This is a genomic window from Streptomyces sp. NPDC025721, from assembly GCF_055558595.1.
Genome location: NZ_JBVHMF010000026.1, coordinates 1 through 56,144, shown reverse-complemented (window position 1 = coordinate 56,144; position 56,144 = coordinate 1). Strand labels below are relative to the sequence as shown.

The window sequence follows — 56,144 nt, the reverse complement described above, 5'->3', positions numbered from 1 at the left end:
TACGCTGGAGGCCGTCGCCGCGCGGGCCGGGGTGTCGCGTGCCACCGCCTCACGGGTGGTCAACGGGGGAGCGGGAGTACGGGGACCGCTGGTGGAGCGGGTGCGCAAGGCCGTGGACGAGTTGGGGTATGTGCCGAATCAGGCGGCGCGTACGTTGGTGACGCGGCGCAATGACGCCATCGCGGTGGTGGTGGCCGAGCCGGAGACGCGGTTCTTCACCGACCCGTTCTTCGCGCAGCAGGTGCGCGGGATCAGCAAGGAACTCACCGCGCGGGACAACCAGTTGGTGCTGCTGCTGACCGAGGGGGCCGCGGATTACGAGCGGGTCGGCCGCTATCTGGCGGGCGGACACGTCGACGGCGCGCTGATCTTCTCGCTGCACACCGACGGTTCGCTGCCCGTGCTCTCCAGCAGGGGAGACGTGCCGATCGTCATCGGCGGCCGTCCCACCTGGTCCGATCAGGAGTCCGGCCGCCGCGCCCTGTACGTGGACTGCGACAACCGGGGTGGCGCGCGGGACGCGGTACGGCACCTGCTGGGCATCGGCCGCCGCCGGATCGCCCACATCGCGGGGCCGCTCGACCAACTGGCGTCGGTGGACCGGCTGGACGGGTTCCGTGACGTGCTGCCGGAGACCGACCCGCGGATGATCGCCGAGGGCGACTTCACCCCGGAAGGCGGCGCCCGCGCCATGGCCGAACTCCTCCAGCGCTGCCCCGACCTGGACGCCGTCTTCGCCGCCTCCGACGTCATGGCCTCCGGCGCCCTGCGCGTCCTGCGCATCTCAGGACACCGCGTCCCCGACGACATCGCCGTCGTCGGCTTCGACGACATGGTCTCCGTCGCCGAATGGACCGACCCGCCCCTGACCACCGTCCGCCAGGACATCGAGGAAATGGGCCGCCTCATGGCCCGCCTCCTCCTGCGCGCCCTGGAGCCCGCGCTGGCCGCCGAGGCCGTTCCGGCGCTGTCGTCCATCGTCACCCCGACCCGGCTGGTCGTCCGCGCCTCCGCCTGAGGCCGCCGGACCGGCAGGACCGGACCGGCCGGACCGGATCGGCCGGACAGGATCAGACGGGCCGGACCAGTCGGGCCCGCTCGGCCGGATCAGACGCGTCGGACGGACTGGTCCCGCTCGGCCGGGGCGGGATTCGACGGACCGTCACCACTCCACCGCGCGGGCCGAATTGTGGCACTCCTCCCGTATTCGTCGTGCGACGGCTCTTGACGAGGGGTCGCCGGAGCGGGCACGCTCCTTCTGGTGGCCTGAGAGCGCTCTCAGACGGAGCGGCCCCCCGACTCTCGGTGCACCGAACCCGCCCGTTCCGCCCGACCGTCGCGTATCCGCGACCCACCCGCTATGGGAGCGCTTCCAGATGACCGCTGTCGACGACCACGCCACTGCCGAGGAGCTGCGGTTCCCGGCCGGATTCCGGTGGGGGACGGCCACGGCCGCGTATCAGATCGAAGGAGGCGCGACGGAGGACGGGCGGACACCGTCGATCTGGGACACCTTCAGCAGCACGCCGGGGCGGGTGCGCAACGGGGACACCGGCGACATCGCCGCCGACCACCGGCACCGGATGCCCGAGGACGTCGAGCTGATGCGCGAACTCGGCGTCACGGACTACCGGTTCTCGGTGTCCTGGCCCCGCGTCCAGCCGACCGGCCGGGGCCCCGCGGTGCAGCGCGGCCTGGACTTCTACCGGCAGCTCACCGACCGGCTGCTGGAGGCGGGAATCCGGCCGGTGGTCACGCTCTACCACTGGGATCTGCCGCAGGAGCTGGAGGACGCGGGCGGCTGGCCCGAGCGCGACACGGCGGCGCGGTTCGCGGACTACGCGGAGCTCGTCGGCGAGGCGCTGGGGGACCGCATCCCGCTGTGGACGACCCTCAACGAGCCCTGGTGCAGCGCCTTTCTGGGCTACGGCTCCGGCGCGCACGCGCCCGGCAGGACCGACCCGGCCGCCGCACTGCGCGCCGCGCACCACCTCAACCTCGGGCACGGCATGGCCGTCGGCGCCCTGCGCGCACTGCTCCCCGACACGGCCGCGGTCTCGCTGGTGCTCAACCTGGCGGCGGTGCGCGGCCGTTCCGACTCCGCGGCCGACCGGGACGCGGTGCGCAGGATCGAGGCGCTGGCCAACCGGATCTTCCTCGACCCGGTCTTCCACGCGCGCTACCCGCGCGACCTGATGGAGGACACGGCGGCGCTCACCGACTGGTCGTTCGTACGGGACGGCGACCTCGCCGAGATCTCCCGGCCGATCGATGTACTCGGCCTCAACTACTACAGCCCCACCGTGGTCGCCGCCGCGGCGGCCTCGCCCTCCGCTGTGCCCGGCCGCCCCTCCCCGGCGGAGCCCTCGCCGTGGCCGGGCACCGACGGCGTCGTCCGCTTCCTGCCCGCGGAGGGCCCGCGCACCGCGATGGGCTGGCCGGTCGACGCCGAGGGCCTGACCGGACTGCTGCGCCGCCTGGGCAGGGAACTGCCCCGCGTGCCGCTGATGATCACCGAGAACGGCGCCGCGTACCACGACTACGCCGACCCGTCGGGCGCCGTCCACGACCCCGAGCGGATCGCCTACCTGGCCGGCCATCTGGCCGCCGTGCTGGAGGCGGTGCGCTCGGGCGTGGACGTCCGCGGCTACTTCCTCTGGTCGCTGCTCGACAACTTCGAGTGGTCCTACGGCTACAGCAAGCGCTTCGGCATCGTGCACGTCGACTTCGCCAGCCAGCGCCGCACCCTCAAGGACAGCGCCCGGTGGTACGCCGACCTGATCGCGGCCAACCGCGCCGCGCCCGGCGCGCCGGGACCGCGCCACCCGCACCGCCGCCGTGCCGGAGTCCGCGCGGTGTGAGGCGGGCGGGGCGTGTCGCGGTCCGGCCGTGCGCGCCGGGCCCGGTCAGCGCGCGGCTGGCCCGGCCGGGTCGACGCGGTGCCGCTGTACGTGCTCGTACGCCATCGTCGTCTGCACATCGGCGATCTCGCGGCGCTCGGTGAGCCGGTCGATGACGAAGGCGTAGACGCCGTTCACGTCGGGGACCGCGATGTGGATCAGGAAGTCGTGCGGGCCCGAGGTGACGAACAGGCCGATCACCTCGGGCAGCGTGGCGGCCCACTCGCGGAAGCCCTCGATGACCGGCCGGGCGGGCGGCCTGACCCGTACCGCGATCAGCGCCTGCACCGGGCGGCCGATCGCTTCGAGGTCCAGGGTCGCGTGGTAGCCGGTGATCACCCCGCGGTCGCGCAGCTGCTTGACGCGTTCGAGCGAGGTGGAGGGGGAGACGCCGGTCTTGGCGGCGAGATCGCGGTTGGTCTGCCGTGCGTCGTGCTGCAATTCCCCCAGCAGAGCCTGGTCCAGCGCATCAAATTCCACGAGAGTCCCTATCTGCCTGATGAAGTTCGGTAGCTCTGAGAGAAGACGGCACGTGTGCCTAGTCTAGGCGTCGGATTCCCGATCGGATGGAGGGCGCCGCATGGACGTGCGCACGGACCTGTCGACCCGGCAGGCGAAACTCAAATGGGTCATCGTCGTGGACGAGGAGCTGCCCGCCGGGCGGCTGGTGAACGCCGCCGCCTGCATGGCCGCCTCGGTCGGCAAGGAACTGCCCGACCTGGTGGGGCGCGGCGGCGAGGACGCCTCGGGCGCCGTGCACCCCGGCCTGCCCTGGGCGGGCTGCTCCGTCCTCGCCGCCGACGCCGGCACGCTGCGTGAGCTGCGCGGCAAGGCGGCGGCCAAGGACGGTGTCCTGGTGGTCGACATGCCCGAGGCGGCCCAGACCTCACGGGTCTACGACCAGTATCTGGACCAGCTCGCGGGCACCAAGGGCGAGGACGTGGCGTACAGCGCGATCAGCCTGGTGGGCCCGCGCAACGCGGTGGACCGGCTGGTCGGCAGGCTCCCGCTGCTGCGCTGAGCGCGAGTACGGGCCGCGGGCGCGTACGCACCGGCCGCCGCGTATCCGCCGGTAGGTGTCCGCGCGTGCGTCCCGTAGCCGCGGTGTGTGTCCCGTACCCGCCGCGTGCGTCCCGTACCCGCCGGTACGTACTCGTCCCGGCGCTCCCGACGCGCCCGTCGGCGTCAGTCGAGCGATGATCGAGGGATGAGGCGTACCGGTCGCGAGATGGGCGTCCCCGAGCTGGAGCCCGAGGTGTTCGACCGTGCCATCGTGTCCGTGGCCCTGACGTCGGGGCCCGAGCACCGGCTGGTGTACTACAACGACGCCTTCCACGACCTGTTCGGACCGCGCCCGCTCGGCGTCCCGGCGGGCGAGGTGTTCGACGAGCCGCACGAGTCGCCTTACCTCGACCTGCTCGACGTCGTCTACACCGACAAGGCGCCGCGCCAGGTGACCACCCCGCGCACCACGCGGGGCAGCACGCCCGGCGCGCCCGGGCGGCGGCATTTCGTCTACAGCCTCTCGCCCGTGGTGTCCCGGCACGGCCCCGGCGTGCTGACCGTCGCGATCGACACCACCGCGCACATCGAGGCCGCCGAGCGGGCCGAGGAACTGTCGGAGGAGCGCCACCAGGCGTTGCAGCGCTACGAGGCGCTGATGTCGGCCGTCTCGCAGATCGTCTGGCTGATGCGGCCAGACGGCGCGATCACCGAGCTGGTCGGCGGCTTCGAGGAGTTCACGGGGCTGCCGTGGCGGTCCAGGATCGACGAGGTGTGGCTGGAGTCGGTGCACCCGCACGACCGCGCCGGGCTCCTCCAGACCTTCCAGGAGGCGGCGACCGGGCCGGCCACGATGTTCGTGTGCACCTTCCGGATGCGTACGGCGACCGGCGCGTACCGGCGCGTGCAGTCGCGGGCGGTGCCGGTCGTGCGCGACGGCGAGACCGTCGAGTGGATCGGCACCACCTCCGACGTCGAGGACCAGTGGCGCAACCGGCTGCGCGAGCGGCTGCTGGCCCGGGTCGCCACCGTCACCGCCGCGCAGGACGTGGCCCAGGCGTTCGCCGCGACGGCCTCGGCGGTCGTACCGGAGCTGACCGACGCCTGCGTGGTGTTCCTGCTGCCCGCCGTGGGGCTGCCTCCCGGTCCCGGCGGGGCGGCCACCGCCACCCGGATCGCCGAGACGGCCAGGGCGGGACTGCCCGACCTGCCGCCGCTGAACGACCAGCCGTACCAGGTCGGCCCGGTCGTCCAGCAGGTGATCGAGAGCCGCAGGCCCCGGCTGGTGACCTTCCCCAGCGGCGAACCGCCGCCCGGCATCGTCCCCGACGCGTCCACCGCCTGGCTGCGCAAGGTCAGGGCCACCAGCCTCACCATCGTGCCGATCGTCATCGACGCGGCCGTGGTCGCCTTCGCCGTCGCGGCGGCCTGCGCCGACAGCCCGCCGCCGGGCCCCGCCGACCTCGCGCTGCTCGGCGAGATCCTGCACGAGGTGCGCGACCCGCTGCGGCAGGCGCTGGAGCTCCAGCGCACCCGGCACACCGCCCTCACCCTCCAGCGGGCCCTGCTCACCCCCACCCCGCGCGTGCCGGGCGCCGAACTGGCCGCGCACTACCAGCCCGCCAGCAAGACCGCCGAGATCGGCGGCGACTGGTACGACGCGCTGCTGCTCCCCGACGGCTCCGTCGCCCTCACCATCGGCGACATCGCGGGCCACGACCTGGAGGCGGCCACGTCGATGAGCCAGCTGCGCAGCATGCTCCGCGTCATCGCCTACGACCAGGTCCACCCCGGCACGCCCGCCGACAGCCTCGCCCGGCTCGACCGCGTCGCCGACGGCCTGGGCATCGCGCCGCTGGTCACCGCCGTCCACGCACAGCTCACGCCGGGGCCGGGCGGCGGCTGGCACGCGGCCTGGTCCAACGCGGGCCACCCGCCGCCGCTGCTGCTCCCGGTCTCAGGGGCGCCGCGCTTCCTCCAGGGCGAAGGGCCCGACCTGCCGCTGTGCGTCGACCCGGCGCTGCCGCGCGCCACCTGGCACCACGAACTGCGCCTGGGCGACACGCTGTTGCTCTACACCGACGGGCTGATCGAGGTGCCGGGCACCGACCTCACCGAGGGCATGGCGCATCTGGCCGCGCACGCGGAGGAGGCGCAGTCCGACGGGGTGCCGCTGGCCGCGCTCTGCGCCAGGCTGCTGGCCGCCGCCGACTCGCGGCGCGACGACGCGGCCGTGATCGGCTTCCGGCCGACCGCGCAGGGGCGGGTGTGGGAGGGGATGTGGGGCTGAGGACGGGCCGGGGCATCGGCTGCGGTCACCGGCGGTTCCTCAGAGCCGCACCACCATCACCACGCCCAGCGTCACCATCGTGACGGCGATGACCCCGTCGAGGACCCGCCAGGAGCCGGGCCGGGAGAACGGCCGCCGCAGCAGCCGGGCGCCGAAGCCGAGCGCGCCGAACCACAGGACGCTGCCCGAAGCGGCGCCGACGGCGAACGGCCAGCGGCCACCGCCGTACCCGTTGGCCACCGACCCCAGCAGGAGGACGGTGTCCAGGTACACATGCGGATTGAGCCAGGTCATGGCGAGGCAGGTGAGGACGGCCGCGCGCAGGGTGCCGCCGCTCGCGCCGGCCGGGTCGAGGTGTTCCGGGCGCAGCGCGCGGCGCGCGGCGAGCACGCCGTAGCCGACCAGGAAGGCGCCGCCGACCCAGGCCGCGACCGTGACGGCCGAGGGCCAGGCGTGCACCACCGCGCCGATCCCGCTCACGCCGAGGGTGATCAGTGCCGCGTCCGACAGCGCGCAGATCGCGACGACCGCGGCGACGTGCTCCCGGCGGATGCCCTGCCGGAGGACGAAGGCGTTCTGGGCGCCGATGGCGACGATGAGCGACAGGCCGGTACCGAGACCCGCCAGAGCCGCGAGAAGGGCTGCGTGCATGGAGACGAGGCTAGGAGAGCCCCTGTCATCAATCCAGCTAATGATTCTTAGGTAGCATAAGGGATCGTGATGATCGATCTCCCGCTGGACCAGGTCCGCACGCTGCTCGCCGCCGTCGACGAGGGCACCTTCGAGGCCGCGGCGCAGACCCTGCACGTCACGCCGTCCGCGGTCAGCCAGCGCGTCAAGGCGCTGGAACAGCGCACCGGACGCGTCCTGCTGCTGCGCACCAAGCCGGTACGGCTGACCGAGTCCGGCGAGATCGTCGTCCGTTTCGCACGCCAGCTGACCCGGCTGGAGCGGGACGCCAGCGCCGAACTGGGGCTGTCCGACGAGACCGCCGGTACGACGGCGCTGCCGATCGCGGTCAACGCCGACTCGCTCGCCACCTGGTTCCTGCCCGCCCTCGCCGAGGTCCCGGCGGGGCTGCCGGTCTGCTTCGACCTGCGCTGCGACGACCAGGACCACACCGCCGGGTGGCTGCGGCAGGGGCTGGTGATGGCGGCGGTCACCTCTTCGCCGGAGCCCGTGCAGGGCTGTACGGTCCGCGCGCTCGGCCGCATGCGGTACCGCGCCATGGCCGCGCCCGCCTTCCACACGCGGTGGCTGTCGGGGGCGCCGCTGCGGGAGGCGCTGCCGGACGCGCCGCTGGTGGACTTCGACCGCAAGGACGACCTCCAGGACCGCTTCCTGCGCGCCCTCGCGCCGCGCCGCGCCGCGAACACCCCGGTCGCGGGCCGCGCCGCGAACACCCCGGTCACCCGGCGCGCCCGGCACTACGTCCCCTCCTCCGACTCCTTCGTGACGGCCGTCGCGGCGGGGCTCGGCTGGGGCATGATCCCCGAGGTGCAGGCCGTGGGGCACCGCAGGGACGGGACGCTGGTCGACCTCGCCTTCGAACGGCCCGTCGACGTCCCCCTCTACTGGCAGCAGTGGAAGCTCGACTCCCCGGCGCTGGCCGCCGTCGCCGAGGCCGTGGTGCGGACGGCGGCGGTCGCGCTCAAGGACACCGACGGCGCGCGGGCGGCGGGCTGACGCGGACCGGCCGGGGCGTGTGTGCGCACGCCCCGGCCGGTCACCGCCGGATGCCCACCGGCGAGTCACTCGTACGCGTCGGCTACCCGTACGCGTTGAACTCCGCGATCGACCACCAGGACGTGGCGCTGCCGGTCTGGGTCACCCGGATGTAGCGGGCGGCCTGCGCGGGGAACGACGCCGTGACCAGCGCGGCGGAACCCGTGCCGGTGGCCACCGGGGCGCTCCAGGTGGTGCCGTTGGCCGACAGCGCGACCTGATAGCCGCGGGCGTAGTCGCTCGCGCTGCCCGCCGAGTCCATCGTGATCTGGTCGACGGTGTGCGACGCGCCCATGTCGACGGTCACCGTCTGGCCGTTGGCCATCGGCGTGCCGGTGCTCCAGCGCGTCGACGAGTCCCCGTCCAGCATCCGCGCGGCCACGTCACCGCCGCCGGTCGCCGAGGCGGACGCCGTCCACCCCGTACGCGACAGCAGGGAGTGACCGCCGCCGCCGTTGCCCGCGGGGATGGTGGTCTGGCCGGTGAGGCGGATGTCGCGGGACGACGAACCGACGTAGACGGCGTTGGTGCCGGCCGCGTTGGTCCAGGCGTTCGTCCAGTACTGGAAGCTGCGCGCGTCCAGGGTGACCGAGACGTGCTGGCTCTGGCCGGGGTTGAGGCTGACCCGCTGGAAGCCCCGCAGACTCTTGGGCGGTTCACCCGTCGTGGCGGGCTGTCCGACGTAGACCTGGGCGACCTCGGCGCCCGCTCGTGTGCCGGTGTTGGTGACGTCGAAGCCGACCGCGACGTTGCCGTTCGCGTCGGGTGCGCCGACCGTCAGGCCCGAGTAGCCGAAGGTCGTGTACGACAGGCCGAAGCCGAACGGGTACGCGGGCGTCTTGTTCTGCGAGTCGTACCAGCGGTATCCGACGTTCACGCCCTCGCTGTACTGCACCGTGTTGTTCTGGCCGGGCCACTGCGCGGTGGTGTGCGCCGGGACGTCGGCGATCGAGGCGGGGAAGGTCACCGGCAGCTTGCCGGAGAAATTCGTGTCGCCGTACAGCAGCCGGGCGATGGCCGTGCCGTCCTCCTGGCCCGGATACCAGTTCTCGACGATGCCCCGCACCGCGTTGGCCCACGGCATCGTCACCGCCGAACCGCTGTTGACGACCACGACCGTGTTGGGGTTGGCCGCCGCGACATCGGTGACGAGCTGATTCTGCGCGGAGGACAGGTCGATGGACGACAGGTCGCCGCCCTCGGACTCGAAGTTGCTCACGAAGACCACCGCGAGGTCCGAGGAGCGCGCCGTCGCGACCGCCTGGTCGTGCAGCGACAGGCCCGGAATCTGCCAGCCGAGCGTGGCGTTGCTGCCGCCGCCCGCCTGGTAGTAGTCCACCTCGATGCTCACCGGCTGATTGGCCGTCAGACTGATCGTGCCCGTCCGGGTGGTCGGACCCTGGTCGAACCAGTTGTTGATGATCTGCTGGCCGTTGACGAACAGCCTGCTGCCGTCGTCGCTGTTGAGCGAGAAGGTGTACGTGCCGGTGGTCGGCGGGGTCAGCGTGCCGGTCCACTTCGCCGACCAGTTGGTGGTGTTGACCCCGGGGGCCGGGGACTGGCCGCCCCACACGTTGTCGACGGTCGAGTCCACCCGGCTCGCCACCACCGCGCCCGACAGGTCCTTGCTGTTGTGGTACTCGCCGTACAGGCCGCTGCCGGTGCCCTGCGATGGCTTGAGATACGTACTGCCGACCGGCGACAGCGAACCGTTCGCCGACGCGACGCCCTGCGCGTACGTCACCGTGGTGCCGCTGCCCGCACGGGACTTGAGGCCCTGGTACGGCGTGATCACATGCGGCGCGTTCACGCCCGCGCTGCCGCCGCCCTGCGTCATCGCGCCGGTGCCCGCGTCGTCACCGATCACGGCCATGGACTTGACCGACGAGGCGACCGGCAGCACCGAGGAGCCGTTCTTCAGCAGGACGCTGCCCTCCTCGGCGACCTGCTGCGAGATCGCCGCGTGTGCGGGGGAGGTCACGACCGCGTTCGTGGAGCCGTTGTTGGGGTTGTCGAACAGGCCCTGGCGGAACATCGACAGCAGGATGCGGCGCACATGGTCGTCGATCGTGGCCTGCGAGACCTGGCCGTTGTTCACCGCGTTGGTCAGCGCGGTGCCGTAGTAGTCCTTGCCCGGCATCTCCATGTCCAGGCCGTTGTTGGCCGAGGCGACCGTGGAGTGGGTGCCGCCCCAGTCGGAGGTGATGAAGCCGGTGAAGCCGAGGTCGCCCTTGAGCAGGCCGTTCTGCAACGGGCCGTTCTCGCAGGCGAAGGGGCCGTTGATCGCCGAGTAGGAGCACATCACCGAGTCGGCCTGGCCCTGCTTGACCGACGTCTCGAACGCCGGGGTGTAGATCTCGCGGATGGCGCGGTCGGAGACGATCGCGTTGTCCGAGGCGTTGTTGCGGTTGGTCTCCTGGTTGTAGACCACATAGTGCTTGACCTGGGCCATCGGGCCCTGGCTCTGGATGCCCTGGATGTCGGCGGCGCCCAACTGGCCCGCCAGATACGGGTCTTCGCCCATCGACTCGAAGGCGCGGCCCCAGCGCGGGTCGCGCACGATGTTGATCGTCGGCGCCAGCACCACGTTGGTGCCCTTGCCCCACTGCTCCGAGCCCAGCACCTTGCCGTAGTTCTGCATCAGCGCGGGGTCCCAGCTCGCCGCGCCCGCGACCGGGGCGGCCATCTGCGTCACGTCGTTGAAGCCGTCACCCGCACCGACCGGGCCGTCCTGAAGGTGCAGCGGCGGAATGCCCAGGCGCGTGTTCCCGTCCACGCACCCGACGTACCCGCACGACGCCCCGCCGTGCAGCATCGTCAGCTTCTCCGCCTGCGTCATCGCCGCCAGCAGCTCGTCGGCCCGCTGCGCGGGCGTCTGAGCCGTGTTCATCCACGGCTGCGTGGCGGCCTGCGCGGGACTTCGGCTCGCGGAGACAGCGCTTGCTCCGGTCACAAGTAAGAGCGCTGCCGCTATGGGCAGCGCCGTTCGTATCCAAGGACGTGTTCGACGCATGGGGGGACTCCTGTGTGCGGCTCGACAGCGCGTGGGAGAGCGACGGAACGCACAGCCCGCACGACGCGTGGGGGCGCCGACAGCGGACTGCGCAAGCGACGATCGTCCCCCGCAGACCCCGTGTCAAGACTGACAGAGAGCGCTCTCCCGCCGCCGGTGCGGGGGTTGCGTGACGAGCCGTGCGGGAAAGCGCGCCCGGCGGCCTGGCGAGGTCAGGGAGCGGCGCCCTCGGACGGCTCGCAGGCCAGGCCGTCGTGATCGCGGTCGAGCTTCGGCCGATAGCGCGGATCGCTGCTCGGAATGTCGCTCGCGCCGTGGTCGTGCGCGTCCGTGCAGTCCTTGTACGTGGTCGCGGGCGCACCGGTCGTCTCTGCTCCCGAGCCCGGCACCGCGTGGACACTGGCCCCGGTGATCCGCCCGCCGTCGACGGAGTACGTGCCCTCGAAGGACTTGACGGTGCCGTCGGTCTGGGTGGCGTCCAAGTGGACGGTGACAGTGGTGGGGGTGCTGGCGAGGACGGTCACGACGTCTTCGGAGGTGGACGAGAAGCCGTTGACGAAGGCCGAGTAGGAGGAGCTGACGTTCTTGCCGCCGAGAGCCCACGCCCGGCCGAAGTCGCGGGCGTTGATCGCGGCGAAGTAGTCGCTGACGACCGTCGTCGGGTCCGTGGCGGTGGCGGTGGCCGTCGCTGTCGTGGTCGTGGTCGTCGTGGGAGCGGTCGGGGTGGGCGTGGGTGTCGCAGGCGGCGGATTCGGCGTCGTCACGGTGGTCGTCACCGTCGCTCCGGGCGCGCTCGGAGCGACGGTGACGCCCGCCGACGAGTTGCCGTCCGTGCTGCCGCACGCCGCGGCTGTGGCCGCCGTGACGGCGACCAGCAGCGTGGCGGGCAGGAGTCGTACACGGGCCATGGGACTCACCTCGCGGGTGGCTGTCCCCTTGTCCCAGAGTGCGCCGCCCCGGCCGGTACCGCTCGCCGATCAAGGACGGACGCGCGCCTCAGCGGGTGCGGTCCTCGTCGGGGGCCGGTGGGGTGTCGGGGGTGTCCTCGGCCATGGAGCCGGGGCTGGAGAAGTCGGGGCTGGAGAAGCCGTGGGGGGAGATGCCGACCTCCTGGGGGACGAGGTCGTCGGCGGAGTCGGCCTCGTAGTCGGGGCCCTCGAAGGGCGGGACGACGTAGTCGGGCGGGGTGTAGTCGTGGATCTCGGGCGCGTCGGGGCCCGTGAAGTCGGGACTGGAGAAGTCCGGACTGGAGAAACCGGGGCTGGAGAAGTCCGGCGCGTCCGCGTCCTTACCGCCCGCGTCGCCGCTTCCGCCGCCGTGCTGTTCGTCGCTCATCTCGGTCCCCTCACGGCGGTCCGTACCGCCTGTCCGCGGAACGGAATGAACCCGGCCGCATCACCGTTGCCATGCACACAACGAACAGTACGAGACTGTACGAGCAGGAAGGTGTCCCATGAAGGTCCGTAATTCGCTGCGCTCGCTCAAGAGCCGTCCGGGCGCCCAGATCGTCCGCCGGCGCGGCAAGGTCTATGTGATCAACCGCAAGGACCCCCGCTTCAAGGCCCGTCAGGGCTGACCCCCGCGACCGGGGCGGAATGCCGGGATCCGCCCCAACTCCCCTGTATCGGGCATGAGCCGGTTGAGCGTGTCGTGCACCGAACAGGGTGTGCGACAGTATCCCTTGCCCGGGATCGGGCGGCAGTACAGGGCGCGCCGAACAGGCCCGGTGAGAACCGGACGGCGCGTTCGGAAACCGGCGTGGGGTGCGGGGCGTCCGTGCTGGTGGGGGTACCGGCGGGTCAGGGGGCCCGACCGGAGGTGCGCGCGCGGTGGAGGCGTGGGAATGAGTTCCGAGATCTACTTCAGCAACAACTACCGGGATCTGTGCCAGGAGCACGGCACGGGAGCGGGCTTCCAGTTCGAGTTCTCGTGCCGGCGCTGCCAGGACACCTGGCGCTCGGCCTTCGAGCCGTACACCAGCGGCCGGGTCGCGGGCTGGCTCGGCAAGGGCGTCAGCGCGGCCTACGGCGTGCTCGGCCGTGGCGGCTACGGCATGTCCAGCGCCGCCGACGGCCTGGCGGGCGCGGGCTTCGGCAGCGCGCGCGACAAGTCCTTCCAGCGGGCGATCACCAACGCCGAGGGCCACTTCAACCGCTGCCCGCGCTGCACCGACTACGTCTGCAACCGCTGCTGGAACGCCGCTCAGGGCATCTGCCTGACCTGCGCCCCGGACACCGCCGCCGAGGCCCTCGCCGCCCAGCAGCGCGGCCTCAACGACATGGTCTCCGAGCGGGCCTACACCGTGGGCCAGCAGAGCGGCCAGGCGTTCGACGTGACCGCCGCGCGCCAGCTCGTCTGCCCGCAGTGCGGCACGGAGACGCGGGGCGCCGCCTTCTGCTCCGGCTGCGGCCACCGGCTCGCCCAGCCCGACAACTGCGCCTCGTGCAGCGCCCCGATCCCCGAGGGCGCCGCCTTCTGCCCGGGGTGCGGCACCCGCCGCTGACGACGCGCGCCGCCACCCCCTCGCGTCGGCCGACGCGTGAGGGGGAGCGGCGCCATCAGGTGAGGGCCGCGCCAGGGGCGCTTACGCGTCCCGCGCGCAGCTCGCGCGCCCCGCACCACTGCTGATGAGCGTCAACTGCTCGCGCGTGGCCGGGGCGTGGATCGCGGGCGTGCCGTGGGCGCGCAGCCCCGCGAGGTGGATGTCCAGATGCCGCTGCCACGCCTCCGGCGCGACCGGGCCCGCGGTCTCCACGATGCCGCGCAGCGCCCAGGAGATGGCCATGATGTCGCCGAGCACGATGTCGGGACCGATCCGCCCGAACTCCTGCGCCTGGGCCAGGAGTTCGGTGATCAGGTCGCGCAACTGCTCGACGCAGGCCGCCTTGGAGTGGCCGACCGCCTTGACCGCGTAGCCCCGGTGGGTGCTCAGCGACTGGCCCATGGCCCGCAGATAGACCTCGAGCCCGGTGCCGTCGCCGAGCGCGAGCGCACGGCGCGCCTCGGCGACCAGCTCGCTGAGCATCTGCCCGACGATCTCCTCGACCAGCGCCTCCTTGTTGGGGAAGCGCCGGTAGACCGTACCGACGCCCACCCCCGCGCGCGAGGCGATCAGCTCCACGCTCGCCTCCGTGCCGAATTCGGAGACGACCTCACGCGCGGCCTCGATGACCAACTGCTGGTTGCGTACGGCATCGCGCCGCATCGGCCGGTCCTGTGTGTCGCGCGCTGTCATCCGTCACTCCCGGTGGGTGCGGCCGTTCGTACGCCGGAGCTCACTCCGGCTTGTCACCCACGACCGTACCGCCGGGTACCACCGCCAACTCCGGATGCGCGGGCTCGTCCGCGAAATCCACCAGCCTGGTCTGCTGCCGGGTGACCGGGATCAGCATCGCGGCGAAGGCCGCGATCAGCAGCGCGACACCGAGCATCGCGAAGCCGTTGGTGTACCCCGACTCGCGCGGCAGGCCGTCGGCGGCCGGGTTCGAGGTGACGATGCTGGCCATCAGCGCCGCGCCGATCGAGCCGCCGATGGTGCGGATGTTGGCGTTCATGCCGCTGGCCACGCCGGTCTGCTCCGGCGGCACCGCGGCGACGATCAGGCTCGACATGGCCGAGAAGGCCAGGCCGAAACCGACGCCCATCACGCCGGTGGCGATGTACAGCTCCCAGGTCGCGCCGTGCGCGAAGGCGATCATCGCCAGCGAGACGGTGCCGATCAGCGAGCCGAGCAGGACGACGATCTTGCCGCCGATCCGCTGGGCGAGACGGCTCGCGCCCAGGCCGACGGCGAACATGGTCACCGACATCGGCAGCAGGATCAGGCCGGACTCGGTGATGCTCGATCCGAAGCCGTAGCCGGTGGACTTCGGGGTCTGCACGAATTCGGTGAGGAAGGCGAAGGTCGCGTACATACCGACACCGAAGAGCAGCGCGACCAGGTTGTTGGTCCACACCGCGGGCAGCCGCATCATCTTCATGTCGATCAGCGGTACGGCGGAGCGCAGTTCGACCTGCACCCAGGCGACGGCCAGGACGACGGCGGCGATCAGCAGGCCGATCACCTTGCCGGAGGCCCAGCCCCACACCGACGCCTGGCTCAGCGCGACCAGCAGGGCGACCAGCCAGCCGGAGAGCAGCACGGCGGGCAGCCAACTGATGCGTCCCGGTGTGCGGATCGGGGACTCGGGGACGAAGAAGTGCGCGGCCACGGCCGCGAGGATCGTCATGATCATCGGCAGCCAGAACAGCCAGTGGTAGTCCAGCACGCTGACGATGGGTCCCGCGAGGACGATGCCGAGGCCGGAGCCGACCGCGATCAGCGAGGCGATGGCGCCGACCGCGCCGTTCAGCTTCTCGCGCGGGAACTCGTCGCGGATGATGCCGAAGGCCAGCGGCAGCACACCGCCGCCGATGCCCTGGATCACGCGGGCGATGATCATCACCTGCACGTTGGACGCGAGCGCGGCCAGCAGCGAGCCGACCGCGAGGGCGGACATCGTCGCCACGAAGACGCGTTCCTTGCCGATCATGTCGCCGATGCGGCCCATGATCGGGGTGAATATCGACGCCGACAGAAGGTAGGCGGTCAGCACCCAGGTGACGGTGTTCTGGTTGGTGTGCAGGCTCTCCTGGATCGTCGGCAGGACGGGGGTGACCAGGGACTGCAACAGCGCGTAGGCGGCGACACCCGCCGCCAGGACCGCGAACGTGACCTGGTGGTGCGGTCGCCGGGTCTCGGACGCCATGGAACTCCTCAAGCTTGAACCGGAACGAACATTCCGTTAAGCCAGCAGAATATCGCATCAGGAATGACGCTTCCGTTTCGTGGAGGTGAGGTGTAATGCACACCTCACTTCGTCCCCGCCGGGAATAAACGGCGGGAACGCCGCCCCGAGGGCCCGTCCGCGCCGGCCTGCCGTCGCTTCCCCGATCCACCCGGGCGGCGGGCCGGGCGTTCGCCGCGACACGGCGTCGCGCGGCTTCGCACGGCCTAAGGTGGCCGGATGTTCTCCGATCAGGGGCCGAGCCTCCGCGAGTTGGCGGTGCAGGCGCTCTCCTCCGTCGACCGCGGCTACGACCTGCTCGCGCCGAAGTTCGACCACACACCGTTCCGCACGCCCGATGTCTTCCTCGACGCGGTGGCGGGCGCTCTCGCGCCGCTCGGGCCCTTCGAGGCGGGACTCGACGTCTGCTGCGGTACGGGCGCGGGCGTCGGGACGCTGCGGCCGCTGTGCGGGAAACGCGTCACCGGCGTGGACTTCAGCGCGGGGATGCTGGCCGCCGCGCGCGCCGCGTACACCGGCCGGGACACCGCCGAAGGACCGGAGCCCGAGTGGGTACGCGCCGACGTCCGCGCGCTGCCCTTCGACGCGGAGTTCGACCTCGCCGTCAGCTTCGGCGCCTTCGGGCACTTCCTGCCCGCCGAACGCCCCCGGCTGTTCGCCGAGGTGCGCCGCGCGCTGCGCCCCGGCGGGCTCTTCGCCTTCCCGGTCACCGCGCCGCCGCCCGTCGACTCGGCCCTGTACTGGGCACTGTGGGGCTTCGACGCCGGGATGCGGGTGCGCAATCTGGTCTGGCGCCCGCAATTCGTCATGTACTACCGGACGTTCCCGCTGCGCGGGGTGCTCGACGACCTCGCGGGGGCCGGATTCACCGTGACCCACACGGCACTTGAGGAGTTCGGCCGCCGCCCGGACGGCAGCCCGCGCTGTCGGCTGGTGCTGGCCCGCAGCACCTGACCGGTACGGGGTCCGTACCCGGTCGGTGCCGCGGGCCGGGGCGCGGCCGGGGTCAGGCCGAGCAGCCGCTGTCGGCGATCACGTAGTAACCGGCCGCGGTCTCCTTCAAGGTGTGCGTGACGAAGACATTCCACAGCCCCATGTTCTGGTTGGAGCCGTTGGCGTACGCGTATCCGCCGCTCTGATGCGCGCGGCCCGCCGCCACCTGGGCGTAGTTGGTGGCGGTGAAGCACTGCCCGGAACCGCCGCCGCCCGACCCGGTGGTGGTCGCCGTGACCGCGCCGGACGCGGCGCCGACCGTCCCGGCCGAGTCGACCGCGGCGACGGTGTAGGCGTACGAAGTCCCCGCCGTCAGACCGCTGTCGGTGTACGCGGCCGAGGTGCTGGTGCCGACCTTGGTCCCGGCGCGGTAGACGGTGTACGAGGCGGCCCCGGTCACCGCCGCCCAACTCAGGCTCGCCGTCGTGTCGGTGGTGCCGGTGACCTTCAGCCCGGTGGGCGCGGGCAGCGCGCCCGTGCCCCCGCCGGAACCGGAGTCCAGGCCCCAGAAACGGGCGGTGTAGTAGCTGGAGCAGATCGTGTCGAGGTAGTACGCGCCGGTCGCGCCGCACTGCTCGGTGCCCGAGCCGGGGTCGACGGCCAGACCGTGCCCCATGCCGGCGATCGAGTACATCTGCACCGCGGGCTTGCCGGAAGCGTCGTTGTACGTGGTCAGCGTGGTGTTGCCGGGCAGGCTCTGGGTACTCGACGGGGTCTGGCCGATGCCCCACACATTGGTCCACTGGTCGCGCAGCTCGGTGGCGTTGACCGGGTAGACCGTGTAGTCGGAGGCGCCCTGCCAGATCGCCACCCGCGGCCACGGCCCGGTGTAACCGGGGTAGGAGGCGCGGACCTTGTCGCCCCACTGCGCCGGGGTGAGATTGAGGCTGCCGTACTGGCAACCGGACGCCGCCGTCTGACTGGTGGCGCACTGCGCGGGCAGCCCCGAGTCCACCGCGCCGCCCGCGAAGACGTCCGGGTAGTCCGCCAGCAGGTCGGCGGTCATGCCGCCGCCCGCCGACAGGCCGGTGACGTACACGCGACGGCTGTCCGAGCCGTACTGCGTGACGGCGTGGCCGACCATCGACACGACGGACGCCGCCTCGCCCTTGCCGCGGGTGTCCTTCGCGGGGTCGAACCAACTGAAGCAGGACAGCGAGTTGTTGGCCGAGCTGGTCTGCGGCAGCACGAGCGCGAAGCCCCACAGGTCGGCGTACTTCTGCCAGCCGGAGTTGGCGAAGTAGTCGCTCGCGCTCTGCCCGCAGCCGTGCAGCGCGACCACGACGGGCGCGTTCGCGGGCAGACCGGCGGGTGCGTACTCGTACATCGCCAGATTGCCGGGGTTGGAGCCGAAGGACGAGACCTGGGTGAGACCGGCCGCGGCGGCCGGACCTGCGGTGACGACCGCGCCGAGACAGGCGGTGAGCAGGGCGAGGACACCGAGGAGCGCGGTGGTCACGGCGCGGGCGGTACGGGGGAGGGGCGAACGGGCGCTGCCGGGCGGCGGGTTGGGGGGCATGCGGACTCCTCGGGACGGGGGGCGGCTCACGGTCGGCGGACACCGGCACGTCGGACGACAGCGGTAGGGGGCGTTCCTGATGTGACGGGGACCACGTGTCGGCTGGACGGTAGAACCGCCGCGGCGGCCCCAGACACGTGAAGGACCGCCACCCCTGCGCGGCGGAAGTGGGGGCCGCCGCCATTGCGTCCGCCGCGCCGCGGTGCGCCCGGCGGCGCGGCCGGCCGGCCGCCGCCCGCGCCGCGCGGCCGTACCGGCATGGGCCCTGGAGGGCCCGCGCGACATGGCTGCGGACGCCACCTCGGGACGGGGAAGTATGGTCACCGGCCACGTGTGCGGGCCCCCGCATCGTTTCTAGCGTGGCGGCCATGGAGAGCACTCAGAGCCCCGGCGCCGAGGGGCCGCCCGCTGCGCCGCCCGCCGCAGTCACCCCCGACGACCCGCCCGGCGCGCGGTTCCTGGCCGGGCGGACCGCCCTGGTCACCGGAGCCGCCAGCGGTATCGGACGGGCCTGCGCGGTGGCCCTCGCCGAGGCGGGCGCCGCCGTCTACGTGGTGGACATCGCGGCGGACGCGGCCAAGGAAGTGGCGGCGGAGATCGGCGGCACCTGCTGCGTCACCGACCTCGCCGACCCCGCCGCCGTGGACGCGCTGCCCGACGACGCCGACATCGTCGTCAACAACGCGGGCCTTCAGCACATCGCGCCCGTCCACGAATTCCCCCCGGAGCGCTTCGCGTTGATCCAGCGGGTGATGGTCGAGGCGCCGTTCCGGATCCTGCGCCGCACCCTGCCGCACATGTACGCGGGCGGCTGGGGCCGGGTGGTCAACATCTCGTCGGTGCACGGCCTGCGCGCCAGCCCGTACAAGTCCGCGTACGTCGTCGCCAAGCACGCGCTCGAAGGGCTCAGCAAGACCGTCGCGCTCGAAGCCGCGCCGCACGGCGTGACCAGCAACTGCATCAACCCCGGCTATGTCCGCACCCCGCTCGTCGAGGACCAGATCGCCACCCAGGCCGTCGCGCACGGCATCCCCGAGGCGGAGGTGGTGACCCGGGTGATGCTGGAGCGCACCGCGATCAAGCGGCTGATCGAGCCGGTGGAGGTCGCGGCTGCGGCCCTGTGGTTCTGCTCCCCGCACACCGGCTACATCACCGGGGCCTCGCTGCCGCTGGACGGCGGGTGGACCGCCCACTGACCCGCGCGCACCGGGCCGACCGTCGGGCCAGCCACGGGCCGATCACGGGCCGACCGCGAGCCGACCACGAGCCGGCCACCGGGCGGCCCACTGATCCGGCCGTCGATCCGGCTACTGATCCGGCCGCTGACCTCGCCTTTTACGGCGACCGGTCGATAGGGTCGGCGTCTGCGGCGGCCGTCGTCCCGTCCCGGCGGGGCGGCGAGCCCCACCGCGCGTCCGTCGCACCAGCCGTGCGGCGCGACGGTCCCGACCGCCGCGCCGCACGGACCGTTCTTCGTCCCTCCGGCACGGTGACCCCTGATGTCCGCAGAATCCGCAGATCCCGCAGCCGTACCGGCGCCCGAGTCCGTAGCGGCACCGGCACCGGCACCCGCCCTCGGGCCCGCGGCCGAGCCCGAGCCCATCGCCCGCCATATGCGTCGGCTGCTCGAAATGGTCGCGGCCGACGCGCCCGCGGAGGACTTCGGGGCGGTCGCCGCGCAGGCGAGGATCAACGGGGCGGGCGCGTCCGACCTGTCGGAGCTGGAACAGGCCACCGGGATCGCGCTGCGGGTCCGCCGGGTGCTGCGGCAGCACCGCCGCCGCGAGACCGAACTCGCCGCGCTCTTCGACACCGCGAGCGACCTGGCCGCGCTCCGCGACCTCGACGCCGTTCTCCAGTCCATCGTGCGCAGGGCCAGGATGCTGCTCGGCACGGACACCGCGTATCTGACGCTGCGTGACGAGGAGGCGGGCGACACGTACATGCGGGTCACCGACGGCTCGGTCTCACCGCTCTTCCAGAACCTCCGGCTGTCGTACGGCGACGGTCTCGGCGGTCTGGTTGCGCTGACCGCCCGCCCGTACGCGACCCCCGACTACCGCACCGACGAGCGCTTCCGGCACACCGGCTCCATCGACGAGGGTGTGCTGGACGAGGGCCTGGTCGGCATCCTGGGGGTGCCGCTGCTGCTCGGGTCACGCGGCGCGGGCGGTCACGCGGGCGGCGCCGTCGGCAGCGACGTGATCGGGGTGCTCTTCGCCGCCGACCGCACCCCGCGCCCCTTCTCGCCCGACGAGGTCGCGCTGCTGTGCTCGCTGGCCGCGCACGCCGCCATCGCCATCGACACCGCCAAGGCCATCACCGACCTCGCCGAGGCGGGCGCCGTGATCCGCGAGCACGCCGCCGCGATGCAGCGCGCCGAGGAGGCGCACGACCGGCTCACCGACCTGGTGCTGCGCGGCGGCGACCTGTCGGAAGTGGCCGCCGCCGTCGCGGGACTGCTGGACGGCGCCCTCACCATCCACGACCCGGAGGGCCGACGGCTGGCCGCCGTCGGGCGCGGCGGCGGCGACTTCGACGGTCTGCCCCCGCAGCCGGCGGCCCTGGTCAGGCACGCCGCCGACTCGCACGCCGCGGCCCGCGCGGTGTTCCGCGACGGCCGCTGGACCTGCGCCGTGCTCGCGGGACAGGAACTCCTCGGCAGCCTCGTGCTGTACGGGCGCGAACGGCTCGACGACTCCGACCGGCGGCTGTTCGAGCGCGCCGGGGTCGTCACCGCGCTCCTGCTGCTGCTCAGCCGCTCCGTCGCGGAGACCGAGAACCGGGTGCGCGGCGAGCTGATCACCGACCTGCTGACCGCGGCGGGGCGCGACCCGGCCGGTCTCGTCGTGCGCGGTCGCAGGCTCGGTGTCGACCTCGACCGGCCGTGCCTGCTGCTCGTCGCCGAGACCGTCACCGCCTGCCACGACAAACTGCCGGGCGCCGCCGTCCAGTACCTCTTCGGCGGCGACGGCATCAGCGCCGAGCAGTCCGGCACCGTCGTCCTGCTCCTCCCGTACGACGGCGCACCGCCCGGCGAGGCCGCCAGGGCCGCCGTCGCCCAGCTCGGCCACTTGGTGGGCGCGCCCGTCACGGTCGCCGCGGGCGGACCGGCCGCGGGACCGCGGGCCCTGGCCGACGCCCACGCCGAGGCGCTGCGCTGCCTGCGCGCCCTCCAGTCGCTCGGCCGCGTCGGCGACGGCGCGAGCGCCGACGAACTCGGCTTCCTCGGCGTGCTGTTGGGCAACGAACGGGACGTCGACTCCTACGTCACCGCGACGCTCGGCCCGCTCCTCGACTACGACGCGCGACGCGGCACGGAGCTGGTCCGTACCCTCGGCGCCTACTTCGCCTGCGGTGGCACCCTCACCCGTACCAAGGACGAACTCCACCTCCACGTCAACACCGTCGTCCAGCGCCTCGACCGCGTCCAGGCCCTCCTCGGCCCCGACTGGAACGCCCCCGACCGGGCGCTGGAACTCCAACTCGCCCTCCGTCTGCACCTGTTGTCCACACCTCGCGGCTAGGAGCGGCGCCCGGCTAGGAGCGGCGCCCGGCGGGGACCGCCTCCCGGTCAGCTCCTCTTCCGCGCCGCCGCGCGCAGCCGTTGCGGCAGACGGGCCACGCCGCCGGGCAGCACGTAGACGACCACGACGAACAACGTGCCGAGCAGGAACAGGGGCTGGGAGAGCGGGACCCGCAGGACCGAGGGCAGACCGGCGACCGAGCCGGAGCCCGCGAGGTCGCCGAGCCGGTGGTCGGCCCAGGTGTAGAGGACCCCGCCGATCAGCGGGCCCCAGCGCGAGCCGGAGCCGCCGAGGACGACCATCACCAGCAGCGACAAGGTGAAGTCGGAGGTGGTGGTCTGCGGGGTGGCGCCGCCGGTCAGCAGCAGATGGACGATGCCGCCGACCGCGGCCAGCGCGCCCGCCAGCACGAAGGCCGTCAGTTTGAAGCCGTACGGCCGCAGGCCCAGCACCTCCACCCGGCGCTCGTTCTCCTTGATGCCCTCCCAGACCCGCCCGGTGGGGGAGCGGACCGCCCAGTGCACGACGGCGACGGTCACCACGAGGTAGGCGAGCGCGATCCAGTAGAGATTGACGGTGTGCTCGATGCCGACGAGTGACGCGGGCAGCCTGTCCGCGGGCACCGCCCGGCCCTCCTCGCCGCCGGTCACCCCGCCCGGGTCGCGCTCCACCAGGATCGAACCGGCCTGCGCGAAGGCGAGCGTGACCATCGAGAAGGCGATCCCGCTCACCCGCAGCGACACCGAGCCCAGCAGCGCGGCCAGCGCGATCCCGAAGAGCAGCCCCAGCACGGCGGCGGCGGCGAACGGCAGCCCGGCCTCGATCATGATGACGTCGGTGGCGTACGAGCCCGCGGCGAAGTACAGCGCGTGGCCGAACGAGAGCAGGCCCGTACGGCCGAGCAGCAGGTCGTATCCGGTCGCGAGCGCGCCGAACACCAGGCACAGCGCGAGGAGTTGAAGGCTGCCCGCGCTCCCGATCGGCCCGTCGAGCAGGCCCGGCAGCGGCAGCGAGCTGTACGGGGCAGCGAGCAGCGCGGCCAGGGCGGCGGCGGGCCACCAGCGGGTGACCCGGCGCAGTTGTCCGGCCGGCGCGGGCGCCGCCTGGACGCGCGGCTCCTCGCGGGTGGGGGTGGCGGTGGTCATGCGAGCCTCCCGGTGGCGCCGTGCGGCCGGAGCAGCAGCAGCGCCGCGAGCAGGACGACGACCGCGAGATCGCCGAGCCCCGACGCGGTGTAGTAGTTGGCGAACTGCTGGACGAGGCCCACGCCGACGGCCGCGAGCGCGGCGCCCGACACCGACCCCATGCCGCCCATGACGACCACGACGAAGGCGAAGATCAGCAGCGAGGTGCCCTGGCCCGGGTCGACCGAGCCGTAGTACAGCCCGCCCAGCGCGCCGCCGAGCGCCGCCGCGGCCCCGCCGATCGCGAAGACCAGGGTGAAGGCGCGCCGGACGTCGATGCCGAGCGCGGTGACCATCGCCCGGTCCTCGACCCCGGCCCTGACGACGAGGCCGTGCCGGGTGCGGCCGAGGAACAGCCGCAGCGCCAGCAGGACGAGCACCGCGGCGCCGATCAGCACCAGCCGGTTGACGGGGACGCGCGCGCCGAACAGTCCGAAGGTGCCGGACAGGGCCGCGGGTCCGGGGAAGGTGCGCGCGTCGGCGCCCCAGATCGCCGACAGCAGCGCGGGCACCGCGAGCCCCACCCCGACGGTGGCGAGGACCTGCTCGCGCGGCCGTTCGTACAACGGGCGGATCAGGGCGAGTTCGAGCACCATCGCGGCGACGGTGCCCACAGCGGTGCCGAAGGCGACGGCGAGGACGAAGCCGAATCCGCCGGAGCCCGCGCCCGGCAGATGCCCGGAGGCGGCCCACCAGGTGCCGTACGCGCCGATGGACAGCAGCGCGCCGTGCGCGAAGTTCAGCACGTCCATCAGGCCGAAGATCAGGGAGAGGCCGGAGGCCACCAGGAAGTACAGGGCGCCGAGGCCGAGACCGGTGGCCGTGAGCAGCACGACGGTCGACATCAGGCGCCCGCCTCCCGTGCCGCGGACGGCGGTGGGTACGACCCGGCCGCGGCCTGGACGTGCGTCCCGGCGGCGTCGGTGGCGGATTCCCTGGCGGGATCGGATGACACGGCCTCTGCCTCTCTCACGTGCGCGTCCGCGCCCTTGCGTCCGACGCCCAGCAGCCTGCGGGTCGCCTCGGGATCGGCGAGCAGGTCGGCGGCGGGGCCGCGGTGCGCGGTCCTGCCGTCCGCCAGCACCACGCAGTGCTCGGCGAGCCGCCGTACCATCGCCAGATTCTGCTCGACCAGCAGCACCGGCACCGCCTGCGCGGCCCGCTCCAGCACCCGCGCCACCTCGGTGACGACCTTCGGCGCCAGGCCCTTGGTGGGCTCGTCGGCGATGATCAGCCGGTTGCCGTTGAGCAGGGTGCGGCCGATCGCGACCATCTGCTGCTGCCCGCCGGACAGCGTTCCCGCGCGCTGCGCCGCCCGCTGCCGCAGCTCGGGGAACAGCTCGTGCACCAGCGCGTAGGCGGGCTCGCCCGCGCCGCGCCGCTCGGCCAGCCGCAGATTCTCCGCGACGGTCAGTGCCGCGAAGACCCCGCGGTCCTCCGGCGCGTAGCCGATCCCGCGCCGCACCAGGGCGTGCGTGGCGAGCCGTACCGTCTCCTGACCGGCGAAGCGCACGCTGCCGGTGCGCGGCACCAGGCCCAGCACGCCGCGCACCGTCGTGGTCTTGCCCGCGCCGTTGCGGCCGAGCAGCGCGGTCACCCCGCTCGCGGCGACGTCGAGGTCCACGCCGTGCAGGATGTGACGGCCGCCGATGACGACCTTCAAGTTCCTTACGGCCAAGAGGGGTTCGACGGTCACAGCGCCTCCCCGAGATAGGCCCGCTGCACGGTGGCGTCGGTCGTGACGGCCTGCGGGGTGTCGAGCGCGAGCAGGGTGCCGTGGTGCATCACCGCGAGCCGGTCGGCCAGGCCGAGCAGCACGTCCATGTGGTGCTCGACCATCAGGACCGTGCGGCCCTCGTCGCGGTGCAGCGAGCGGATCAGCGCGGTCAGGGCCGGCACCTCCTCGGCGCTGACCCCGGCCATCGGCTCGTCGAGCAGCATCACGCGCGGCTCGCCGACCAGCAGCACCGCCAGCTCCAGCTTCCGTTTCTCGCCGTGCGACAGCGCGCTCGACAGCGCCTCGGCGCGGTGCCCGAGCCCCGTGCGCTCCAGCACCTGCCCGACCTGCCGCGCGTATCCCGCGGCGCGCCGCCAGATCCGGTACGAGCCGCCGCCCGCCGCCTGGGCGGCCAGCCGCACATGGTCGGCGACCGTCATGCCGGGCCACAGACTGGACGTCTGGAACGTCCGCCCCAGCCCGCGCCGCGCCCTGGCCGGGACGCTCTCTGCGGTGATGTCCGCGCCGTCGAGCCCGATGGACCCCCGACTGGCCGGTACGAGACCGCTGATCAGGTTGAACAGGGACGTCTTTCCCGCGCCGTTGGGACCGATGAAGGCCAGGAACTCGCCCTCGCGCACCTCGAAGGACACCTCGTCCACGATGGTCGCGCCGCCGACCGACCAGCCCACGTCACGCAGCCGGAGTACCGGGGCCGTGCTCGTCACCGGTCAGCCCGCCATCTGCTTCGAGGGCGGGTTCACCGCGTCCTTGGGCAGCCTGCTGATCAGCTCCGGCTTCGCGGCGGCGCCCGTGCCGTTCAGCTTCGCCGTGAACATCGGCTGGAGCAGCGCGTGGTCCACCGCCCTGATCTGCTCGTCGCCCTTGGGGCCTTCGAACGACCAGCCCTCCAGCGCCTTCGCCATCGCGGTCGGGCTGTCCGCGCCGCCCGCCTCCACCGCGTGCACGATCATCTGCGCGGCGGTGAAGCCGTCCGGGCTGAACAGGTCGGGCGTGCCGCCCGCCTTGGTGATGCCGTCGAGCATCGCCGTCTCCACCGCGTTGTGCGCTGCGCCGGGGAAGTAGTGCGCGAGGAAGGAGATCTTGGACCCGGCCGCGCCGAACAGCGGGTACGAGGCGGTGCCCGCCAGTCCCGTCACGACCTTGGTCGAGGTCACCACGCCCTGCTGGTCGAGCGCCGTCCACAGCGCGGGCGCGCCGGCCCCGGCCCAGGCGACGAAGACCAGATCCGGCTTCTTCGACTTGACCTGCTGCGCGAACGGCGTCAGATCGCCCGCGCTCGGCGGCGCCAGCACCGAGTCCACGGTCGCGCCCTGCCCGCCCAGCACCTCCTTCACGGCGGTGACATTCGCCTGCCCGAAGGCGGAGTTCTGGGTCAGCACGGTGATCTTCTTGCCCTTGGAGTCGCCCAGCAGCGACCCGGCGGTGAGGATGTCCTGGTACGACTGCCTGCCGGAGCGGAAGGTGTACGCGTTCACGCCGGTCAACGCGTCGGTGGCGGCGGGTCCCGCGATGTACAGCACCTTGTTCTGGGCAGCCAGCGGGGCCAGTTGGAGCGCCACGCCCGAGTCGGTGGTGCCCGCGATGATGTGCGTGCCCTTGCCGATCAGGGTCTTGGCCGCGGCGACGGCCTTCGCGGGGTCGCCCGCGTCGTCCTGCTCGATCACCTCGATCCGGTGGCCGCCCGCCGTGCCCTTGCCGTGAGTGGCGTACGCCAGACCGGCGTTGAAGCCGTCCAGATACTGCTTGCCGTAGGCGGCCAGCGGCCCGCTGCGCGAGTAGACCAGGCCCACCTTGACCGCCGAGTCGCTCGTGCCGTCGGAGGACTTGGCGCTGCCCGCCGTCCCCGCGGCGCTGCATCCGGCGAGCAGCACACCCGCGGTCAGCACGGCCAGCGCCGGTACGGTCCGCGTACGGAAGGCGCCCGGCCCGTTCGTCGGGCGCGGCCGACGGGACGCGGCCGGCTCGCTCGAACGGCTCGCTCGGCTCGATCTGTTGGTGCTCGATGTGCTGCGACGCATGGCGACCGGCTCCCGGGGAGGTGGATTGTTGCGCAAACCGTAGAAGCGCCCCGCCGAACCGGACATGTGGGCGGCACACGCTCCTTCCCCGCGCGCCATGTCGACAGGGACCATGGCGGCCCCGCCGCGCCGTCGCAAAGGTGACAGGGCGGGCGCCAGGGGCCGGGCCACGCCCGGCACGGCGGCCCGGCGCACCCTCAACTCACGCTCGACACACCCTCGATGACCCCTGCGGGGAAGGCGGACGCATGGACAAGGTGGTGGCCTCGGCCGCCCGCGCGGTGGCGGACATCCCGGACGGCGCGACACTCGCCGTCGGCGGATTCGGCCTGTGCGGCATCCCGTCGGCGCTGATCGCGGCGCTCGCCGCGGCGGGCCCGACGGATCTGCGGGTCGTCTCCAACAACTGCGGAGTGGACGACTGGGGACTCGGCCTGCTGCTCGGACTCGGCCGGATCTCGCGGGCGACCTCCTCGTACGTCGGCGAGAACAAGGAGTTCGCCCGGCGCTATCTGACGGGCGAGCTGGAGGTGGAACTCACCCCGCAGGGCACCCTCGCGGAACGGCTGCGCGCGGGCGGCTGCGGCATCCCGGCCTTCTACACCCCGGCGGGCGCCGGCACCCAGGTCGAGGAGGGCGGCCTGCCCTGGCGGTACGCGGCGGACGGCACGGTCGCGGTCGCCTCGCCGCCCAAGGAGGTACGGGACTTCGGCGGCGTACGCCATCTGCTGGAGGAGGCCATCACCGCCGACTTCGCGCTGGTCCGGGCGGCCGTCGCCGACCGGCACGGCAACTGCGCCTTCCACGCCGCCGCCCGCAACTTCAACCCGCTGTGCGCGATGGCCGGCCGGATCACCCTGGTGGAGGCCGAACGCATCGTGGAACCGGGCGAGTTGCCGCCGGACGCCGTCCATCTGCCCGGTGTGTACGTCGACCGCGTCGTGGCCGCCGATCCGACCGACAAACGCGTCGAGCGACGCACCGTCCGTACCGCCCACGCCACCTCCGACCGGGAGAACTGACCGTGCCACTCGACCGCGACCGACTCGCCGCCCGCGCCGCCCGCGAACTGCGTGACGGCCAGTACGTGAACCTCGGCATCGGCCTGCCCACGCTCGTCCCCGCCCACCTGCCCGCCGGGACCCATGTGGTGCTGCACTCGGAGAACGGCGTCCTGGGCGTCGGCCCCTACCCGTACGACGGCGACGAGCACCCCGACCTGATCAACGCGGGCAAGGAGACGGTCACCGTGGCACCCGGCGCCGCGTACTTCGACTCCGCCGCCTCCTTCGGCATGGTGCGCTCCGGCCGGATCGACGTGTCGGTGCTCGGCGCCATGCAGGTCTCCGCCCGCGGTGACCTGGCGAACTGGATGATCCCCGGCAAGATGGTCAAGGGCATGGGCGGGGCCATGGACCTTGTGCACGGCGCCCGCCGGATCGTGGTGGTCATGGAACACACCGCCAAGGACGGCTCCCCGAAGATCGTCGGGGAACTGACCCTGCCCGCCACCGGCCGCCGCGTCGTGCACCGCGTGATCACCGACCTCGCGGTCCTCGACGTCACCCCCGAAGGACTGCGGCTGGCCGAACTGGCCCCCGGCGTCGGCGTGGAGGAGGTACGGGCGGCGACCGGGGCGGACCTGCTGGTGCCGGACGCGGTGGGGGGGGGGGGGGGGGGGGGGGGGTGGGGGGGGGGGGGGGGGGGGGGGGGGAGGGGGGGGAGAGGGGGGGCGGGGGGAGGGGCCGGGGAGGTAGTGGGGGGGGTGGAGGGGGGGAGAGGGGACCAACCCCCCCCAGCGGGGCGGGCACTTGCCGGGGGGGCCCCCCCCCCCCCCCCCCGCTGCCGCCGTGCGCCGTACCGCGTCCGTCAGGTGCCCGGCCACCAAGCGGGCGCCGGGCTCGCCGAGCAGCACCGAGTAGTGGTTGACGCCCGGGACGAAGTGCAGGGCGATCCCCTCCGCCACCAGGCCGCTCGCCGCGATCACTTCGGGCGCGTACAGCCCGGTCGGCTCGTCCGACAGCCCCCGCTCGGCCCACAACAACCGGGTGGGGACGGTGATTTCGTGGATCGCGGCGAAGACGTCCGGGTTGCGCAGCTCGTCCGCCGCGTCCTCGCGGATCGCGTCCGCCCGGCAGGCCGACCTCAAGTGCGGTGCCTCGCCGGTGAGATCGCGGTCGAGATACGCGGCGAGCAGCGGCCCGCCGAGCGTGCTGAACGCCGGGTGCTCCGCCCAGAAGGCGTGGTAAGCGGCGCGGTCGGCGAACTCCATCTCCAGCTTGCGCATCGCGGGTCCGACCACGGCGTGCAGCACCGCGTCGATGTCCACGCCCGCGGGTACGGGGAAGCCCAAGCCGCCGTCGACCAGAACCAGTTCGCAATAGCGCCCCGGATCGCGGCGCGCGGCGACGCACGCCGCGTAGCCGCCCATGGAGTGCCCGGCCAGCACCGCCCGTTCGACGCCGAAGCGGTCGAGCACCGCGAGCATGTCGTCGGCGTGCCGGGCCATCGAACAGGCGCCCGCCACCTCCCGGCTGAGCCCGCGCCCGCGCAGGTCGGGCGCCAGGATCTCGACCCCGTCGAGCGCTTCGGCGACCTGCGCCCAGGCCAGGCCGTTGCTGGCGATCCCGTGCAGCGCCAGCACCACAGGGCCGCCCGCCGGGCCCGGCCAGCGCCGTACCGCCAGCCGTCCGCCCGGCACCTCGACGCCGACATCCTCGAATTCCCGCATGCGCGCTCCCGCGATCCGCTCGCGCCGTCCCGTACGGCCCGAGCAGGATAGGGGCCGATCCGGCGGCCGGGCATGGGCGCGGCCCACACAGCGGGGGTTCAGGGTGTGTGGGCGGCGGTGGTCACGCCGTAACCGGCGGTCTGCCATGTGGCGCCGTCCGCCGCGACCGCGAAGCCCTCGGTGTCGGGGAGGGATTCGAGCCAGCGGCGGGCGCGGGCGGGGCCCATCGCGTAGCCGGCGGTGGCGCGGGCGTCCGCGTCGGTCAGGCCGCGGCAGACCACGGTGAGGGAGGCGAGCGCGGGGGCGGGCGGCTGATGGGTGAAGGGGTCCATGATGTGGCAGCCGCGCTCGGCGGGACCCGAGGTGGCGACGGCCAGTTCGCCGTCCGTGTGCACCACGCGGACCAGCGCGCCCGGCCGCAGCGGGTCGGCGACACCGATCCGCCAGGGGCCGCCGTACACCTGTACGTCGCCCCCGCCGTTGAGGCACACCGCGTCGGCGCCCGCGGAGGCCAGCATGGCGACGGCCCGCTCCACCGCCCACCCCTTCACCAGCCCGGTCGGGTCGAAGCCGCCCGCGTACCCGGTACTGAACCAGCCGTGACTGAGCCGTCCGGCCGTCTCGCACAGCGCCAGCACCTCCCGCACGTCGGGGGAGCAGGCCGGCAGCGTGAGCGTGCCGGCGGCGAGCCGGCTGATCTGGCTGTCGGGGCGGTAGGTGGAGAAGACCTCGTCGACATGGTGCAGCCAGGCCGCCGCCGCGTGCAGCGCCGCCGCCACACGGTCGCCGCCGCCCCGCACGTCGAAGGAGAAGACCGTGCCCATCGTGTGTTCCACCCGGCGCGGCCGGGCCCGCGTGTCGGACACGGTCAGACCCCCGCCTTGTCCAACGCGCTCTGGAGCGACCGCACATACCCCTCGCTGGTGTACGTCGCCCCGGACACGGTGTCGATCTTCGCGCTCTGCGCGGCCAGCGTCTCCTGGGTGAGCTGCGGGATCGCGAAACCGGAGATCTCACCGTCCCTGGGGTTGTCGTTCGGCAACTGGACGGCCTTCACCGCGGTGATCCTGCCGCCGGTGAGGGTGAGCCGGAGCTGGACGGGACCGTAGCGGGTCTGCGCGGTGTCGCCGTCGACCGTCCTGGTGCCCGAAGTCCCCTTCGAGGACGAGCCGTTGGACGAGCCATTGGAGGAATCGCTGGACGGGCCGTTGGACGGGCCGTTGGAGGAGCCGGACGTCCCCGACGTCGCGGACGGCGCCGGTGCGGGGGCCGCGGAGCCCGCGGCCACGTCACCCGCGCCCGCCGTCGTGTGCGGCTTGAGGGTCAGCAGCAGCACCACACCGGCGACGGTGGCCAGGGTGCTCAACAGGACGCGCCGCAAAGGGCGCGCGGGAAAGGCGCTCATGGACGGCTCTCACCTCGGTTCACCATCTGGCTCACGGCACGGCTCACGGCATGGTTCACGACATGGCTCACGGCACGGCTCACAGTTCGAAGGACTCGTGATGGATGTGGCGGGCCGGGACACCCGCCGCGCGCAGCGCCTCGTACGACGCCCGCGCCATTCCGGGCGGCCCGCACAGGAACACGTCGTGCCGCGCGATGTCCGGCAGCGTGGCGCGCAGGGTGTCCGCGCTGAGGACGGGCCGCCGGCCGTCGGGCGCGTTGACCGCGAAGTGCAGACGGGCGCCGCGCACGGCGGCGATCCGCTCCAGTTCGCCGCGCAGCGCCAGATCGGCCTCGGTGCGCGCCCGGTAGACCAGCGTCAGGTCGCCGGGCCCCGCGGGCAGCGACTCGAACAGCGCCCGCAACGGGGTCACCCCGACCCCGCCCGCGAGCAGCAGCACCTTCTGCCGGGTCCTGCGCTCCGCGGTCAGCGCGCCGTACGGTCCCTCGGCCCAGATCCGGGTGCCGGGCCGCAGTCCGGCCAGCGCCGTACTGTGCTCGCCCACCGCCTTCACGGTGATCCGCAGCAGGTCGGGACGCGGCGCGGCGGACAGCGAGTACGGGCTGGCCGTCCACCACAGGCCGGGCGTCAGGAACCGCCAGCGCAGGAACTGCCCCGGCCGCGCCGCCAGTTCGGGCAGCCGCCGGCCGCGTATGAGCACCGACACCACCCCCGGCGCCTCCCATACCACCGACGCCACCCGCAGCCGGTGCCGCAGATTCAGCCGCTGCGGCACCAGCACCCGGTACCAGAGCGCCGCCGCCGCGACACCGAGGTACAGCGCGTACCAGAGCCCGCGCGCGACCGTGCCGCCCGCGAAGTCCGCGCCGAGCGCGAGCTGGTGCCAGAAGGCCAGGAAGATCGCCAGATACGTCAGCAGGTGCAGGTAGTACCAGGTCTCGTAGCGGACCTTGCGGCGTACCGCGCGTACCGACACCGCGCCGACGACCAGCAGGAGCAGACCGCCGATCGTGCCCTTGAGCATGTCCGGATAGGTGAACACCACCGTCCATGTCTCGCCGAGCACCGAGGCGTGCGCCTGCGCCGCGTAACCCCACAGGATCAGCGTGATGTGCGCGATCAGCAGGCAGACGGTGTAACGCCCGGCCATCGCGTGCCAGCGCGCCACCCGGTCGCTGCCCACCCCCTGCTCCAGTGCGGGAATCCGGGCCATCAGGCCGACCAGCAGCGCGCAGCAGTAGCCGGTCAGCAGCCCGGCGATCCGGCCCGCGCCGATCAGCCAGCCCGCGGGGCCGACGACCGACGACGTGTCCTGCCACCACAGCGCGATCACCGCCGCCGCGCCCGCCCAGCCCAGGGCCAGCACCACGACGGCCGGTGACCGCCTGCCGGGATACGTCACCGCGTGCCGCGCGGTGGTGCGGGGGCTGTGGGTGCCGCTCATGTCGTGCCGCTCACGGTGGTTCCCTTCCTGGTCGTACGCTTGCCACTGTGCGGGCGGAACCTCTGAGCCAGCTCTGAATCGGCGCCCCGGCCGCGGACTCACAGGTGATCCAGAGGCTCACGGCGGCCCGCGGGACCCGTGGTGACGGCGCCGCGCGGGCGGCTCGCTCACCGATCGGCGACAGGACTCCCACGACCCACAGGACTCACAGGGAACGCAGAGGCGCCCGCCCTCGCCGCGCGACCGCCCGCCGGGCGATGCTGGAAGGACCATGGACATCACAGACAGCGCGGCACCGCACCCCCTCGCCCACCCGGACGGCTCTCCGGTCCGGGTCCTCGTCGTGGACGACGAACCCGACCTCGCCGAAGTGCTGTCCGGTGTCCTCGCCTACGAGGGCTGGCAGGTGCGCACCGCCGGTGACGTCGCCTCCGCGGTCGCCGAGGCGCGGGCCTTCCGTCCCGACGCGGTCGTGCTCGACGTGATGCTTCCCGACGGCGACGGCCTGTCCGTACTGCGCCGGCTCCGCGCGAGCCAGCCCGAGGTGTGCGTGCTGTTCCTCACCGCGCGCGACTCCGTCGAGGACCGCATCGCGGGCATCACGGCGGGCGGCGACGACTACGTCACCAAGCCGTTCAGCCTGGAGGAACTGCTGGCCAGGCTGCGCGGACTGCTGCGCCGGGCGGGCATGACCAGGGCGCGCGGCGACGCGGCCGTCCTCACCGTCGGCGATCTCGTCATGGACGAGGACGCGCGGGAGGTGACGCGCGGCGGGGCGGTCGTCGAGCTGTCCCCGACCGAGTTCGAGCTGCTGCGGTATCTGATGCGCAATCCGCGCCGGGTACTGAGCAAGGCGCAGATCCTCGACCGCGTATGGTCGTACGACTTCGGCGGCCAGGCGCATGTGGTCGAGCTGTACATCAGCTACCTGCGCCGCAAGATCGACAGCGGGCGCGAGCCGATGATCCACACGGTGCGCGGCGCGGGCTACCTGCTGAAGGCGCCGCCGTGGTGAGGCGGCCGTCGCCGCGCACCGGCCGTCGCTCCACGCCGCTCGCTTTCGCGTCGCGGGTCCTCGTACCGCGCACGCTGCGCGCCCGGCTCACCTGCGGCCTCGTGGTGCTGCTCGCGCTGAGCTGCGCCGCCGTGGGCATCGCGGCGGTCGTCGCACTGCGGTCCTTCCTCGGCGAACGGCTCGACCAGCAGCTCTCGGAGGCCGGCGGCGCGTTCCCCGCCAGCCTGGAACACGCGCACGGCGCGGGAGAGCCGGACGCGGACAACGTCCATGTGGACACCCGCCGCCAGGCGCGCGGCACCTTCGGGGCGCGGCTGCTCAAAGGCCGGGTCACGGCCGCCGCCGTGGTCCGCGCGGGCACGGACACCACGGTACGGCTGACCCCCGACGACCGGACCGCGCTCGCGGCGGTCCCCGTCGACGGCCACTGCCACCGGGTCGATCTGTCCTCGCTCGGCGACTACCAGGTCAAAGCGGTGGCGGGCGACGACGGGGACGTCCTGATCACCGGGCTGCCCCGGCAGGGCATCGAGGACGCCGAGACGCGGCTGATCGCGGTGGAGGCGGCCGTCTTCGGCGGCGCGCTGGTCGTGGCGGGGGCCGCGGGCGCCTTCTGGGTGCGCTGGTCGCTGCGACCGCTGCGCCGGGTGGCCGCGACCGCCGCCTCGGTGAGCGCGCTGCCGCTGGACAGCGGAGAGGTGGCGTTGCCCGACCGGGTGCCCGACACCGACCCAGGGACCGAGGTCGGGCAGGTCGGCGCGGCCTTCAACCGCATGCTCGGACATGTCGAGGGCGCGCTGACCACCCGGCACGCCAGCGAGGAACGGCTGCGGCGCTTCGCCGCCGACGCCAGCCACGAACTGCGCACCCCGGTCGCCGCGATCCGCGGCCACGCGGAGCTGGCGCAGCGGCACCCCGGCCCGGTGCCGCCCGGTGTGACGCGGGCACTGGACCGGATCGCGGCGGAGTCCGCGCGGATGGGCGGCATGGTCGACGACCTGCTGCTGCTCGCCCGGCTCGACGCGGGCCGCCCGCTGGCCCGTGAGCCGGTCGACCTGACGCGCCTCGTCCTCGACGCGGTCGACGACGCCAGGGCCGCGGGCCCCGGCCACCGCTGGCTGCTGGACCTGCCCGCCGAACCGGTCACCGTCACCGGCGACGCCGCCCGGCTCCAGCAGATCACCGGGAATCTGCTGACCAACGCCCGTGTGCACACCCGCGAGGGGACCCGCGTCACGGTACGGCTGCGCCACGACGGCGGCGCGACCGTCCTCACCGTCGCGGACAACGGCGGCGGTGTCCCGCCCGCCATCCAGCGCACCGTCTTCGAACGCTTCGCCCGCGCCGACCACCACCGCGCCGACGACCGGCGCGCCGACCCCGCTGCCGGCCACGGCGCCGGTCTGGGCCTGGCCATCGTCACGGCGGTCGCCGCGGCCCACGGCGGCACGGTCACCCTCACCAGCGAGCCGGGCGACACCTCTTTCACGGTGACGCTCCCGGACGCGCCGCCCGAGCGGCCGGGAGCGTCGGCGGTCTGACGCGGGGTTCCGGGAGGCTTCCCGCGAGGCCGCCGCGCCGGTCCGGACACCGCCGCCCCGGCCGTTTCCTCAGCGGGCCGACGCCACCGCCAGCAGGAACCAGCCGGTGTGCGGGATCCACTGCTCGGCCCAGCGCCAGACCTCGTCCTCGGGGGCGTCGGCGGGAAGGAAGGCGATGTCGTCCTCGTCGGTCCAGCCGGAGGTGATGCCGTTGACGATGCCGCCGGGGATGTTGGGGAAGTCCGACTCGTAGTCGACATTGTGACGGCCGCGGCCGTGCAGCATCGAGACGTCGAAGGGGTTGCGGCCGGTGATCCAGGCGAGCTGGTCGTCGGCGAAGCCGAGCAGCAGGTCGCGGTCGGCCTCCGCCGTGCCGGGCAGGTCGGCGCAGGTGTTCGCGGCGGCGGCCAGCGAGGCGATGGTGGCGTTCTCGCCCTGCCACCAGTAGCCGGTCTCGTTGTCGTGCGGGAAGAAGAAGGCGTCGCGCGGTGTGCCCCCCGCGGGCTGCACGCGCTGCCGGGGATAGCCGAAGGGATTCGGCACCGAACGGGTCCTGGCCACGGTGTCGAGCACGGCCTCCAGGGCGAGCGCGCTCGCGGCCCCGGCCTCGGGCGCGTCCGGCAGCACGGCGGCGAAGCGGGCGAGGGCGAGCGCGGGCAGCCCGGCCTCGGCGGCGTGGAAGAACGGCCGCCCCTCGGCGTCCGCTCCGAACCAGCCGGGGCCGTGCGCGGGCCGTACGTACCGCGCCAGCAGCGACCGTACGCGCAGCCGGGCCGCGTCCCGCGCCGCGGCCGGGACCGTACCGCCGCCCGCCGCGACCAGCTCGCAGGCGGCCAGCAGCGCCGTGTAGTCGTCGAGGACCGTCTCGGCCCCGCCGACGACGTATTCGGTGTTGTGCGCCTCGAGGTGCGTGAAGCCCTCGACGGCCGCCGCCAGGTACTCGGGTCCGGTGAAGTCGCCGTGGTCGTCCAGGGTCGAGGCGCGGGCGAGGGCCGCGATGGCCAGGCCGCCGCCGTGCCGGTACGCGGCCTGGTAGCGGTCGGTGCGCACGCACTCCGGGAGCGGCGCCGTCACGACGCGTTCTTCGAGCCGCTTGGTGAGCGCGTCGAAGATTCCGGTGTAGAAGTAGCCCTCGGGGGAGCGGAAGCGGACCAGGAAGTCGGCGCCCCACAGCGCCTCGTCGCGCAGCCGCGCGCTCAACGAGCGGACCAGCAGCGGGTGTCGCTCGGCGACCGCGTCCCGCGCGGCCATCATGGCCCACGCGCACAGCGGGATCTGCTGCGGACTCATGGTGCGGGTGTACGTGAGGTGGCTGAGGAATTTGCTGGTGTCGCCGCTCGCGTCGAGCCAGCCGCCGCGCGCGTCGACCTCCCGGCCGCTGTCGTCGCCCCACAGCGCGGCGCGCCGGTCCTTGCGGTCGATCTCGCCGCTGGAGCGCATCGCCTTGAAGTACGCCAGCACGTCGGACATCGTCTGCCGCTGGAGCCGGTCGGCGGCCACCTCGAAGTCGTCCGAGACACAGGTACGGCCGCGGCCGTCGACCAGGCGGACCGCGTACCGGCCGGGCGCGAGGCCGGTGGGCAGCGGCACCCGGGCGAAGGGACCGCCGTGCCAGCCGGGCACGGACTCCAGCGGGCCGGGTTCCAGCTCGTGCAGCGAGCCGCCGTCGGCGCCGAGCAACTGCACGCGCCGCGGGGCCCTTCCGTCGGGCAGGACCGCCACGACCGCGGGTGCGCCGCCGAGTCCGTAACCGAGGTGCGCTACGCGTACCGCCGAGGTCTCCAAGCCGGTTTCGATGGGCACCTGCGGGCACCGTCCCTTCTCTCGTGCCCGCAAAGGTATGCAGTGGACTGCTATTGGTCAACAGTGATCGTGGGGGCGGCCGGGCACGCGCCCGGCCGCCCGGGAACAGCGCGCGACCTCAGTGCCGGCCGCCGTCCGACCGCTTGCGGTGCAGCGTGAACGTCTCGAAGACCGACAGCTCGCCGTTCGGCTTGTTCACGTTGTAGTACGTGACGTGCATCCGCGTGGTGTCGCCCGCGTGACGGCCCGGATCGACGGTGAACGCCGCGAAGCCGTAGGGGTGGTCGACATCGCGCACGCCCGCCCAGACCGCCTGCTCCCGCACGTACGTGGCCGTCCGCTTGCCGTTGGAGCCGGGCGTCGAGGAGACCGCGGTGATGACCTTGCCGGTGCCGTCCTTGAAGAACGACTGGTTGGTCGTGCCCGAGACCCCGCCGCCGCCGAGCACCATGTGCACGGTGCCGAGACCGGTGTCGATGTCGTCGGTGGCGTGCGACACCGGGTTCGGCGTCAGCGTCTCGCTGCCGCCGACCACACCGCGAACGGCCAGCGACCGCTCGTAGTTGTGCTCGTGGCCGCAGACCACCAGGTCGACGCCGTAGCGGTCGAACAGCGGCCCGTACTTCTCGCGCAGGCCCAGGTCGGCGCCGTTGGCGTCCGTCGAGCTGACCATCACCTGGTGCATGGCGACGACCACCCAGTCGATGTCGCGGTCGGCCCGCGCCGTCCGCAACTCCTTCTCCAGGAAGGCGAGTTGACGGCCGCCGGAGTAGCCGTTGATGTAGACGTCGCCGCCGTCCTGAAGGCAGTTGTCGTCGTTCTGGAGCACGATCACCCGCACCGAGCCGGCGGTGAACGCGTACCAGAGGTTGGCCAGTTCGCGGTCGCTCTCGGTCGACGGGAGCTGGAAGTACGTCTGGTACGCGCCGAGGCCGAGCGGGCCGTTCGCGGACTCGATCTCGTGGTTGCCCGCGGCGGGCATCCACGGCCGGAAGCGCGCCGAACGGCTGTTGTTGGTGAAGAAGTTGTTCCAGGTGCGGACCCGGTCGACGTCCAGATTCGCGTAGCACAGGTCGCCGTTGAGCAGGTGGAACAGCGGCGCGACCTGCTCGATGCCGGTGACGATGTCCTTGGTGGCGGGCGTGGAGTTGGCGTCGAGGCCCACCGCGCCGGTGCTGGTCCAGGTGACCTGCGGCGCCGACTGGTCGCCGAAGCTGGTGAAGGTCAGCGGCTGACGGCCGCGCGGCGCGGTCCTGAAAGTGCCGCTGTCCGGCGCGGCGCCGTCGTGCGACACCAGGTACAGGTACTCGGTGCCGGGCGAGAGCCGGTCGATCGCGGCGTGGTGCACGTACACGACCCGGCCGGACTTGCCGTCGCTGTAGGAGCGGGTCCGCGCCGAGGCGACCGACCCCAGACCGTGGCCGATCGTGCCGTACCGCACCCGCGGCCGCTTGACCGGGCCGTCGGTCAGCCAGGACACCACCATCTGGCTGCCGGGGTCCCTGCCGAAGGTGAGGTGCAGCCCCTGCACCGGGGACGCGCCGCTCGCGTCGGGCGTGGGGTGGAAAGCGGGGGCGGCGCTCGCGGGTGTGCCGGACGGGGACGGCGCGGCGGCGGACGCGGGGCCCGCGGTCAGCAGCGGCGCCGCGACCGCGCCGACACCCGCGGTGCCGAGCAGGCCGACGGCCGTACGGCGGCTGAGGCGGTCTCCTGACGGACCCGGTGTCTCCATCTGTGCGACCATCGTTGCTCCTTGGTGCGGTGCGGGGTCTCGCGACACGAACCTCCGAAGGCTCCCGCCCGTCGGCGACGGCCAGTTGAACGCCGCCTGTCGCACACGCGGCGGAATCCTGTGACCCGCCGGGCGCGGCGAGAACCCGCCCCCCGTCGGGCGAACGGCCGTGTGCGCCGGGCCTGTTCGTGACGCGTACCGCCCGCTGTCACGCGCCGGACACCGGCAGGTCGCCTGTGGTCGCTGCTGTGGGAGGACCCTGCACTGCGCGCATCCCCCTACCGCGAAGAGGTCCTCGGATCCATGTCTGAACTCAACCGGCGGCGGTTCCTCCAGATAGCCGGTGCCACCGCGGGCTTCACCGCCCTGTCCAGCAGCATCGCCCGCGCCGCCGCGATCCCGGCCAGCCGCAGGACCGGCACCCTCAAGGACATCGACCACATCGTCGTCCTGATGCAGGAGAACCGGTCCTTCGACCACTACTTCGGCGCGATGAAGGGGGTCCGCGGCTTCGGCGACCCGCGCCCGGTGTCCCTGCCCAACGGCAAGTCGGTGTTCCACCAGCCGGACGGCGACAAGGAGGTGCTGCCCTTCCACCCGGACGTGGACGACCTCGGCCTCCAGTTCATCGAGGGCCTCAACCACGAGTGGATCGGCAGCCACGCGGCCGTCAACGACGGCAAGTACGACCAGTGGATCCCCGCCAAGGGCACCGGCACGATGGCGCACCTGACGCGCGGCGACATCCCGTTCCACTACGCGCTCGCCGACGCCTTCACCGTCTGCGACGCGTACCACTGCTCGTTCACCGGCGGCACCGACCCCAACCGCTACTACATGTGGTCGGGATACACGGGCAACGACGGCAGGGGCAACGGCCCGGTGCTCGACAACTCCGAGGCGGGGTACGACTGGACGACGTACCCGGAGCGGCTGGAGAAGGCGAAGATCTCCTGGAAGGTCTACCAGGACATCGGCGACGGTTTGGACGGGGACCACTCCTGGGGCTGGATCCCGGACGCCTACCGCGGCAACTACGGAGACAACTCCCTGCTCTACTTCGACAATTACCGCAACGGCAAGCCCGGCGACGCGCTCTACGAGAAGGCCCGCACCGGAACCGACGCCAAGGCGGGCGACGGCTTCTTCGACGTGCTCAAGGCCGACGTCACGGCGGGCAGGCTGCCGCAGATCTCCTGGATCGCCGCGCCCGAGGCGTTCTCGGAGCACCCCAACTGGCCCGCGAACTACGGCGCCTGGTACATCTCGCAGGTCCTGGACGCGCTCACCTCCAACCCCGAGGTGTGGAGCAGGACCGCGCTGTTCATCACCTACGACGAGAACGACGGGTACTTCGACCACGTCGTCCCGCCCTTCGCCCCGCTCACCGCGGACGGCGGCGCCTCCACCGTCAGCACGCGGGGTGAGATCTTCCCGGGCAACGGCACCTACGCGGCCGGCGCGTACGGGCTCGGCCAGCGCGTCCCGATGCTGGTGGTCTCGCCCTGGAGCACCGGCGGCTACGTCTGCTCCGAGGTCTTCGACCACACCTCGATCATCCGCTTCATGGAGCGCCGCTTCGGCGTGCACGAGCCCAACATCTCGCCCTGGCGGCGAACCGTCTGCGGCGATCTGACCTCCGCCTTCGACTTCAAGCTCACGCGGGACCGGCCCCCGCACCTGCCCGGCACCGACGGCTACCGGCCGCCGGACGGCGACCGGCACGACAGCTACGTCCCGGTGCCGCCCGCCCGCCAGGCCGTGCCCACGCAGGAGCGCGGCGCCCGGCCGACCCGCCCGCTGCCGTACGCGCCGCTGGTCGACGCGGCCGTCACGCCGTCCACCGGCCTGGTCACCCTCACCTTCGGCGGCGGTGTCGCCGCAGGCGTCTGCTTCCACGTCACCGCCGCGGACCGCGCCGACGGCCCGTGGACGTACACCACCGAGGCGGGCAAGAAGCTCTCCGGCGCCTGGGAGACGGCCGCGACCGGCGGCGGCTACGACCTCACCGTGCACGGTCCCAACGGCTTCCTGCGCGCCTTCCGCGGCGCGGTCGCCACATCCGGCGCGGAGGTGACGGCCCGTCACGACGCCGCGAGCGAACGGGTGGAGCTGACCATGAGCAACTCCGGCCGCCGCGACGTCCGGCTCACGGTCACCAACTCCTACGACGGCCGCCACCACACGTACGTGGTCCGCGCCGGGCGCCGCGAGACGCACTCGGTCGACGTCCGCGCGGGCAAGCGCTGGTACGACCTCACGGTGGTCGCCGACCACGACGCCGCGTTCCTGCGGCGCTTCGCGGGCCACGTCGAGACGGGCCGCCCCGGCGTGAGCGACCCGGCGATCAGGACGCACTGACGGCGACCTGGGCAGCGGACCTGGGCAGCGGTTCCGACGGCCGTCCCCGAGGACACCGACGAGCTGTTCCTGGTCGTCGGCGGCCGTCTCACCATCCAGCTCCGCGACGGCGACGGCGACGTCGTCCTCGGCCCGGGTGAGCTGTACGTCGTCCCCGAGGGCGTCGAGCACTGCCCCCGCGCCGACGAGGAGACCGCCATCCTCCTGCTGGAGCCCGCGGGCATGCTGGAGCCCGCGGGCACCCTCAACACCGGCAGCGGGGGCGGCCCGCTGGACCCTGGCGGCCGTCCCGCTGGACTGAGGTCTCCCGCGCGGCTTCAGGTCGCCCGGTGGGCCGCGGTCAGAAGGACTTCCTGGAGGACCCGGGCGGCCCGTGGCGGAGCCACGTCACTGCGGTGGGCCAGGGCGATGGTGCGGCGCAGCCCCGGCCGGGCCAGCGGTGTGACCCGCAGGTCGTGACCCGCGCGGGCGGCGACCATGCTGGGGACGACGCCCAGACCGAGTCCGGCCCGCACGAAGCCGAGCACGGCGTCCATCTCGCCGCCCTCGACGGTGAGGTAGGGCTCGAAGCCCGCGGAGCGGCAGGCGGCGAGGGTCAGGTCGCGCAGGTCGTAGCCGTGCCGGAACATCACCATCGGGCGGCCTTCGAGGTCGGCGATCCTGACCGGTGAGCGCGGCGGCTCGGCCGCGGCCGAGGAGATGACGACCAGATCCTCCTGGAAGAGCTCGACGGTGGTCAGGGCGGGCGACGGGTTCGGCAGCGGCAGCACCACCAGCGCCAGGTCGAGGCCGCCGCGCGCCAGCTCCCGTACGAGATCGTGCGACCCGCTCTCCTCGATCAGCAGCCGCACCCCGGGGTGCCGGTCGTGGAAGACGCGCAGCACGTCGGGGAGCAGGCCGGTGCACAGGCTCGGGGTGGCGCCGAGCCGGACCCGGCCGCGCCGCAGCTGGGCCAGTTCCAGCACCTCGTGGCGGGCGGTTTCGGCGTCGGCGAGGATCCGCCGGGCCAGCGGCAGCAGCGCCTCCCCGGCGTCGGTGAGCGCGATGTTGCCGCGCGCCCGGCTGAACAGGGGCGCGCCCAGCTCTGTCTCCAGCGCGCGGATCTGCTGGGACAGCGACGGCTGCGAGACATGCACTCGCTCGGCGGCGCGGGTGAAGTGCCGGGCGTCGGCGACGGCCACGAAGTACGCGAGCTGCTGGAACTGCATGGGTCCCACGATAACCCGGCGATAGGCCCAGGCTATGGACACGAGCCAGATCATGTCTTGGACCACTCGACTCCGGTGACCGTAACGTCTGTGGACATGGCACTGGCAACGCGGACGGACCGACGTCCGTCGATGGCGCGCACGGTCTGGGGCTCGACCGTCGGCAAGAAGACGATCATGGCGGTGAGCGGCCTGATCATGCTGCTGTACCTGGTCGTCCACATGTTCGGCAACCTCAAGATCTTCTTCGGGTCCGGCAGCTTCAACGAGTACGCGCACTGGCTGCGCACCATCGGCGAGCCGTTCCTGCACTACGAGTGGGCGCTGTGGATCATCCGCGTCGTGCTGGTCGCCGCCGTCGTGCTGCACGGCGTGTGCGCGTACCAGCTCAGCCGCCTCGACCGGCGCGCCCGGCCGGTCGCCTACGCCCATCCGCGACCGCGCGCCAGCTACGCCACCCGCACCATGCGCTGGGGCGGCGTGATCCTGCTGCTGTTCATCGTCTGGCACATCCTCGACCTGACCACCGGCACCGTGCAGCGCGGCTTCGTGCCCGGCCACCCGTACCAGAACGTCGTGGCCGCCTTCCACGACTGGTGGAACAACGTCATCTACATCGTGGCGATGCTCGCCCTCGGCCTGCACATCAGGCACGGCTTCTGGAGCGCCGCCCAGACCCTCGGCGCGGGCAGTGCCACCCGTGACCGGGTGCTCAAGGCCACCGCGAACGCACTCGCACTGGTGCTGACGGCCGGCTTCATCGCCGTACCCGTCGGCGTCATGACCGGAATCGTGAGCTGACTGACATGCCCGAGACGCCCGAGACGCCCGAGACCCCCGACAGCCCCGAGCTTTCCGCGACGACCGCCGCGACCGACGCCGCGCCCGCGCCGTCCGACTACGCGCCGTCCGACTACGCGCGGTACGCGACCGGCGAGCCCCTCGCCGACACCAAGGCACCCGAAGGCCCGATCGAGGACCGCTGGGACACCCGCCGCTTCACCGCGAAGCTGGTCAACCCCGCCAACCGCCGCAAGCACACCGTGATCGTCGTCGGCACCGGGCTCGCGGGCGGCTCCGCGGGCGCCACGCTCGCCGAACAGGGCTACCACGTCGTGCAGTTCTGCTACCAGGACTCCCCGCGCCGCGCCCACTCGATCGCCGCGCAGGGCGGCATCAACGCCGCGAAGAACTACCGCAACGACGGCGACTCCGTCCACCGGCTCTTCTACGACACCGTCAAGGGCGGCGACTTCAGGGCCCGCGAGTCCAACGTCCGCCGCCTCGCCCAGATCTCGGTGGAGATCATCGACCAGTGCGTCGCGCAGGGCGTGCCCTTCGCCCGTGAGTACGGCGGCCTGCTCGACACCCGCTCCTTCGGCGGCGTCCAGGTCTCCCGCACCTTCTACGCCCGCGGCCAGACCGGCCAGCAACTGCTGCTCGGCGCCTACCAGGCGCTCTCCCGGCAGATCGCCGCGGGCAATGTCGAGATGCACCCGCGGACCGAAATGCTCGACCTGATCGTCATCGACGGCAGGGCCCGCGGCATCGTCGCCCGCGACCTGATCACCGGCGAGATCCGCAGCCACTTCGCGGACGCCGTGGTGCTGGCCTCCGGCGGCTACGGCAACGTCTTCTACCTGTCGACCAACGCCATGAACTCCAACGCGACCGCCGTCTGGCGGGCGCACCGGCGCGGCGCGTACTTCGCCAACCCCTGCTTCACCCAGATCCACCCCACCTGCATCCCGCGCACCGGCGACCACCAGTCCAAGCTCACGCTGATGAGCGAGTCGCTGCGCAACGACGGCCGGATCTGGGTGCCGCGCACCAAGGGCGACACCCGCTCGCCCGGCGAGATCCCCGAGGACGAGCGCGACTACTACCTGGAGCGGATCTACCCCTCCTTCGGCAACCTCGTACCGCGCGACATCGCCTCCCGCGCCGCGAAGAACGTCTGCGACGAGGGCCGCGGCGTCGGCCCCGGCGGCCAGGGCGTCTACCTGGACTTCGCCGACGCCATCGCGCGGATGGGCCGCAGGGCGGTCGAGGAGAAGTACGGCAACCTCTTCGAGATGTACGCGCGGATCACCGCCGAGGACCCGTACGAGGTCCCGATGCGGATCTACCCGGCCGTGCACTACACGATGGGCGGCCTGTGGGTGGACTACGACCTCCAGACCACCGTGCCCGGCCTCTTCGCGATCGGCGAGGCCAACTTCTCCGACCACGGCGCCAACCGGCTCGGCGCCTCCGCGCTGATGCAGGGCCTGGCCGACGGCTACTTCGTGCTGCCGGCCACCATCAACGACTACCTGGCCCGCCACCCGGGGCGCGAGGAGATCGGCGCCGAACACCCCGTCGTCCAGGAGGTCCTCGCGGAGACCGAGGACCGGCTCAATCTGCTCCTCGCCGTCGACGGCGACCGCACCGCCGACTCCTTCCACCGCGAGATCGGCGAGCTGATGTGGGAGTTCTGCGGGATGGCCAGGACGGAGGAGGGGCTGCGCAAGGCGCTGGACCGGATTCCGCAGATCCGGGACGAATTCTGGCGCCGGATCAAGGTGCCGGGCAGCGGCGCGGAGTTCAACCAGTCGCTGGAGCGCGCCAACCGCGTCGTGGACTACCTGGAGCTGGCCGAGCTGATGTGCCTCGACGCGCTGCACCGCGCCGAGTCCTGCGGCGGCCACTTCCGCGAGGAGTCCCAGACCCCGGACGGCGAGGCCGCCCGCCGGGACGAGGAGTTCTCCTACGCCGCCGCGTGGGAGTTCACCCGGACCGGCGACGCGCCCGTCCTGCACAAGGAAGACCTCGTCTTCGATTACGTCCACCCCACCCAGCGGAGCTACGCATGAAGCTCACCCTGCGCGTCTGGCGCCAGAAGAACACCGAAGCGCCCGGCGCCATGGCCACCTACCAGGTCGACGACGTCTCACCCGACATGTCGTTCCTGGAAATGCTCGACACGCTCAACGAACGGCTCACCGTCGAGGGCGAGGACCCGGTCGCCTTCGACCACGACTGCCGTGAGGGCATCTGCGGCGCGTGCAGCCTGGTGATCAACGGCGACGCGCACGGCCCGGAGCGCACCACGAGCTGCCAGCTCCACATGCGGTCCTTCCGGGACGGCGACACCATCGACGTCGAGCCGTGGCGGGCCGCCGCCTTCCCCGTCGTCCGCGACCTGGTCGTGGACCGCTCGTCGTTCGACCGGATCATCCAGTCCGGCGGCTACGTCAGCGTGCCCACCGGCGCGGCGCCCGAAGCACACGCCACGCCCGTACCCAAGGCCGCCGCCGACTCCGCGTTCGAACACGCCGAGTGCATCGGCTGCGGCGCCTGCGTCGCCGCCTGCCCCAACGGCTCCGCGATGCTCTTCACCTCCGCGAAGGTCAACCACCTCAACGTGCTGCCGCAGGGCGCGCCGGAGCGCGAGACCCGTGTCCTCGACATGGTCGCGCGGATGGACGAGGAGGGATTCGGCGGCTGCACGCTCACGGGGGAGTGCGCCACCGCCTGCCCCAAGGGCATCCCGCTGACCTCGATCACCGCGATGAACAAGGAGTGGCTGCGGGCGGCCCGCAAGGTCCCACGCCGTTAGGAACCTTCGGGGTCCCCACGCCGTTGGAACCTCAGAGGTTGGTGAGCTTGGTGTACGGGCTCATGATGCGCTTCTGGAGCGAGCCGAAGTCGACGATCACCGCGACGCCTTCCTCGACTCCGGTGACCCGGCCGAGGCCGTACACATCGTGGGTGACCCGATTGCCCACGGCGAACTCCTTCGGTGGCGGCGCCACCGGGGCTTTGAAGGGACTGGTGGGCAAAAAGCGCTTCGCTGCATCAGGCTTTGTCATTGTCACCAGTATGCGCCAGTCGGCGGTCCGATTGTCCCGTCGGACGACGCATCTGCGACTACCCGCCAGCCGTCCTTGACCCGTATAGACCTGTCTGTCTACCCTCGGTGGGTATCGCCCAGGACAGGCGGACCGCGGCAGATCCCCCCAGGTCACCTCGGGTCCATCCAGGTTCTACTCATGGAGCCCCCCATGGCACGCACGGTCAAGACACCCGGTCCCGACCACCCCATCACGGTCGAGCCGAACCCGGAGCGCATCGTGGTCAGGGCCGCGGGCAAGGTCATCGCCGACACCACCCACGCCCTGACCCTGCGCGAGGCCGACTACCCGCCGGTGCAGTACATCCCGCTCGCCGACGTCGAGGCCGACGCCCTGCGCCCCACCGAGTCCCAGACGTACTGCCCCTACAAGGGCGACGCCTCCTACTACTCCCTCGTGACCGCGGACGGCGAGATCACCGACGCGGTGTGGACGTACGAGAAGCCGTACGACGCGGTCGGCACGATCGCCGGACACGTCGCCTTCTACCCGCAGCACGTCGAGGTCGCCGCGCGGTAGCGCTCGCGTGGCAGTGGCCGCGTGGCAGCCGTCGCACGCGAGAAAGGAGGGCCCGTCCGGTCGGACGGGCCCTCCTCGCGTGCCGCTGCCTCAGTCCCGGTATCCCACGGGCTCGCGGGGCCGCTCAGGGGTGCGCGGGTCCCGCCGAGACCGGATCGGACCCCGGGCGAGTCGGTGCGCGCCCAGACCGGCCAGAGCGGCCAGCAGACCGCCGCCGCCGGTCCACAGCCAGCGCGGCGACCACCAGGTGCCCGCCCAGCCGTCGGCCGGCGCCACATGCGGCGCGTACGCCGACACCACGGGCGTCACCGAGCCGTCGACCGCCTGCTGCCCGGCCGTGCCCTCCGAGGTGGCCTTCACGGCCGCCTTGACCGGCTGGCCGAGGTCGGCCGCGGGCAGGTCGAGCACGGTCAGCCGCAGGAAGTAGCCGCCGCGCAGCGGATCGTTGGACCAGGTGTCGGCCCACGAGCGGATCGCTCGCAGGTGGCAGACCAGCTCGACCGAGCCCGCGTCGGCCGCCATGGACCTGCTCTGCGCGCCGTATCTGCACGGCTGGCGGCGCCGCAGCCCGTCGTACACATCGAGCTGCCAGGTGGACGCTCCGTGCCGGGCCGCGGTCTCGGGGAAGGTGACGGTGGCCTTCACCGTCACGTTCTGCCCGCTGTCGGCGGGGAACGTCCAGTACAGGTAGTCGCCCGCCGACGCGTCCGCGGTCGCCTCCTGCCCCTGCCGGACGACGGTGGCGGTACGGAAACTCGTCCCCGCCTCCGTCGGCGCGGTGTCGCCGTCGCCGGGAGCGGCCGTACCCGTGCTCGCGCTCGGGTCGGCCGACGGGTCGTCGGCGACCGCGCCGCCCGCGCTCAGGGCCAGCGCCGCGGCGGCCAGCAGCCCCGCCGCGGTGACCGTCAGCAGTCGTACGGCCTTACGTGGTGACGTACGCATCAGACGGTCCTCCCCGTGTTCAGACGCCAGCGGGACACCCAGCCCGACAGCAGGCCGAGGACCGCGCCGGCCACGGCCAGCGTGCCCAGCAGCCACCAGCCGCGCCCGAGGCCGAAGAAGGCCACGTCGGAGGGCTGGTCGGGGGAGTCCACCAGGTCGATGGAGAGCTCCACCGGCAGACCGGGGGTGGTCTTGACCGACGGCGCGGCCGAGAAGGAGTTGCCGACCTGGAGGCAGACCGTCTCCGGCGGGGTGTCGGAGTCCGCGTGCGGCTTGGGGTAGCGGATACCGGCGGACACGACGTCGGTACGGCCGGTGCCACCCTCGTCGTCCCTGACGATCTCCCGGCCGTGCGTGGTCACGCCACGCAGCAGGACGCCGTAGTTCGCGTTCACCGCGCGGTCGGCGGAGACGCTCACCGAGGCGCGCAGCTCCTGCCCCGGCGGCACGTCCACCCGGTACCAGCGGTTCTCCGAGAACAGCTCGCGGTCGGTGTAGATCCCCGCCTTGAGCTGCGGCGCGTCCGCGCACTGCGCGGCGCCCCGGGTGGCCACCGGAGCCACCACGGCGTCGGTGCTGCGGCCCACCAACTGCTTCACCTTGGTGGTGAGCTGCTGCCGGTGCTGGACGGCGGTGTACGTGCCGCCGGTCGCCTCCGCGATGCACGTCAACTGGTTACGGGTCGAGGAGTCCGGGATCAGGCCCAGGGTGTCGATGACCAGATGGATGCCCTTGGCGGCGATGTCCCGCGCGACGTCGCACGGGTTGAGCGGCGCGCAGGTGTCCTCGCCGTCGGTGATCAGCACCAGGCGGCGGGTGCCGTCGCCGCCCTGGAGATCGTCGGCCGCCTTGAGCAGCGCGGGGCCGATCGGCGTCCAGCCGGTGGGCGCCAGCGTCGCCACCGCGGCCTTGGCCTCGGTGCGGTTCAGCGGGCCGACCGGGTAGAGCTGCCGGGTGTCCTTGCACCCGGTCTTGCGGTCGTTGCCCGGATAGTCGGCGCCGAGCGTCCTGATGCCCAGCTCCACGTTCTCCGGCACCGAGTCCAGCACGTCGTCGAACGCCTGCTTCGCGGCGGCCATCCGCGACTGCCCGTCGATGTCCTTCGCCCGCATGGAGCCGCTGACATCGAGCAGCAGTTCCACCTTCGGGGCGGCTTGCGCCGTCGGCGTCGCCGGTGTCGTGGGTTCGTCGGCGACCGCGCTCGCGGGCAGCAGACCGCAAGCCAGGACGACCAGCAGGCCGCAGCCAACTCCGGCCGTCAGTAACCTTCTTATGATCATCGCCGGATCGTAGTGAAGGTAGTGTCAAAACCTGAAGTCGGCCGGTCAGTGGCCGGTGCGGGACCGTGCCAAAGCGGACGGACGAGGACGGACCACGGGCGGGGACGACGAGCGCGCGCCGGGCCGGGGAGCCGCCGGGGCCGCGCGCCGGCAGGTGGTGCGCCGGGGGTGGACGTGCGCGGCGATCTCAGTAAAGTGGCGGATATGACGCTACTGGCCGGTAGGAAATGTTTCCGGGTGCTCGAACCGCTGCACTCGATGGTGTACTTCGCGCCCGAGACGCAGGCGGCGCTGGTCGCGGCCGGGCTGGAGAACAACCGCATGTGCTACTTCGCGGGCCGCGCCGCCGCCCTCGGCCCGGTCGGCCCCGCCGTGGTGACGAGCACTTTCTACAACTTCAGCCCGTCCCTGGTGGCCCGGCACATCCCGCTCGCCTGGACCCTGGCCGCCCCCGAGGACATCACCGCGGCGCGGCTGCGCGCGGTCGACGCCGTACAGCGCCGTCTGCTCGGCGACGCCGTCGACTCCCCGGAGATGGCCGAGGCCGCCGAACTCGCCCAGCGGGCCGCCGAGGCGTGCACCGGCGGCGACCGTATCCTCTACGCCGCCCACGCGGCCCTGCCGTCGCCGAAGGAGCCGCACCTGGCCTTCTGGCACGCCACCACGCTGCTGCGCGAGTACCGCGGCGACGGACACCTCGCCGTCCTGCTCTGCGCCGAACTCGACGGCCTGGAAGCCCTCGTCACCCACACCGCGACCGGCAAGGGCTTCCTGCCGGGCTTCGCCAGGACCCACCGCGGCTGGAGCGAGCAGGAGTGGGACGCGGCCGTCGCCCGGCTGCGCGACCGCGGCCTTCTCGACGCCGAAGGCTCGCTCACCGACCAGGGCGTCGAACTGCGCCGCCACATCGAGTCCGAGACCGACCGTCTCGGCCGCGCCCCCTACGAGCACCTCGGCGAGGCCGGCACCGCCCGTCTGACCGAGATCGCCCAGGGCCTCACCATGCGCGCGCTGGCCGCGGGCGCCTTCCCCGAGGGCGTCTTCGCGACCGACCCCAAGCGCTGACGCACCTGTCGCCGACTCCGAGCGGGCCACCGGCCCCGGACGCCCGCCCCCCCCCGCGTCAGCGGGGAGGCGCCGGGGCCGGGCCCGTCGAGCCGCGGACCACCAGGTGGGTGGCCAGTTCGACGTGGAGGGTGTCGACCGTGTGGCGGTCCAGGAGCCGCATCAGCAGGGAGACCGCCATCCGGCCCATCTCTTCGAGCGGCTGGCGGACGGTGGTGAGGCGGGGCACGGTGCTGCGGCTGAGGTCGATGTCGTCGAAGCCGGTGATGGAGAGGTCCTCGGGGACGCGCAGGCCGCGTTCGTAGGCGGCGCGCAGCGCGCCGACGGCGGCCTTGTCGTTGAACGCGACCAGCGCGGTCGGGGGTTGGGGGAGGTCGAGGAGTTCGCAGGCGGCCCCGTAGCCCCAGTCGGCGGTCGGCTCGATGCTGCGCAGGAGTTCGGGGGAGGGCAGCACCCCGGCGTCGGCGAGGGCCGAAGTGTGGCCCGCGAGACGGGACTTGCTGGCGAGCCAGTCGCCCGGTCCGCCGATGACGCCGATCCGGCGGTGGCCGAACTCCACCAGGTGCGCGGTGACACTGCGGGCCGCGGCGAGGTTGGCGGCCGAGACCGAGGCGATGTCGCGGGGGAGCGGGGTGCGCGGGTCGACGACCACGAAGGGGAACTCCTGGGCCCGCAGGACCTCCAACTCCCTTTCCGGCTCGGGCGGGACGATGAGGATCGCGCCCGCGATGCCCGGGTCGCCCGGCAGCCCCGGCAGCACCTGGACCTCGCGCGCCGCGTCGCCCGCGCTGAGCACCACGCGCCTGCCGTGCAGGTCCAGCGTCTCGGCGATCGAGGAGACGATCACACCGAAGTAGTCGGTGAGGACATACGGGCAGCGCACGTAGATCGCGCCGTCCGCCGCGCCGCGCCGGACGGGGGCCGGGGCCCCCAGTCGTTCGACCGCCCGGCGGACCAGCGCCTGGGTGTCGGGGGCCACGTTGGCCTGTCCTGTCATGACCCGCGACACGGTGGCGATGGAGACGCCCGCCTCCGCCGCGATGGCGCGGACCGTCACGCGGGTGCCCGGTGACCTAGCCAACTGTTACACCCGTTCGTTTCATATGCGCAGCTTAGCGCCCCGACCCATCAGGGTCACGGCAGGATCGGTACAAGGCATTGACAGCGCACGCCGCCGACCGCTTACCTGATTTTCGCCACGGTTCCAGAAAATGTTTCATTCCGTTTCAGAGTGAGTGCTGCCCGAGGAGAACGATGAGGAGACGCGCCGTAGGTGCCGCCGCTGCCACAGCCGCCGCACTCTGCCTGGCCTGCGTACCGGCCGCCCAGACGGCCGCCGTCACCCCGACGGCCGCCACCGCGGCCTCCCCCTCCCGCCCGGCGCCGCCACCCCGCGCCCAGGTGTGGCTGACCACGGCCGACGGCGCCCAGGAACTACGGCAGCAGGCGCCGGTCGACTTCGGCCGGGGACCGTCCGACCTCACCACCATCACCGTCGACCCGAACCAGAGCTACCAGAGCGTGGACGGCTTCGGCGGCGCGCTCACCGACTCCTCGGCCGCCGTCCTGAGCCGACTGCCGCGCACGACGCGGGACTCCGCGATGCGGCAGCTCTTCGACCCCGCCCGCGGCATCGGCGTCAGCTTCCTGCGCCAGCCCATCGGCTCCTCCGACTTCACGGCCGCCGCCGCCCACTACACCTACGACGACATGCCCGCGGGGCAGACCGACTTCGCGCTGCGCCACTTCAGCATCGCGCACGACCAACGGCAGATCCTGCCGCTGCTGCGCCAGGCGAAGCGGCTCAACCCCCGGCTCACCGTCATGGCCACGCCCTGGAGCCCGCCCGCGTGGATGAAGGACGGCGACTCGCTGGTCGGCGGCCACCTCAAGGACGACCCCAAGGTCTACGACGCCTACGCCCGCTACCTGGTGAAATTCGTCCAGGCGTACGCGGCGGCGGGCGTGCCCGTCGACTACCTGACGGTGCAGAACGAGCCGCAGAACCGTAAGCCCTCCGCTTACCCCGGCACCGACCTGCCCGTGCAGGCGCAGGTCAAGGTGATCGAGGCGCTGGGACCGCTGCTGCACCGGGCCAGCCCGCGCACCAAGATCCTCGCCTACGACCACAACTGGACCACGCACCCCGACGACATCAAGACCGCCGAGCAGATGGGCGAGGACCCGCAGACCGACTACCCGTACGAGGTGCTGGACAGCCCGGCCGCCCGGTGGATCGCGGGCACCGCCTACCACTGCTACTCGGGCGACCCCAGCGCGCAGAGCGCGCTGCACGACGCGCACCCCGACAAGGGCATCTGGTTCACGGAGTGCTCCGGCTCGCACGGCGCGACCGACACGCCCGCGCAGATCTTCCGCGGCACGCTGACCTGGCACGCGCGCACGATCACCGTCGGCACCACGCGCAACTGGGCGAAGTCCGTCGCCGACTGGAACCTCGCGCTGGACGCCGACGGCGGCCCGCACAACGGCGGCTGCGACACCTGCACCGCCCTGCTGACCGTCCAGCCGGACGGCACGGTCACCCGCAGCGCCGAGTTCTTCACCATCGGCCACCTGTCGAAGTTCGTCCGGCCGGGCGCGGTACGGATCGGCAGCACCAACTACGGCACGACCGGCTGGAACGGCCAGCTCACCGATGTCGCCTTCCGCAACCCCGACGGCTCCACCGCGCTCGTCGTGCACAACGAGAACGACGACCCGCGCTCCTTCGCCGTCGCCGTCGGCGACCGGACCTTCGCATACTCCCTGCCCGGCGGTGCGCTGGCGACCTTCACGTGGCCCAGGTCGGCTGATCTGACCAGCCGGTCGCACGCGGTGCCGCTGAACGGCGCGAGCGCCACCTCCCAGCCCGCCGGGCAGGGCGCCCCCGACCTCGCGATCGACGCCGACGGCTCGACCCGCTGGTCCAGCGGCGCGGCCCAGACCCCCGGTCAGTACGTGCAGATCGACCTCAAGAAGCGCACCGCGTTCTCCCGCGTCGCCGTCGACAGCGGCGACAACCTCGGCGACTACGCCCGCGGCTGGCAGATCTCGACCAGCGACGACGCCGTCACCTGGCGGACGGCCGCCGCCGGTACGGGAACCGGGCAGCTCACCGTCGCCGACCTGCCCCGTACGACCACGGCACGCTATGTGCGCGTCACATCGACGGGCACGGCGGCCAACTGGTGGAGCCTGGCCGATCTGCGGCTCTACCGCTGAGCCGAGGCGTTCAGACCCGACGCGTCACCCCGGGGCAGCCGCGACCTCCAGGAGGTCGCGGCTGCCGCCGCGTGTCACGCGTCCGCCTCCGGTACGGGACGCGCCGCCGCCTCCGGCCCGGCGTCCGCCGCTGCCGCCCGCTCCGTCCGGTGCGCCTGCCACTGCCTCGTCGCGTACAGCGCGCCGCCCGCGCCCAGGCCCCAGAAGGCGCCGCTGACGCCGAAGAAGGTCACGCCCGAGACGGTGACGACGAGCGTGACGACCGCCGACTCGCGGTTGTCGGCGTCGGCCATCGCGCCGGTCAGGGAATTGCCGAGGGCGCCGAGCAGCGCGAGTCCCGCGACGGCCTCGATGACATTGGGCGGTGAGGCGTTGACGAAGGCGACCGCCGCCGCCGCGCCCAGGCCCAGCAGGATGTACGCGCCGCCGGCGACGACCGCGGCCCGGTACCGCTTGCGCGGGTCGGGCCCCGCCTCCTCGCCCGCGCACAGCGCGGCGGTGATCGCCGCCAGGTTGACCGCGTGCCCGCCGAAGGGCGCCGACAGCAGGCTGAAGACGCCGGTCCAGCCAAACAGCGGCCCCGGCTCCGGGTGGTAGCCGTTGACATTGAGCACCGCGATGCCGGGGATGTTCTGCGACGCCATCGTCACCACGTACAGCGGCAGCGCGATGCCGATCACCGCGGAGGCGGTGAAGTGCGGGGTGACCAGCACCGGGTGCGGCCACAGCGGGCCGAGCGCGGCCGTGTCGATGTGCGTGGTGGCGGCGATCAGGACGACGGCCACGACCACCGCGGCGGGCACCGCGTACAGCTTCCGGACGCTGCCGACGACCGCCCAGGCGAGGATCACACCGAGGCCCACCGCCGGGTCGGACTTGACCGCGTGCGCCGGAGCCAGGCACAGCGGCAGCAGGATGCCCGCGAGCATCGCGTTCGCCAGCGGCTTCGGGATCGCCGAGACCCACCGGCCGAGGGGCTTCCACAGCCCGGAGATCACGACGAGCACCCCCGTGAGCAGGAACGCGCCCACGGCCGCCGCGAATCCGCCGTGCGTACCCGCGGAGCCCGCCAGCAGCGCCGCGCCCGGCGTCGACCAGGCGATGCTGATCGGCAGCCGGGAGCGCAGGCTCAGGTAGATCGCGCACAGGCCCATCGCCACGCACAGCGCCATCAGTCCCGACGCGGCCTCGGCGTGCGACGCGCCGACCTTGGTGAGCCCTTCGAGCACCACCGCGAAGGAGCTGGAGAAGCCGACGAAGGCGGCGATCAGGCCCGCCGTCGAGGCCCGGAGGAGGCCGGAGCGCGCGGAGTCACCGCCGGGCTCGTCCCGGACGGGCTCCGGGGCGGTGGTGCGGACGGGCATCAGGTCTCCTCCGGGGCCGGCCGGCGCGCGTGGGCGGCGAGCAGGGCCGTGCGGTCGATCTTGCCGCTGGCGGTCAACGGCAGGGTGTCACAGAGCTGGATGCGGGCCGGGACCATGAAGCCGGGCAGCAGCGCGCGCAGATGGGCGCGGAGCGCCTGCGGGGTGCAGGCCGGGTCGTCGGTGACGACGAACGCCCACACCGGCTTCTCGCCGCGGGCGCTCGCGGTGACGAAGCTGCGCCGGACGGCCGGGTGCCGGTCCAGATGGTGGGCGATCTCGCCCAGTTCGATGCGGTAGCCGTTCACCTTCACCTGGTCGTCCCTGCGGCCGTGGAACACCGCCGCTCCGTCCGCCCGCAGATGCCCGTAGTCGCCCGTCCGGTACAGCCGTTCGCGTACGCCGTCGACCTCGCGCTCCACGAACAGCCGGGCGGTCAGCTCCGGCATCCCCAGATATCCGGGCGACAGACCGTCCCCCGCCAGCCAGATCTCGCCCGGCCGCCCCGGCTCGCACAGCTCACCGCCGTCGTCGCCGTCCGTGTCGATCACGTACAGGCGGGTGTTCTGGATCGGCCGGCCGATCGGCAGTTCCGCCGCGTCGGCGGGGAGCGCGTCGACCCGGTGGTACGTGGCGAAGGTGGTCGACTCGGTCGGTCCGTAGACGTGCACCAGGCGGCCGGGGCCGTAGCGGCGTACGGCCTGCGCCAGCCGCGGCACCGAGGCGCGCTCGCCGCCGGTCAGCACGGTGGCCACCGTGTCGAGGGCTTCGGGCGCCTCGTCCAGCACGGAGTTGAACAGCGCCGTGGTCAGGAACAGCACATTGACCCGGCTCTCGCGCAGCACCCGCCCCAGCTTCGACAGGCTCAGCCGCGCGTCGGGGTAGAGCACGCAGGTGCCGCCGGTCAGCAGCGCGCCCCAGATCTCGAAGGTCGCCGCGTCGAAGGTCACCGGCGCCAGTTGCAGCAGCCTGCCGCCCTCGCCGAGCCGGGCGTAGCGGGCGCCGGACACCAGCCGGACCACACCGCGGTGCCGGACCGGCACCCCCTTGGGGCGGCCGGTCGAACCCGAGGTGAAGTTGACGTACGCGACGGCGTCGCCCGCGACCTCGACCTCCGGGCCGCGCTCGCTCTCCGCGACACCGCCCCGCGTCACCGGGACGGTCCGGCAGCCGTCGAGCCGGTCGGCCAGCTCCGCCGGCCGGTCGGTGAGCACCCACCGGCAGTCGGCGTCCGACAGCAGCGCGCGCAGCCGCTCGTCCGGCCAGGACGCGTCGAACGGCAGGTAGCAGCCGCCGCATTTGAGGACGGCGAGCAGCGCGACGACCAGTTCGGGAGAGCGGTCGAGGCACACGCCGACGGTCGCGCCCGGCGGGAGTCCGCGCGCCAGCAGGTCACGGGCGAGGCCGTTGGCGAGGCGGTCGAGCTGCCCGTAGCCGACCGTGCGCGCGCCCTGTTCGACCGCGGGCGCTTCGGGCCGCAGCCGCGCGCGCTCCTCGAACAGCGCGGGCACACCGCTGTCGCGCGGATAGCCGACCGCCGTGGCGTTGATCTGCCGGTGCGCGGCCAGGGCCGCCTCGGACGCGGTCACCCGGCGCAGCGCCGACACCTCCGGACGGATACGGCGTGCCGTCGGCGGTGTGCTCGACGAACCATCACGTCCCGCGCTTTCCCAGGCTCGGCGTTTGCTTGACCACCGGGCCCGCGCGCCGTGGCAGGTGACAACGGCGAAGGGGACGGCTCGGGCATCGTAATCCGCGGCCCCGAAGGAGCGCGCGCCAATTCCGATACCCGGACCGTCCCCGGCGCCGGGGGGGGGGGGGGGGGGGGGGGGGGGGTGGGCCGCTCCCGGGGAAGGAGGTTGTGATTTGGGGAGAGGGGAGTGGTCGCGTTCCTTTTGTTCGCGGGCTCGCTCT

45 protein-coding genes and 3 pseudogenes (1 of these 48 running past the window's edge) are annotated in these 56,144 nt (G+C 72.9%); 22 read left to right on the top strand and 26 right to left on the bottom strand.

Annotation, left to right across the window (positions count from 1 at the left end; translation table 11 throughout):
* Together ACZ4EF_RS29120 and ACZ4EF_RS29115 are read left to right on the top strand one after the other, a co-directional pair.
* A protein-coding gene (locus tag ACZ4EF_RS29120) for a LacI family DNA-binding transcriptional regulator (protein WP_467507054.1) crosses the window boundary here: on the top strand, positions 1 to 1,018 show its 3' portion. Its footprint begins 29 nt before the window's first position; the window shows 1,018 of its 1,047 coding nt (coding positions 30-1,047); the start codon falls outside the window, past its left edge; it ends in the stop codon at positions 1,016 to 1,018.
* Positions 1,019 to 1,376: 358 nt separating this feature from the next.
* Positions 1,377 to 2,861 (top strand): GH1 family beta-glucosidase, encoded by a 1,485-nt coding sequence (locus tag ACZ4EF_RS29115; protein WP_355345921.1) that lies wholly within the window; start codon positions 1,377 to 1,379, stop codon positions 2,859 to 2,861.
* A 45-nt stretch (positions 2,862 to 2,906) separates the two neighbouring features.
* On the opposite strand, the gene ACZ4EF_RS29110 is transcribed toward ACZ4EF_RS29115, so the two are convergent.
* Entirely contained in the window at positions 2,907 to 3,380 is a 474-nt protein-coding gene (locus ACZ4EF_RS29110; RefSeq protein WP_355345924.1) for an Lrp/AsnC family transcriptional regulator, read from the bottom strand.
* Between the two features lie 100 nt (positions 3,381 to 3,480).
* On the opposite strand from ACZ4EF_RS29110, the gene ACZ4EF_RS29105 reads away from it, so the two are divergent.
* Positions 3,481 to 3,921: a DUF2000 domain-containing protein gene (locus ACZ4EF_RS29105; protein WP_355345927.1), complete on the top strand. Its 441-nt coding sequence runs from the start codon at positions 3,481 to 3,483 to the stop codon at positions 3,919 to 3,921.
* Between the two features lie 186 nt (positions 3,922 to 4,107).
* Positions 4,108 to 6,192, top strand: a complete 2,085-nt coding sequence (locus ACZ4EF_RS29100) for a SpoIIE family protein phosphatase (protein ID WP_355345930.1) — start codon at positions 4,108 to 4,110, stop codon at positions 6,190 to 6,192.
* Positions 6,193 to 6,231: 39 nt separating this feature from the next.
* Here ACZ4EF_RS29100 and ACZ4EF_RS29095 read toward each other — a convergent pair whose 3' ends face one another.
* A complete protein-coding gene (locus ACZ4EF_RS29095; protein ID WP_391045594.1) occupies positions 6,232 to 6,843 on the bottom strand; it encodes a LysE/ArgO family amino acid transporter in 612 nt (203 codons plus the stop codon).
* Positions 6,844 to 6,912: 69 nt separating this feature from the next.
* Between ACZ4EF_RS29095 and ACZ4EF_RS29090 the strand changes: the two genes are divergently transcribed.
* The gene (locus ACZ4EF_RS29090; protein WP_467507112.1) at positions 6,913 to 7,878 is read left to right on the top strand and encodes a LysR family transcriptional regulator ArgP; all 966 of its coding nucleotides are present in this window, start codon (positions 6,913 to 6,915) and stop codon (positions 7,876 to 7,878) included.
* Between the two features lie 82 nt (positions 7,879 to 7,960).
* Here the strand turns inward: ACZ4EF_RS29090 and ACZ4EF_RS29085 are convergent, their stop codons facing one another.
* The 3 genes from ACZ4EF_RS29085 to ACZ4EF_RS29075 form a co-directional block, all read right to left on the bottom strand.
* Positions 7,961 to 10,807: a glycoside hydrolase family 3 C-terminal domain-containing protein gene (locus ACZ4EF_RS29085; RefSeq protein ID WP_391162156.1), complete on the bottom strand. Its 2,847-nt coding sequence runs from the start codon at positions 10,805 to 10,807 to the stop codon at positions 7,961 to 7,963.
* Between the two features lie 335 nt (positions 10,808 to 11,142).
* Positions 11,143 to 11,838, bottom strand: a complete 696-nt coding sequence (locus ACZ4EF_RS29080; RefSeq protein WP_467507050.1) for an excalibur calcium-binding domain-containing protein — start codon at positions 11,836 to 11,838, stop codon at positions 11,143 to 11,145.
* 88 nt (positions 11,839 to 11,926) lie between these two features.
* Positions 11,927 to 12,265 carry a hypothetical protein gene (locus ACZ4EF_RS29075; protein ID WP_401722540.1) on the bottom strand — a complete coding sequence of 113 codons (339 nt, stop codon included), beginning with the start codon at positions 12,263 to 12,265 and terminating at the stop codon, positions 11,927 to 11,929.
* Positions 12,266 to 12,383: 118 nt separating this feature from the next.
* Between ACZ4EF_RS29075 and ykgO the strand changes: the two genes are divergently transcribed.
* On the top strand, positions 12,384 to 12,506 hold the full coding sequence (gene ykgO, locus ACZ4EF_RS29070) for a type B 50S ribosomal protein L36 (RefSeq protein ID WP_188285404.1): 123 nt from the start codon (positions 12,384 to 12,386) through the stop codon (positions 12,504 to 12,506).
* A 267-nt stretch (positions 12,507 to 12,773) separates the two neighbouring features.
* Positions 12,774 to 13,433, top strand: coding sequence for a zinc ribbon domain-containing protein (locus ACZ4EF_RS29065; RefSeq protein WP_355345949.1), 660 nt, complete (start codon positions 12,774 to 12,776; stop codon positions 13,431 to 13,433).
* Between the two features lie 81 nt (positions 13,434 to 13,514).
* On the opposite strand, the gene ACZ4EF_RS29060 is transcribed toward ACZ4EF_RS29065, so the two are convergent.
* Together ACZ4EF_RS29060 and ACZ4EF_RS29055 are read right to left on the bottom strand one after the other, a co-directional pair.
* Positions 13,515 to 14,165 carry a TetR/AcrR family transcriptional regulator gene (locus tag ACZ4EF_RS29060; RefSeq protein WP_391045581.1) on the bottom strand — a complete coding sequence of 217 codons (651 nt, stop codon included), beginning with the start codon at positions 14,163 to 14,165 and terminating at the stop codon, positions 13,515 to 13,517.
* 40 nt (positions 14,166 to 14,205) lie between these two features.
* Positions 14,206 to 15,678, bottom strand: a complete 1,473-nt coding sequence (locus ACZ4EF_RS29055; RefSeq protein ID WP_188285401.1) for an MFS transporter — start codon at positions 15,676 to 15,678, stop codon at positions 14,206 to 14,208.
* 258 nt (positions 15,679 to 15,936) lie between these two features.
* Between ACZ4EF_RS29055 and ACZ4EF_RS29050 the strand changes: the two genes are divergently transcribed.
* Entirely contained in the window at positions 15,937 to 16,671 is a 735-nt protein-coding gene (locus ACZ4EF_RS29050; protein WP_467507047.1) for a class I SAM-dependent methyltransferase, read from the top strand.
* Between the two features lie 52 nt (positions 16,672 to 16,723).
* Here the strand turns inward: ACZ4EF_RS29050 and ACZ4EF_RS29045 are convergent, their stop codons facing one another.
* On the bottom strand, positions 16,724 to 18,229 hold the full coding sequence (locus tag ACZ4EF_RS29045) for an extracellular catalytic domain type 1 short-chain-length polyhydroxyalkanoate depolymerase (RefSeq protein ID WP_355345962.1): 1,506 nt from the start codon (positions 18,227 to 18,229) through the stop codon (positions 16,724 to 16,726).
* A gap of 368 nt (positions 18,230 to 18,597) precedes the next feature.
* Between ACZ4EF_RS29045 and ACZ4EF_RS29040 the strand changes: the two genes are divergently transcribed.
* Together ACZ4EF_RS29040 and ACZ4EF_RS29035 are read left to right on the top strand one after the other, a co-directional pair.
* Positions 18,598 to 19,425, top strand: coding sequence for a 3-hydroxybutyrate dehydrogenase (locus ACZ4EF_RS29040; RefSeq protein WP_355345965.1), 828 nt, complete (start codon positions 18,598 to 18,600; stop codon positions 19,423 to 19,425).
* 417 nt (positions 19,426 to 19,842) lie between these two features.
* On the top strand, positions 19,843 to 21,756 hold the full coding sequence (locus ACZ4EF_RS29035; RefSeq protein ID WP_391045659.1) for a helix-turn-helix domain-containing protein: 1,914 nt from the start codon (positions 19,843 to 19,845) through the stop codon (positions 21,754 to 21,756).
* A gap of 47 nt (positions 21,757 to 21,803) precedes the next feature.
* On the opposite strand, the gene ACZ4EF_RS29030 is transcribed toward ACZ4EF_RS29035, so the two are convergent.
* From ACZ4EF_RS29030 to ACZ4EF_RS29010, 5 genes are read right to left on the bottom strand one after another with little or no spacing between them, the layout of a single operon-like run.
* Positions 21,804 to 22,901 (bottom strand): branched-chain amino acid ABC transporter permease, encoded by a 1,098-nt coding sequence (locus ACZ4EF_RS29030; protein WP_391045569.1) that lies wholly within the window; start codon positions 22,899 to 22,901, stop codon positions 21,804 to 21,806.
* A complete protein-coding gene (locus ACZ4EF_RS29025) occupies positions 22,898 to 23,785 on the bottom strand; it encodes a branched-chain amino acid ABC transporter permease (protein ID WP_355345971.1) in 888 nt (295 codons plus the stop codon). The genes ACZ4EF_RS29030 and ACZ4EF_RS29025 overlap by 4 nt, the downstream gene beginning before the upstream one ends.
* Positions 23,785 to 24,636, bottom strand: a complete 852-nt coding sequence (locus ACZ4EF_RS29020; RefSeq protein ID WP_467507044.1) for an ABC transporter ATP-binding protein — start codon at positions 24,634 to 24,636, stop codon at positions 23,785 to 23,787. Before ACZ4EF_RS29020 ends, ACZ4EF_RS29025 begins: the two co-directional genes overlap by 1 nt.
* Positions 24,633 to 25,385, bottom strand: coding sequence for an ABC transporter ATP-binding protein (locus tag ACZ4EF_RS29015; protein WP_467507042.1), 753 nt, complete (start codon positions 25,383 to 25,385; stop codon positions 24,633 to 24,635). Before ACZ4EF_RS29015 ends, ACZ4EF_RS29020 begins: the two co-directional genes overlap by 4 nt.
* 3 nt (positions 25,386 to 25,388) lie before the next feature.
* On the bottom strand, positions 25,389 to 26,699 hold the full coding sequence (locus ACZ4EF_RS29010; protein ID WP_467507040.1) for a substrate-binding domain-containing protein: 1,311 nt from the start codon (positions 26,697 to 26,699) through the stop codon (positions 25,389 to 25,391).
* 248 nt (positions 26,700 to 26,947) lie between these two features.
* Here ACZ4EF_RS29010 and ACZ4EF_RS29005 point away from each other — a divergent pair, with 248 nt between their 5' ends.
* Together ACZ4EF_RS29005 and ACZ4EF_RS29000 are read left to right on the top strand one after the other, a co-directional pair.
* A complete protein-coding gene (locus ACZ4EF_RS29005; protein ID WP_391045555.1) occupies positions 26,948 to 27,721 on the top strand; it encodes a CoA transferase subunit A in 774 nt (257 codons plus the stop codon).
* A 2-nt stretch (positions 27,722 to 27,723) separates the two neighbouring features.
* Positions 27,724 to 28,356: pseudogene (locus tag ACZ4EF_RS29000) on the top strand (3-oxoacid CoA-transferase subunit B); the annotation flags it as partial.
* A gap of 672 nt (positions 28,357 to 29,028) precedes the next feature.
* Here the strand turns inward: ACZ4EF_RS29000 and ACZ4EF_RS28995 are convergent.
* The 4 genes and pseudogenes from ACZ4EF_RS28995 to ACZ4EF_RS28980 form a co-directional block, all read right to left on the bottom strand.
* Positions 29,029 to 29,430: pseudogene (locus ACZ4EF_RS28995) on the bottom strand (alpha/beta fold hydrolase); the annotation flags it as partial.
* A 98-nt stretch (positions 29,431 to 29,528) separates the two neighbouring features.
* Positions 29,529 to 30,254, bottom strand: coding sequence for an FAD:protein FMN transferase (locus tag ACZ4EF_RS28990; RefSeq protein WP_467507110.1), 726 nt, complete (start codon positions 30,252 to 30,254; stop codon positions 29,529 to 29,531).
* A gap of 44 nt (positions 30,255 to 30,298) precedes the next feature.
* Positions 30,299 to 30,835, bottom strand: a complete 537-nt coding sequence (locus ACZ4EF_RS28985) for an FMN-binding protein (RefSeq protein WP_467507038.1) — start codon at positions 30,833 to 30,835, stop codon at positions 30,299 to 30,301.
* A gap of 79 nt (positions 30,836 to 30,914) precedes the next feature.
* Positions 30,915 to 32,282 (bottom strand): ferredoxin reductase family protein, encoded by a 1,368-nt coding sequence (locus ACZ4EF_RS28980; RefSeq protein WP_467507036.1) that lies wholly within the window; start codon positions 32,280 to 32,282, stop codon positions 30,915 to 30,917.
* A 271-nt stretch (positions 32,283 to 32,553) separates the two neighbouring features.
* Here ACZ4EF_RS28980 and ACZ4EF_RS28975 point away from each other — a divergent pair, with 271 nt between their 5' ends.
* Both ACZ4EF_RS28975 and ACZ4EF_RS28970 read left to right on the top strand, forming a co-directional pair.
* Complete coding sequence (locus ACZ4EF_RS28975; protein WP_355345998.1) at positions 32,554 to 33,297, top strand: response regulator transcription factor; 744 nt, start codon at positions 32,554 to 32,556, stop codon at positions 33,295 to 33,297.
* Positions 33,298 to 33,371: 74 nt separating this feature from the next.
* Positions 33,372 to 34,838 (top strand): sensor histidine kinase, encoded by a 1,467-nt coding sequence (locus ACZ4EF_RS28970; protein WP_467507108.1) that lies wholly within the window; start codon positions 33,372 to 33,374, stop codon positions 34,836 to 34,838.
* Positions 34,839 to 34,907: 69 nt separating this feature from the next.
* On the opposite strand, the gene ACZ4EF_RS28965 is transcribed toward ACZ4EF_RS28970, so the two are convergent.
* Both ACZ4EF_RS28965 and ACZ4EF_RS28960 read right to left on the bottom strand, forming a co-directional pair.
* Positions 34,908 to 36,641: a glycoside hydrolase family 9 protein gene (locus tag ACZ4EF_RS28965; RefSeq protein WP_401722512.1), complete on the bottom strand. Its 1,734-nt coding sequence runs from the start codon at positions 36,639 to 36,641 to the stop codon at positions 34,908 to 34,910.
* A gap of 118 nt (positions 36,642 to 36,759) precedes the next feature.
* Complete coding sequence (locus ACZ4EF_RS28960) at positions 36,760 to 38,385, bottom strand: purple acid phosphatase family protein (RefSeq protein WP_467507034.1); 1,626 nt, start codon at positions 38,383 to 38,385, stop codon at positions 36,760 to 36,762.
* A 291-nt stretch (positions 38,386 to 38,676) separates the two neighbouring features.
* On the opposite strand from ACZ4EF_RS28960, the gene ACZ4EF_RS28955 reads away from it, so the two are divergent.
* Together ACZ4EF_RS28955 and ACZ4EF_RS28950 are read left to right on the top strand one after the other, a co-directional pair.
* On the top strand, positions 38,677 to 40,734 hold the full coding sequence (locus ACZ4EF_RS28955) for a phosphocholine-specific phospholipase C (RefSeq protein WP_467507032.1): 2,058 nt from the start codon (positions 38,677 to 38,679) through the stop codon (positions 40,732 to 40,734).
* Between the two features lie 63 nt (positions 40,735 to 40,797).
* A pseudogene (locus ACZ4EF_RS28950) lies at positions 40,798 to 40,926 on the top strand (cupin domain-containing protein); the annotation flags it as partial.
* Positions 40,927 to 41,051: 125 nt separating this feature from the next.
* On the opposite strand, the gene ACZ4EF_RS28945 reads toward ACZ4EF_RS28950, so the two are convergent.
* Complete coding sequence (locus tag ACZ4EF_RS28945; protein WP_401854155.1) at positions 41,052 to 41,942, bottom strand: LysR family transcriptional regulator; 891 nt, start codon at positions 41,940 to 41,942, stop codon at positions 41,052 to 41,054.
* Between the two features lie 96 nt (positions 41,943 to 42,038).
* On the opposite strand from ACZ4EF_RS28945, the gene ACZ4EF_RS28940 reads away from it, so the two are divergent.
* Genes ACZ4EF_RS28940 through ACZ4EF_RS28930 form a run of 3 tightly spaced genes read left to right on the top strand, consistent with a single transcriptional unit; the run spans position 42,039 to position 45,543 of the window.
* Positions 42,039 to 42,743, top strand: coding sequence for a succinate dehydrogenase cytochrome b subunit (locus tag ACZ4EF_RS28940; protein WP_355346013.1), 705 nt, complete (start codon positions 42,039 to 42,041; stop codon positions 42,741 to 42,743).
* Positions 42,744 to 42,748: 5 nt separating this feature from the next.
* Positions 42,749 to 44,797: a fumarate reductase/succinate dehydrogenase flavoprotein subunit gene (locus tag ACZ4EF_RS28935; protein WP_467507029.1), complete on the top strand. Its 2,049-nt coding sequence runs from the start codon at positions 42,749 to 42,751 to the stop codon at positions 44,795 to 44,797.
* Complete coding sequence (locus ACZ4EF_RS28930; RefSeq protein ID WP_355346019.1) at positions 44,794 to 45,543, top strand: succinate dehydrogenase/fumarate reductase iron-sulfur subunit; 750 nt, start codon at positions 44,794 to 44,796, stop codon at positions 45,541 to 45,543. The genes ACZ4EF_RS28935 and ACZ4EF_RS28930 overlap by 4 nt, the downstream gene beginning before the upstream one ends.
* Positions 45,544 to 45,574: 31 nt before the next feature.
* On the opposite strand, the gene ACZ4EF_RS28925 is transcribed toward ACZ4EF_RS28930, so the two are convergent.
* Positions 45,575 to 45,796, bottom strand: coding sequence for a hypothetical protein (locus tag ACZ4EF_RS28925; protein WP_188282053.1), 222 nt, complete (start codon positions 45,794 to 45,796; stop codon positions 45,575 to 45,577).
* A gap of 192 nt (positions 45,797 to 45,988) precedes the next feature.
* On the opposite strand from ACZ4EF_RS28925, the gene ACZ4EF_RS28920 reads away from it, so the two are divergent.
* Positions 45,989 to 46,357: a DUF427 domain-containing protein gene (locus ACZ4EF_RS28920; RefSeq protein ID WP_355346023.1), complete on the top strand. Its 369-nt coding sequence runs from the start codon at positions 45,989 to 45,991 to the stop codon at positions 46,355 to 46,357.
* Between the two features lie 90 nt (positions 46,358 to 46,447).
* Here ACZ4EF_RS28920 and ACZ4EF_RS28915 read toward each other — a convergent pair whose 3' ends face one another.
* Entirely contained in the window at positions 46,448 to 47,299 is an 852-nt protein-coding gene (locus tag ACZ4EF_RS28915) for a hypothetical protein (protein ID WP_467507027.1), read from the bottom strand.
* Positions 47,299 to 48,579: a VWA domain-containing protein gene (locus ACZ4EF_RS28910; protein WP_401310811.1), complete on the bottom strand. Its 1,281-nt coding sequence runs from the start codon at positions 48,577 to 48,579 to the stop codon at positions 47,299 to 47,301. The genes ACZ4EF_RS28915 and ACZ4EF_RS28910 overlap by 1 nt, the downstream gene beginning before the upstream one ends.
* Before the next feature lie 204 nt (positions 48,580 to 48,783).
* Between ACZ4EF_RS28910 and ACZ4EF_RS28905 the strand changes: the two genes are divergently transcribed.
* On the top strand, positions 48,784 to 49,644 hold the full coding sequence (locus ACZ4EF_RS28905; RefSeq protein ID WP_467507025.1) for an SCO6745 family protein: 861 nt from the start codon (positions 48,784 to 48,786) through the stop codon (positions 49,642 to 49,644).
* A 58-nt stretch (positions 49,645 to 49,702) separates the two neighbouring features.
* Here the strand turns inward: ACZ4EF_RS28905 and ACZ4EF_RS28900 are convergent, their stop codons facing one another.
* Positions 49,703 to 50,725 (bottom strand): LacI family DNA-binding transcriptional regulator, encoded by a 1,023-nt coding sequence (locus ACZ4EF_RS28900; protein WP_467507023.1) that lies wholly within the window; start codon positions 50,723 to 50,725, stop codon positions 49,703 to 49,705.
* Positions 50,726 to 50,898: 173 nt separating this feature from the next.
* On the opposite strand from ACZ4EF_RS28900, the gene ACZ4EF_RS28895 reads away from it, so the two are divergent.
* A complete protein-coding gene (locus tag ACZ4EF_RS28895; protein ID WP_401722500.1) occupies positions 50,899 to 52,869 on the top strand; it encodes a discoidin domain-containing protein in 1,971 nt (656 codons plus the stop codon).
* Positions 52,870 to 52,943: 74 nt separating this feature from the next.
* Here the strand turns inward: ACZ4EF_RS28895 and ACZ4EF_RS28890 are convergent, their stop codons facing one another.
* Entirely contained in the window at positions 52,944 to 54,233 is a 1,290-nt protein-coding gene (locus tag ACZ4EF_RS28890; protein WP_467507021.1) for a benzoate/H(+) symporter BenE family transporter, read from the bottom strand.
* Positions 54,233 to 55,837 (bottom strand): amino acid adenylation domain-containing protein, encoded by a 1,605-nt coding sequence (locus tag ACZ4EF_RS28885; protein WP_401722494.1) that lies wholly within the window; start codon positions 55,835 to 55,837, stop codon positions 54,233 to 54,235. Before ACZ4EF_RS28885 ends, ACZ4EF_RS28890 begins: the two co-directional genes overlap by 1 nt.
* Between the last annotated feature and the right edge of the window lie 307 nt (positions 55,838 to 56,144).

Coding starts and splice junctions, on each gene's coding strand:
- ACZ4EF_RS29115 (WP_355345921.1), top strand. CDS start 1,377: ATGACCGCTGTCGACGACCACGCCACTGCCGAGGAGCTGCGGTTCCCG.
- ACZ4EF_RS29105 (WP_355345927.1), top strand. CDS start 3,481: ATGGACGTGCGCACGGACCTGTCGACCCGGCAGGCGAAACTCAAATGG.
- ACZ4EF_RS29100 (WP_355345930.1), top strand. CDS start 4,108: ATGAGGCGTACCGGTCGCGAGATGGGCGTCCCCGAGCTGGAGCCCGAG.
- ACZ4EF_RS29095 (WP_391045594.1), bottom strand. CDS start 6,843: ATGCACGCAGCCCTTCTCGCGGCTCTGGCGGGTCTCGGTACCGGCCTG.
- ACZ4EF_RS29090 (WP_467507112.1), top strand. CDS start 6,913: ATGATCGATCTCCCGCTGGACCAGGTCCGCACGCTGCTCGCCGCCGTC.
- ACZ4EF_RS29085 (WP_391162156.1), bottom strand. CDS start 10,807: ATGAACACGGCTCAGACGCCCGCGCAGCGGGCCGACGAGCTGCTGGCG.
- ACZ4EF_RS29080 (WP_467507050.1), bottom strand. CDS start 11,838: ATGGCCCGTGTACGACTCCTGCCCGCCACGCTGCTGGTCGCCGTCACG.
- ACZ4EF_RS29075 (WP_401722540.1), bottom strand. CDS start 12,265: ATGAGCGACGAACAGCACGGCGGCGGAAGCGGCGACGCGGGCGGTAAG.
- ykgO (WP_188285404.1), top strand. CDS start 12,384: ATGAAGGTCCGTAATTCGCTGCGCTCGCTCAAGAGCCGTCCGGGCGCC.
- ACZ4EF_RS29065 (WP_355345949.1), top strand. CDS start 12,774: ATGAGTTCCGAGATCTACTTCAGCAACAACTACCGGGATCTGTGCCAG.
- ACZ4EF_RS29060 (WP_391045581.1), bottom strand. CDS start 14,165: ATGACAGCGCGCGACACACAGGACCGGCCGATGCGGCGCGATGCCGTA.
- ACZ4EF_RS29055 (WP_188285401.1), bottom strand. CDS start 15,678: ATGGCGTCCGAGACCCGGCGACCGCACCACCAGGTCACGTTCGCGGTC.
- ACZ4EF_RS29050 (WP_467507047.1), top strand. CDS start 15,937: ATGTTCTCCGATCAGGGGCCGAGCCTCCGCGAGTTGGCGGTGCAGGCG.
- ACZ4EF_RS29045 (WP_355345962.1), bottom strand. CDS start 18,229: ATGCCCCCCAACCCGCCGCCCGGCAGCGCCCGTTCGCCCCTCCCCCGT.
- ACZ4EF_RS29040 (WP_355345965.1), top strand. CDS start 18,598: ATGGAGAGCACTCAGAGCCCCGGCGCCGAGGGGCCGCCCGCTGCGCCG.
- ACZ4EF_RS29035 (WP_391045659.1), top strand. CDS start 19,843: ATGCGTCGGCTGCTCGAAATGGTCGCGGCCGACGCGCCCGCGGAGGAC.
- ACZ4EF_RS29030 (WP_391045569.1), bottom strand. CDS start 22,901: ATGACCACCGCCACCCCCACCCGCGAGGAGCCGCGCGTCCAGGCGGCG.
- ACZ4EF_RS29025 (WP_355345971.1), bottom strand. CDS start 23,785: ATGTCGACCGTCGTGCTGCTCACGGCCACCGGTCTCGGCCTCGGCGCC.
- ACZ4EF_RS29010 (WP_467507040.1), bottom strand. CDS start 26,699: ATGCGTCGCAGCACATCGAGCACCAACAGATCGAGCCGAGCGAGCCGT.
- ACZ4EF_RS29005 (WP_391045555.1), top strand. CDS start 26,948: ATGGACAAGGTGGTGGCCTCGGCCGCCCGCGCGGTGGCGGACATCCCG.
- ACZ4EF_RS28990 (WP_467507110.1), bottom strand. CDS start 30,254: ATGGGCACGGTCTTCTCCTTCGACGTGCGGGGCGGCGGCGACCGTGTG.
- ACZ4EF_RS28985 (WP_467507038.1), bottom strand. CDS start 30,835: ATGAGCGCCTTTCCCGCGCGCCCTTTGCGGCGCGTCCTGTTGAGCACC.
- ACZ4EF_RS28980 (WP_467507036.1), bottom strand. CDS start 32,282: ATGAGCGGCACCCACAGCCCCCGCACCACCGCGCGGCACGCGGTGACG.
- ACZ4EF_RS28975 (WP_355345998.1), top strand. CDS start 32,554: ATGGACATCACAGACAGCGCGGCACCGCACCCCCTCGCCCACCCGGAC.
- ACZ4EF_RS28960 (WP_467507034.1), bottom strand. CDS start 38,385: ATGGTCGCACAGATGGAGACACCGGGTCCGTCAGGAGACCGCCTCAGC.
- ACZ4EF_RS28955 (WP_467507032.1), top strand. CDS start 38,677: ATGTCTGAACTCAACCGGCGGCGGTTCCTCCAGATAGCCGGTGCCACC.
- ACZ4EF_RS28945 (WP_401854155.1), bottom strand. CDS start 41,942: ATGCAGTTCCAGCAGCTCGCGTACTTCGTGGCCGTCGCCGACGCCCGG.
- ACZ4EF_RS28940 (WP_355346013.1), top strand. CDS start 42,039: ATGGCACTGGCAACGCGGACGGACCGACGTCCGTCGATGGCGCGCACG.
- ACZ4EF_RS28935 (WP_467507029.1), top strand. CDS start 42,749: ATGCCCGAGACGCCCGAGACGCCCGAGACCCCCGACAGCCCCGAGCTT.
- ACZ4EF_RS28930 (WP_355346019.1), top strand. CDS start 44,794: ATGAAGCTCACCCTGCGCGTCTGGCGCCAGAAGAACACCGAAGCGCCC.
- ACZ4EF_RS28925 (WP_188282053.1), bottom strand. CDS start 45,796: ATGACAAAGCCTGATGCAGCGAAGCGCTTTTTGCCCACCAGTCCCTTC.
- ACZ4EF_RS28920 (WP_355346023.1), top strand. CDS start 45,989: ATGGCACGCACGGTCAAGACACCCGGTCCCGACCACCCCATCACGGTC.
- ACZ4EF_RS28915 (WP_467507027.1), bottom strand. CDS start 47,299: ATGCGTACGTCACCACGTAAGGCCGTACGACTGCTGACGGTCACCGCG.
- ACZ4EF_RS28910 (WP_401310811.1), bottom strand. CDS start 48,579: ATGATCATAAGAAGGTTACTGACGGCCGGAGTTGGCTGCGGCCTGCTG.
- ACZ4EF_RS28905 (WP_467507025.1), top strand. CDS start 48,784: ATGACGCTACTGGCCGGTAGGAAATGTTTCCGGGTGCTCGAACCGCTG.
- ACZ4EF_RS28895 (WP_401722500.1), top strand. CDS start 50,899: ATGAGGAGACGCGCCGTAGGTGCCGCCGCTGCCACAGCCGCCGCACTC.
- ACZ4EF_RS28890 (WP_467507021.1), bottom strand. CDS start 54,233: ATGCCCGTCCGCACCACCGCCCCGGAGCCCGTCCGGGACGAGCCCGGC.